This is a genomic window from Bacillus sp. CH30_1T, assembly GCF_008364765.1.
In the GTDB taxonomy this organism is placed as follows: Bacteria; Bacillota; Bacilli; order Bacillales; family Bacillaceae_B; genus Rossellomorea.
The window spans coordinates 1-57,671 of sequence record NZ_VTUY01000005.1 but is presented as its reverse complement, the minus strand read 5'-3'; the positions used below and the strand labels follow the sequence as shown (position 1 = coordinate 57,671).

Genomic DNA, 57,671 nt, shown 5'->3' with positions numbered 1-57,671 from the left:
TTTTTACCAAAATAATGTCCCAATTAAAATGATGGGGAGGATTTCTAGCATATACGGTATCTTTCAAAGTTTTCTTCAGGTAATTTTCATTTTATTGATTGGTTTTACAGGTGATATTATTCCGGTTAGGTATAGTATTATTGCTGCCTCTACATTAATGCTTGTGATAAGTATTTGGCAAATAAGGTTGGTTCTTATGCCAAGTAAATCCGAGTATTTTGCAGAAGAACCCGTACTCAAAAGCACTTCTTAATACATTCATACTTAGAAAATTAAATCTTCAATTAAAGGGGTAATAATGGAAGATCAGCTAATTGAACAATGAAGATTGAAAGGAAAGTATTTCACACAAAAAAAGGGAGGTATAAAATTTGGACTTATTACTCTGGATAACTATTGTTTTCATAATAATCGGATTTGCTGTTCTTACTTCTATGAAAAAAGGTATGGAAAGTAAACTCGCTTTTATAACAGCAAATGTGGAAGACGAGGAAAGTTCAACAAAAGCTAAATCCATAATTTGGTGGATAGTGAATGCCACAGCTTGGGGAATAGTGAGTTTGTTTCTTATTGTTTGGTGTTTTCATAATCACTTTGGATAACTGTTGGTTTCAAATGTACCTAAACCGGGGGCAAGAGCTGAAGATCAGGCAGCTGGTCTTCAATTCCATTAAAGGGCAGGATAATGGAAGAGTCCAGATTATCCTTTCTTCTGCTAAAGCACTCATTTAAAGGTATATGAACGGAGGAATAATGTGAGATGACAAGAATATTTAAAGCATTAGCAATAATTGTTTTATTACCCATTATTGGGTGTTCTACTTCAATAGAAAGCAGTGAAGAAAATGAAATCAAAACGGAAAATTCCAGTTTTACAGGAACAATCAAAGAAATTAATGATAACAGTGCACTTGTTTCTACTAAAGTGTTTGAGGGTAATCCTGAAAGTGATGTGTTTGTTGACCTTTCCGTGAATAATGATAAAACATTCCAGGTTGGAGACAAGATAAAAGTAGGATTTGAGGGCATCATTAGAGAATCGAATCCTGCTCAAATTAATACTCTTTCTGTTGTATTGGTTGATTGATAAAATAATACCTGTGTTCAATTACCGGGGGCTTATCCAGAACAGGATGAGCTTCCTTTTTGTTTGAAGTTTTTCTTGAGTAAACTGATGTATTTTGAAATAATTGGTATTAGTAAGAGGGTAGTATTGTGGAAGAACGATCTTATTACTTTATTAACCTTGGAGGATAGTTGATGTATCCACGAGCAAATACATTAGGAATGCTTGTTAAGGATAACGATCTTCTTTTAGAAGAGCAGAAAGGAAAGCACTCCAAAGGAATAGGCTTTTATTACCCCCCTATAGGCGGTACGATCAAACTCGGTGAGAGGTCAAATCAGACTTTGGTGAGAGAGTTTAGTGAGGAGTTAGGCGTTGAAATTATTGTCAGAAGATATATTTCCTGTATAGAAAATATTTTTAAAATAGACGAAAATATAGGGCACGAAATAACACAGATATATTTTGTGGATTTTAAAGATAGGTATTTATATCAGAAGGAACATTTTACAGTAACTGAAGGTAATAAGATTACTCGTGCAAAGTGGGTTTCCAAAGAAGAGATTTTTTTAGGTGAAAAGGTGTTTTACCCCAATGGATTAATAGAATTACTAAAACAGGAAATTTAAAACTCTTCTTCCCGGGGCGTTTAACGGAAAAGCGAAAGAAGATGAACTTGACTTTTTATAGTGAGAGGATGAAAAAAATATGGTTGAAAAGAAAAATGAGACGCTAGAATGGATTAAAGCTCTGGTTATAGCTTTAGTTATTGTGTTTACCGTTCGAGCATTCTTATTTACACCTATTGTAGTTGATGGTGCTTCGATGAATACTACCCTACAAGACCACGAAAGAATGATTGTATCAAAATTAGGAGAACCCGAAAGATTTGATATTGTTGTCTTTCACGCAAATGAGAAACAAGACTATATTAAGCGTGTTATTGGTTTACCTGGGGATAAAATCGAGTATAAAAATGACACTTTATATGTAAACGGAAAAGCGTATAAAGAACCATTCTTAGATAAGCAAAAGAAAAATATTAATGGTGACCTAACGAAACCCTTTAAATTAGAGGATACTGTTGTCGGACAAGCTACTGTACCAGAAGGTCATTTATTCGTTATGGGGGATAACAGAAGAAATAGTACAGATAGCAGACAAATAGGAGCAATCCCCATAGATGAGGTTGTAGGAACTACAAGTATTGTTTTTTATCCAATTAATGATATTAGGATAATTGAAAATTAGTGTTATTCCGTTATAGGGGGCGTTGTTCTAAGAAGGATTAACGCTTTTTTTGTTGAAATTATTGGATTAACGAGCAGATTTGTTCAATAAGAAATCACAAAAGGAATGAGCATTTACTGTGAAATAAGATTACACGTATTAATGTCTAATAAAAAAGTAATGCAAAAAAATTGAGATGAAGCACATTAGTATTATTAAAGGACATAAATAAAAATATATGGAGGTATAGTTATGTGGGTAATTCTAGGGGTTATTGCTATAGTAGCAACTTTTATAAATCTTTATATGTATAAAGCAGGAAAGGATTATAAGCTTGCTATGGCGATGGGATTATCATTTACAGCATTAACACTTTGTGCAGAATACAGTCTTGTATCTCGTTGGGTAAAAGTGGAAGATTGGGCAGCTTTATCGGATGTAGTACCTGGTATGGAAAGGGCATTATGGTTTTTGACAATTGTTTCTATCTTACTAAATATAGCACCTATAATTTTAGAACGAAAAGGTAAGAAATAATTACTTATTGTCACTTCAATTATATAATATGCAATTATTGTGTAGGTCTTTATGTATAACAAACGGGGGCATTAACAGAAGATCAGCTACTTGATCCGCATAATGCCATTCTTCAATTATTGGGCAGTTTAATGTGTAAATATAAGATAGGAGTAATCTAATTGTGCGGTTTTTTATGAAAGTAATTTTAGTAGTAATATTGTGTCTTTATTTATTGGTTCTTTCAAAGCTTATCCTATTTAAATTTCTAACAATCCCTGACATTATTAGTCATTTTACTTTTAGTTATGACGATTACTATTGGAACAATCATAACTTTATACCATTTAAAACGATAATTTTTTATTTGTTCATAGCCGATATAAATTTCAATATTAGAGTTGACAACCTAGCTGGAAATATTATTGGTTTTGTCCCGTTTGGTGTTATTTTACCTTTATTATCAAAACGTTTTCGGTTGTTTAAGAAGGTTATGTTAACATCATTATATTTAAGTTTGACATTTGAACTTATTCAATTGGTTTTTAAGTTTGGAAGTTTCGATGTTGATGATTTAATCTTAAATACATTTGGTGGGATTTTAGGATACATACCTTTCCACACTTTCACATTATATAAAAATTACAAAAAGAGGGAAAATGTAGAGCTTAAATTACCCAATTAAAGAAGGGGAGCATTCGTAAGTTAGAGTTGCATATTTTACACCTTTTAAGAATAGAGAATAGAAACAAACTTTGTATTAAATGGGGTGTCTCTATGCTATTTCTAACTAAACCTAATGAAATACACCTTTGTGGAAGAACTGCATGTGCAAGTGGGGAAGAATTATTCATTACTTTTCTAGTAATAGTAGTATTATTTATTGCATATAAGATAATTTACAAGAAATAGTACTAAGGTCAATAACTATGAGTGAAAAATCGGTTCTTCCGCTAAAGAGACAGATTAATTAAATAATCTTATTACATAAACAATGCAGTTTAACGGAATAAATCTATAATACCAAAACCTTATCCTTATACCCATCGTCAAACCTTTATAGGGAACATTAGTTAAAAAGACCTCACAAGATTTAATATATTCCTATTACAAAATCATAAGCGGTTTTTAAATAATGGAAAGGAGAGGTAAAGTGAAAAAAAAGAAAATAATTATCTTTGCACTTTTATTAGGGGCAATAATAGTAATTTTAGTTGGCTGGTCAGTTTCAAGAGGAAAGATGTATGATTATAACTATTCAGAAGTAGCTAAGAAACTGGAAACAGCACCATTTAACACAAATATTCCAACTAAAGTACCTTTCGAGGATATGCAACTTTATGATTTTGGTTCTAATAATCAGAAAGTTGAATTTACCCTATTCAATGTGGATAAAGAGTTCTTAACAGTTAACATATTGAAAGATGAGATTGAGTACCCAAAAGAAATAAAGAAAGAGAATATTAAAATAGGAAGAGATGTAAATGGTAAGTATATTCCAGAACACTCAGGTAAAAGAATCATTTTATGGCAACACGGAGACCTTTTTTATGAAATAGCCTTTAGCTATAAACTTACTCCTATAGAGATTAGTAAAGAGCAGTTAATCAAAATGGCGGAATCGTTTAAGTAAAAACTTATTTAACATTTAGCTATTCTTGGAGTGGTTGCTCTCTTTATTAACATTGTTCAGTTAAAGGGGGCGTTGATCTAAGAAGGATAAACGCTTTTTTTGTTGAAGTTATTGGATTAACGGGGCAGGTTAGTTGAAGAATCATCTTTATGTCTTATTCCACAATCGGGCCAGTTTAATAGATTAAGACTCTTAAACAAAACTGGATATTCATGTGAGATTGTGAAGAAATCCACTTAAACGAAATGGCAGGTTTGTTCAATAAGGAGATACTCTGCTTCTTATACAGAGCAGGAGAAATGACCCGAGCTATTTAAGTAAGATCCTCTCCCCAAATTCATCAAATACGTGCTTTAAGTCAAATGCAAAAGGATCTGGTCCATGTTGAATATAAAAGTCGTATCTCTTGAAAGCCTCCTTCCATGAAACATCCGTTACCTTCTCAGTCCACCACACCACATAATTAGGTTGTCTCTCTTGAAGAGATCCAAACCACTTGTTCCTGTCCCTTAAAGCTTGCATATGTTGACCTGAATAGGTAAAACGATATAAAGATTGAAGGCTTTTCCATACTGTAAGTGTGAGAATAGGGGAACCCTCTCCTTTGATCGCTTTCTCAGGGAAAAGAACTCTATTAGGTGAAAATTCTTTTATTAGATGCCCAGTTTTAGCAGCCTGTCGAATTACTTCATCTCCCACTTCAAAAAACTCACGAGAGGAAGGATGTTCATTTGGATGTTTTAACCTACCAACCGTATAAATCGCAACAAAAGCCAAATTAATCCCTCCATTTATACTTTTTACCTACATATATTCTAGAATGACTGGACGTATTCCTAGTTGAACTATATAACTTTTAATTATGGTGAGAGAATCAGATGCACTTCTTTGTTGAACCTGTATTTAGTAGAAAAATCCTCTTTTTAAACACTAGATTAAAAAATGAGGTGCAAAAATGGATTATTATAAAGAACTTAGAAAATTTGAGGACATAGTCTTTTAATATTACCAGGTTCGGTTGTTATCATAGTGATTCTAGTTTTGAGACCGTATTTTATTAAGTAACAAGGGGAAGCGCTCATTTTTGCATTTTAACCATATTATTGAATACTACGTAGGGATTATCAATCAGTTTATTGAATTTTTTAAGTAGTTGTATTTTTGTTCCATAGGAACGTTAATTTGAATTAGAATAACAAAAAAGGCTGAGGCGGGGGTTTTAACATGAAGGTTATTGGTCTTATTGGTGGAATGAGTTGGGAATCCTCTGTTGAGTATTATCGGATTATTAACGAAGAAGTGAAAAGAAGATTAGGGGGGTTACATTCTGCAAAATGCCTTTTATACAGCGTTGACTTTGAAGAAATTGAGCGTTATCAGTCAGAGGGTGACTGGAAAATGGCTGGTGAAACATTGGGTGACGTTGCACACTCTCTTGAAAAAGCTGGCGCAGACTTTATCGTCATATGCACCAATACCATGCACAAGGTTATTGGTGATATACAGGAAAAAATAAACATACCAATTTTGCATATTGCAGATGCAACAGCTCATCAAATTAAAGAGCAAGGAATTAGTTCAGTAGGGTTACTCGGCACAAGGTATACAATGGAGCAAGATTTTTACAAATTACGTTTAGTGTCTAAAGGTATAAAGGTTATGATACCAAATGACAATGAAAGAGAGATTGTAAATAAGGTTATTTATGAAGAGTTATGTTTAGGTAAGGTTCAACAAGAATCTAGAGATTATTATAAAAAAGTTATCCAAGGTTTAATCGAAACAGGAGCTAAAGGTATTGTATTAGGCTGTACAGAAATTGGATTATTGATAAAACAGGAGGACTCCGATGTTCCTCTGTTTGACACAACTTATATTCATGCTCTTGAAGCAGCGAATATGTCCATAAAGAAGTAGCGATTTCTGCAGCTCTTTCACATTTATTGATATTACACAAACGGGGGCAATAACTGAAGATCAGCTAATTGATCTCCGGCTATTGCCCATCTTCAATTATTGGGCTGTTTAACGGAGTAAATTGATTCGGCAGATTTTCAAAAATCGGGCCATTTTCTGGAATAAAGAAGGTAATTAATTGGTTCATCTTTAATTTTCAGAAAAGGGCAATTCAATAACAAATATAAGTAGAATCATCCCTTGGAGGATTAATGTCCTTTTTTGTTGAATTACATTAACAGAAATTTAAATGAATCTAAACTGAGGTTAATTATAAAAAAGGGGTGAACGCTTTTTTATTATATGAGTTTCATTAGATCTTAAAAATTCTCCTAAGAAACGCCCATATAGATTTTTTGAAAAGAGAAAGCTTTCGCTATCTTATCTTTCATAAAGATACTAATGATTTTATTGGAACTGCTAGCCTTCACAGAATTAATTGGAAGATTTCCAAATGTGAAATTGGATACTGGATTAACTCGCAATTTAGTGGCAATGGATATATGACAGAAGCAGTAAGTGAGTTAACTAACCTTGGCTTTCAGCAACTCAAATTTAGAAGGATTGAAATAAGATGTGAATCAACAAACTTTAAAAGTCGTTCGATTCCAGTAAAACTAGGTTTTGAATTAGAAGGAACCTTAAGAAATGATGATTTATCCGCAGATGGCAGCAAGCTAACTGACACTTGTATTTATTCAATAATAAAGTAAATGGAGTGAAAGAAAATAAATCAATTTGGATTTTAGCACGTTCTTATTTAAGAATAGGGGAGTTTAAGCCTATTCATAACTGAGAGAACACCCAAACACCGTATGAGTATTGATATGATTCGATACATTAAAAACGGGTTTCTAAACGAGCCGGTATAAAGAAGTGCATCCTCATCAATTAAGACATAGCTATGCTACTCAGCTAATTAATAACGGTGCACTTCTGGAAGTGATTCGAAGCCTTTTGGGACATGAGAAAAGTGAGAAGACAAAGATCTATGCTCAACTTAGTGGGAAGCTGCACTCTTTCTTCTTGTATCGGGCCAGAGTGTTGAAGATATAGTTTAGCACTAGTAGTGGGGAACTGTACCATAAATAACGGCGAAATGAATCACTCCATTTACATTGTTATGGTACAATTGTATGCAATAAGACTTATAACGAAATTTAGTTATTGATATATCCCGCCAATTATGAAACAGTGCTTTAATAAGGAGTTGTGTCAAATGAATAAAAATAAAAGCACAGAAATAAAACGTTCATCAAAAGCAGAAAACATTCTATCTCAGATCAATAGGAAAACTAAGCTAGGCGACTTACGAAAAATTGCTAAGGACATTAAAAAAGATCACGAACTAGCTATGGAACTTTGGTCAACCGGAGAGTTTTTGCCCAGACTATTGGCAATCTTAATTATGGACAAAAAACTTCTTTCACAAGATGTACTAAATAAGCTTGATAAGGATATGCAGACTCACACATATGATGAGCGAAATAACTTAATGGATTGGTTAATGGCTAATCAGCTCACCAAAGACAAGAAGAACATTGCATTGATGGAGTCATGGGGGAATAGTCCTTATGCTCTTCAAAGGCGAGCTTTCTGGTATTATCAAGGGCGATTGAGATGGACTGGACAAACACCGCCTGATAACACCGCAGACTTACTATCTGCAATCGAAGCTAATATTACGCAGGAAGAACCGGAAGTTCAATGGGCTATGAATTTCACCGCAGGCTGGATAGGCGTTTATGATGAAAAGTATCGAGCACGTTGTATGAAACTTGGTGAGAAAACGGGTCTTTACAAAGATGAAATGGTATCAAAAGGATGTACTCCCAATTATTTGCCGGAGTTCATTACGATTGAAGTTAACAAACGAATTAATAAATAGTTACCACTGAAAAATTCATAAGGGTTTGATGTGAAAATAAAGGAATTCAAAGCCTCAATATGGACAGGATCTGGAAGTAAGCTTCCAGATCCTTTTTGCTTGGAGGGAAATATCAAAAATTTATTATGATAGGCTGGATCAAAGTATTTTAGCCTAAGTAAACCCGAACAAATCTGCTTCTTAGAGGGCAGATTTGTTCGGGTTTATTATATATTTTTGAATTATCTGAATTTAGCTGTTTCTAGCGGTTGATTGGAGTGCAAGACGAAGACTCCTGCGGGAAGAGTAGCTTATGTGAGACTTGTCCAGCTATAGGGCTTAGAGGCAAATGTCATAAGGCAGATCGTCCATGAAGGCAAAGAACCCCTTCAAGCCCGCTCCGCCTTATGCCAACCGCCTCTGAGCGAAGCCCTTCCGCTTTCCAACCCGCAGGCTTGCCGAGGAGGCTCACGGGCTACCCGCGGAAAGCGTAGTCTTGCACGGAAATCATTAGCGGTATTAAGAACTTAAACTTCTATTGTTCGTTTTTATATCGTGGTTTTTTAGTTTTGTACCAGCCGATTTTTAAATTCGCAAACATTTTTACAATAAAATTATTATAATAATTAATAAAAATTTATTGTAAATCGATAAACTTTGTATTAAAATCAAAATCAGAATAAATAAATGAGGTGCTTTTATGGAAAATATTACAACGTTGTTTTTAAAAATAGCGGTTATTTTTATAGGAGTCCCAATTCTTGCTTTGTGCATCTTTTTGGTGCCTGAGATGGCGGACCTTTCAGCAACATTACTTCCAGAGTTTGCGGTTATAAAATATTTCGTTTTCATCGTTTTTGATGCATCAGCCATACCTTTTTATTTTGCTTTGTATCAGGCTTTTAAACTCCTGCGCTACATTGACAAAAATAAAGCTTTCTCTGATTTATCTGTAAATGCTTTAAAGAATATCAAATATTGTGCAATCACAATCAGTATTTTGCATGTACTAGTTTTGCCGCTCTTCTATATCTTTGCGGAACTAGACGACGCCCCAGGAGTTATCTTTGTCGGATTGGTTGTTCCTTTTGCTTCGATGGTCATCTCAGTTTTTGCGGCAGTTCTCCAGAAACTTTTAAAAGAAGCAATTGATATAAAATCAGAAAATGATTTAACGGTCTGAGGTGAATAACAATGGCTATTATAATCAATATTGATGTGATGTTAGCAAAAAGGAAAATGAGCGTAACAGAGCTTTCGGGTAGGGTTGGGATAACGATGGCTAACCTTTCTATATTGAAAAATGGAAAGGCGAAAGCGATTCGATTATCCACCTTAGAGGCAATTTGTAAGGCATTAGAGTGTCAGCCTGGGGATATTTTAGAATACAAAAGTGACGAAGATAGTTAAACATTGTGGAGGAAATAACAAATATTAGGGGAGGTATTACGTTGGAATATAACAATTCGATTATTGAAAACATGGCTAACCCACATGAACTGGAGAGAATTTATAGAAAAGACCCTAAAGCTTTTAAAAATTCATTCTTACAGGCATGGGAACAAAATCCTGATTCTCAGGTCCTCGGCGTTTGGTATGAAAGATTGCATTTCAAGGAGGCAGCAAATACAGAAAAATCTTCCAAGATCCAAAAAGATTTCCTATTCATGGGCATTTTAGCCATTATGGCAGGGATATTTACCAGGATCATTTTCCATTTTGTCGAACAGGAAGTGATTGCTCCAATTAACCTGGCCTTTGGTATAATTCCTTTTATTGCTACTTATTTTGTTTACAAAAATACTCCGAAAAAAAGTGTTATTTATTCTCTTGTAGGGTTGTTCCTAATTTCTGGGGTTTATCTTAATATGCTGCCTTTAAGTGATAAAGACAGTATTATCCTTGCTTATTTACACATTCCCATATTCTTATGGATAGTGTTAGGGCTTGCATTTACAGGAAATGAGTATTCAAAAGGTAGTACTAGATTAGCCTATATCAAATTTAATTTGGAATATAGTATTCTTTACGCCAGCATGGCTGTGAGTGGAATGATACTGGCAGCATTAACCATGCAGTTATTCAGCTTTATCGGCTTGGATATAGAGGAATTTTATTTTAGTAATGTCGTTTTATTTGGTGCTTCCGCTCTCGCTATTGTGGCTGCATACCTGGTATCAATGAATCTTAAACTTGCTAAGAATATTACACCCTATATAGCTAAAATTTTTAGCCCTCTTGTCCTGGTCACATTGTTGGTCTATCTTATTGCTGTTATATGGATCGGGAAAAATCCATTCTTGGACCGTAATTTCCTGATAGCCTTCAACGGAATACTCCTTGGTGTATTGGTCGTTACCATATTTTCCATTACCGAAAGCGACTCAGACGAGAAAAAAAACATTTCAGACTATATAAATTTTGCCCTGATTGTTCTTGCCCTTATCATTGACAGTGTGGCATTGTCAGCCATAGTGTTCAGACTTTCTTCTTATGGGATTACGCCAAACAGACTTGCTGTTTTAGGTGTAAACATACTTATCTGGGCAAATCTAATTTGGATTATGTTTTCCTATATGCGTTTTCTACAAAACAAATCCGGACCTTCAACTATCCAAGATTCCGTTACTAAGTATTTACCGGTCTACGGGGTTTGGGCAGCTTTCGTAATATTTACTTTTCCTTTACTTTTCAAATAGAAAGGCTCTGTTAATGTAAAGATAAGCAAATCTTCTAGATTTCTAATCAAAGAGGATATTCAGGGATCGAGTTACAAGCAATTACTTTGCTTGTTAAACGGTATCAAGTCCCACGGGGGCTTTCGTTCTACCCTGGATACCGTAATCATATATCGATATAAAAAATGATCAACCAAAAATATCTGGCTGACCTTATAATACGATAGGGCAGGTTAATTGAAGAAAAAGAACATTGGGAGGAGCTTAAACCCCCAATGTTCTCTTTGTTATCTATTAATGTTGTCTTTCTAAAGCCAATTTCAAGCCAAAGCCAATTTATGTTTAAAGTGTTAAAAAACTCTCATTTAAAAATGGTGTCACCTTCAGTTATTTTTGGAGAAAAGTTGGTCATAGTAGAGCGGGGATGGTTTCCTCTCTATCCGAAAAGTATAATGGAAGCGTCCCCGGTCAGCTATTTTAGTTGACCGAATCATGCAGATAGGAGACGGCAATCTGAAATGCCTTTATCCTTCTCTCGATGTAGGTACGCTGCCCACTTCCGGGCTTCAGCTTCTCAAGAAAGGAAGGAAGCGTCAACAGCAAGTCCTCCAGAACCTCTTTTGCCTCTATCAAATCTTCTTTGCTGATATCCAAATCCTTCCTTTCCCAACGTGCATGAAGTATATCTGCGCCAATCCTTGCTGCTTTTAATCTCTTCTCAAGCAACTTTGTCTGAGGAGCACCAGGTTTCATATGAGCAAGGGCATTTTCGGATTTACGAATGATGGATAGAAACGCTTCAATTGAATGCTGCTTTTCTTCCGTTGTCATATTTTCCATAAGTCAATCACCTCGATTCTCAAAGTATGGACAATATGTAGTGTAACAAAAATACATTGCCGGCACCTCGTCTTCAATTCCAACTTCGTCCTCTGCACCATTGCAGAAGTTTATGTACAGGAGGATAACAAAAACTTTGTTTGTGACTTTTTTGCCACCTGGGTGAAGGTTATGAATACAGATCGGTTTGACTTGAAATACGCTTTTTCCCTATTGGGATCGGGCGTATTTTTTGTGCTTTTAATAAGGTAAGAAAAGTTAAGGTTGCTTTAAGCTTTCGTTAAGCTTCTTGTAAATTTCCACCATTATAATAGAGAAAGAAGAATTCTTCAAAAAAGGTTGAATCGATCGATTTATAAACAGAATGTATCTTGTCAAAAGTGTGTTGACCAAGAGAAAGGTTACGTCAAACAAAATGAAACGTAAAGAGACTTATCGTGTAATAGGCATAATCGCATTGTTGTTCGGAGTAGCGCTGTTGCACTTGATTTATGAGAAGCAGCCAATCAAGGTCGCTGTACTCGATAGTGGAATCAATAAAGACCATCCGGCATTGAAAGGAAAGATACATAAATCATTTAATGCCATTCAGCCGAATCAGCCGATTGAAGATCATTATGGTCACGGAACTCCGATCGCAGGCATCATAGCTGCCGAGGATTCAGGAGGAGAAATGAGCGGACTGGCTCAAAGTGTGTCCATTTATGATGTAAAGGTTCTAGATAAGAAAGGCAACGGGAAGGTAGCCGATTTGGTTAAAGGAATCAACTGGTGTATCCAAGAGAAGGTAGACATCATCAATATCAGTTCCGGTTTTCAAGTAGATGATCAACAGCTTAAGAAGGCCGTTGAAGAGGCGCTTTCTTCCGGGATTATCATCATAGCGGCAGCAGGGAATACACTGGGGCAAGAGGCTGACTATCCGGCACGCTATGAAGGGGTATGGTCCATCACATCCGTAAACTCCAACATGGTCCGATCTTCATTAGCGGCAAGGGGAAAGGTTGATTTCGCCGCAACTGGGACAGAGGTTCTTTCAATCAATATAGATGGGGACTTGGAAACTTTCAGCGGTACTTCCTTCGCTGCTGCCCAAATATCTGGATATACAGCCCGCATACTAGATCGTGAGCACAAAGGGATCAAGAACATTTACAAGATGCTACAAAGAGAAGCGATAGATTTAGGAGAAACAGGACCGGACCAAGACTATGGACATGGACTTGTAAGAATAAAATAAAGAGGTGCGCACATTGAGAAAACTATTACTAAAGTGTTTGGTCATCACATTATTGTTCTCCATACTCCCTCAAGGGACCATGGCAGCAACAGAGGAAAACACTCAACCACAAGGAATCGATTTAGAACAGGCTGAAAGGTCGCTTAGTGAGGGACATGATGTCGATCTCTCAGAACAAGTGAAAGTAGAGATTAAAGAAGATACGGATGAGAAACTTGTTTTAGATATGAAAGTAGATGAGGAAGATCTTAAAGTTGATACAGAACTTACCATGGACCTTGATAGCCAAGATGCGATGATCACAGGAAGCATCGTGGATGAATCAGGAAATGAATTTGATGAATCCTACCATGTTGTCTTCCACGAAGTAGATGATGAGATACTAATCGCTACTTTAACCGATACGCAAACAGGTGAAGAGTACGAGATTAACTCTACCACTCTACAAGCTTCAGTTATTCCGATTATAGTGGGTATTGTATTAAGATTAGGTATAAAGTATGCTATTAAAAAGTTTGGAAAAACAGCCGTAAAGAATGCCTTGAAACAAAGCTTGAAGAAAAAATGGAGTGCAGACGATTTAAAATCACTTCCAAAAGCAGATCAAAATGACATCAAAAAAATGTACGGCACTGCGTCCGATGCCTGGGACTTCTTCAATGCACAAGTTTCCAGTCATAGGGAGGTATCACCTGGAGTATTTGTCGGAAAAGACAAAAACGGAGTAACATTTACATACAGGAAATCTTCTAAATCAGGGCCCCCTACCATTGATGTAAACGGCATAAAAGGCGTTAGAAAAATAAAGTTTCTTTAGGGAAAGAGGTATATAAATGGAAAGAGTACAAAAGGCAGACGACATTTCCCGGTTAAAGGAAGCCTTCCAGAGAGTATGTAAGAAATCGGATCCATTTGGCAATCCATTTCAAGAAACCCTTAACGAAAAGGTGCTGATCTTCCCGACCAACGGATATTATCTTCAGGAAAATCAGTTCCATGCTCTGATGAAAACCATTGAACAGGTTGGACAAGGGACCTTTTTCGTGTCGGAGTCGGAAGGTGCTTCTTTTAATCTTTCACAGGACTTTCACTCGGAGTTGGCACCACAACACTGGGTCGCCGAGAATACCATTGCCTACGAAGACTATCAATCCATGCCTCTTGTGGTCGAAAATTCCCTCTATTCACCACTAGGAGAGTGGGGCTTGCAAATATCACATGAAGACCACGCAGTCCTTGCAGGGAATTCATTATTCATTGACACATTTAAAGAAGCGTATCCCGAATGGAAAGAGGATAAAGAAAAATTTCTTCAATATTGGATTGGTGCAAATAAGGAATTTTCTACGGATATTTCATGGGTTCACGACTTCTTAAAACAATTTTAAGCAAAAGGTCTACAAGATTGATTTCCACATTCATCATAAAAACCGGCCACGTTTGTACTGGCCGGTTATTGTGGTTTTTGGTGTCTGACGCTCAGCATGTTAACGTTTTATTGTAGTGAGGGTCAGACTCTACTTTTTAACTCTAAGATTTTCACATGCTATTTAATGTGATTTGGACAAGATGAGTTTAGAGCATGGATTAATAGTCTTAAGAAAGAAGGAAAAATTAATGTTTAAGTTTATTAAAATCCTTTTTGTATTACTACTCTATTTGTATATCGTTATTTTTCAGGTTAATGGACAGTTAGAATTTTTATTTTATTTAGCTAGTCTTTTGTTCTTCTTGTCAATTATTTTAAGTTTAAGATACAAAAATAAACATAGGATAAACATTTTTCTAATTATAGCATTAATGAATTTTTTTATGATCTTCACATTATATGTTCATTTTATTAGTGGGATTTTAATTTTTTTCTGCATGGCAATGATTTTATTTTTCTACTGTTTTTCATTTATTTCTACAAAAGTAAATCATTGAAGAAAATTTTCTTGAGTAAGATGCTGGATTTTGAAATAATTGGTATTAATTAAAATAGTAGTTTAATTTATGAATAACACTTGTGAAAGCAATTTGCAAAGAAGGGAGTAGCATAAAAATGTTTAAAGAAAGCATCAGGCTCCCCTTTATATATTTCTTATCATCAACTGTTTATCAAATGATCGATAATCGACAAGTTCAGTGGACAGATAATATAATGATCAGTTTTTTTATGTTCTTGTTATTGATGTTATATAATTGGTCGAAAATCCCTTATAAATGGAAGAAGGATAAAGTTGAAAAGGATTAATTTAATATTGTAAGAGTAGCGGCAGTTTACTTTAATAAATGACTGTGAGAACAAACACTAAAATCAACACAGCAAACATCAGGGGGAAAGTATGTTGAATATGCACATTAGAGAAGCCACCCGGAATGATTATGATGTGGTTCATCAAATCCAAAGACAAGTGCACGAAATTCATACAAAGGAAAGACCAGACCATTATAAGATGGCTGATGCTACGTTAGACAAAGAGTATTTTAACAACTTGATAGAGGGAGAAAATACAAAGGTATTCTTACTGGAAGAAGACCAACCAATCGCTTATACAATCCTTTCGATCCAACATACTGAGGAAAGACCTATTCTCATTCCAAAGAAAGTTGTCTATATGGACGATTTTGGTGTTGATAGTATGTATAGAGGAAAAGGAGCGGGGAAAATATTCTTTGAGAAAATATTGGAATTCGCAAAGGATATAGAAGCAGACTCATTAGAATTAGGCGTGTGGGAGTTTAACGAAAATGCTATAAAATTTTATGAATCAATGAATTTGAAGACAAAAATGAGGCGGATGGAAATAGAGTTATAAAGCTTTCCTTGTTCCATCGCGTCTACTTGGTCTATATGAAAGGATTTGCTAGGGAGGATCACATCTTCATGATTTGATATAATGTTTACCATGCAGCTTCAATGCTAAGGATAGGAGAATGAAATATGGAAAATAACGTTTTTGAAGAGATGGCGAAAAGATACGATACAGAAGATCGAATAGAATTGGCAAAGATAATTGTTAAGGAAGTAAAACAAGAACTACGAAATAGTAAATCAAAATCTCTAATTGACTACGGGAGTGGCACCGGCCTGGTTAGTCTGGAATTAACGGATTTAGTGGAAACCATTTTGTTGGTCGATTCATCAGAACAAATGGTAGAGGTTGCGAAAGCAAAGATTTCTCAAAAAGGTATCACTAACTCAGAAGCACTTTATTCAGATTTTACCCAGGGAACTCCTGATCTTAAGGCTGACATCGTGTTAATGTCACTCGTCCTTCTTCATATTCCCGATACTAAAAAGATTCTTAATGAGTTGTTCAACATTCTGAATGATGGTGGCAAGCTCATTATTGTTGATTTTGACAAAAACGATAACATCTACCACCCGAAGGTTCATAACGGTTTTGTCCATGAAGAACTGAAAGAAAGGCTATTCGAAGCGGGATTTAAGTCAAGTGAAATCAAGACATTCCATCATGGAGAACGTATTTTCATGAAACAGGATGCCTCTATGTTTATATCCAGTAGTATAAAGTGATTTAGGAGAAACAATAGATAGCATAGGAAATCGAGTTTGAAATCATAGAGATTTTAGGCTCGATTTTTTTTAGGTGGGTACAACGATTATTCAATACTTGACATTGATGTGAATTCAATCAATGATGATGGTAATAAATGTGAGGGTGATTCAGTTGAAGGATTCAGTTGATATTCTAATAATTGAAGATGATGAGGATATTAATCGCTTACTATGTAATATTGTCAGGAAAAGTGGCTATTCCCCGAAGCCCGCATATTCAGGTACGGAAGCAGTGATCTACCTGGATAGTCAGAAATGGGATATGGTATTAATTGATCTGATGCTCCCGGGTTTATCTGGTGAAGATCTATTAAAAAAGATAACAAAAGAAAGTAATGTCCCGATCATTGTTATTTCGGCAAAGCTTGAAACACAAACGAAGATCAATTCGTTAAGGGCTGGTGCAGATGACTATATCACAAAACCTTTCGATGTTGATGAGGTATCGGCCAGAATTGATTCCTGTCTTAGAAGGTATCGTGATCTATCAGATGCTCCACTAATAAATCAAATGATTTATAAAGATATTGTATTGGATACGGACTCAAAAATAGTGACAGTGAATGATAATGAACTCAAATTAACGGCAAGGGAATATGAGATATTGCTTCTCATGATGTCCTCTCCTAAAAAGGTTTTTTCAAAGTCTAATTTGTTTGAGAGTGTGTGGAATGAGAAATTCCATGGGGACGACAATACCATTAATGTTCATGTAAGTAATATCAGAAGTAAGCTTGCGAAAGCGAATCAGAATGAAGAGTATATTGAAACTATTTGGGGAATGGGCTATAAACTTAAAACTTAAGGTTTTCTTAAGATATGACTTAAGAGTTTCTTACGTTTTCCTTCTTATACTTTAAGAGTGTTCAAAGAGGAGCCCTTTGAACAAGTGAATAAAGGAGGGGAATTTTGATGAATGAGTATGTATTAAAAACCAGTCAATTATCAAAAACATATCAAAATAAAATGGCGCTTCATAAAGTGAGTGTCATGATCAAAAAAGGGTCTATTTATGGCTTTATCGGCCAGAACGGTGCCGGGAAATCAACGCTGATTCGCCTAATAACCGGTCTGGCGTATCCAACGACAGGTACATTTGAATTGTTTGGAGAAAGCCAGGAACGAAATATTATTGAAGCCAGAAAAAGAATTGGAACCATCATCGAAGGGCCGGCGCTATATCCACAAATGACCGCCGCTGAAAACTTGGAAGCTCACCGTCTGCTGAAAGGGATTCCGGGAAAAGACTGTATAGAAAAAACCTTGAATTTAGTCGGTTTGCAGAATACAGGAAAAAAGAAGGCAAAGAATTTTTCATTAGGAATGAAGCAGCGTTTAGGCCTTGGTATCGCATTATTAGGGGATCCTGAGTTTCTGATTCTGGATGAACCGATTAATGGACTGGACCCTATGGGAGTTGTCGAAGTACGGGAATTACTTAAAAAGCTGAATCAAGAATATGGAATTACTATACTAATCTCCAGTCATATATTAAGTGAACTGCACCTGCTGGCCACTCACTATGGGATTATTCATGAGGGAGAATTGTTAGAACAACTTTCCGCGAAAGAACTGAATGAAAAATGTCAGCAGTACTTGCATATTAAAGTGGATGATCGGAACAAAGCTGCAACGGTAATAGAAAATCATTTTTCAACACAAGAGTTTGAAGTGATGCCTGATGGAACCATAAGGTTGTTTGCCTATGTTGACGTACCGGGTGAAGTTTCCAAAATCTTAACCAGTGAAGGATTGGTCATAGAAGAATTTATGCCTATGGGAGAAGATCTGGAAACGTACTTTAGTCATCGTATCGGAGGTGTACAGCATGGGTAATCTACTAAAAACGGAGTGGTATAAATTAAAGAAAGACCGGTCATTTCGATTCCTGACCTGGATGTTAGTTGCGGCTGCAGTGTTGTTTCCACTAATAGAATTCGATAATGGGGCTTCAGGATTGCCAACCGTAAAGGATTACTATCGGGAAAGTATTCTCGGTCCTCATGCGAATATAGTAAAGCTTATTCCAAGTATTTTGGCAGGCTTCTTTATTACGAGTGAATACTCCATGGGGACGATGAAAAGTATAGTATCTTCAGGCAATAGCAGGTTCCGAATCTACTCTGCAAAGCTTATCACATTTTCAATTGGAGCCATTATCATATCATTAATATTACCGATTGTGATGACAGGATCCAGCGCCATCTATTTTGGATTTGCAGAGATGCCTGAGTGGACATATTACCTGCAAACATTGGGACTGATTATATTGTACGGGGCAGCCTTCGCTTCCATTATGGCGATCTTTTCTATCCTGTTTACAGACAGTGGGAAAACGATAGGGTTTCTGCTTCTGTTCTTTGTATTTGCTGATTGGCCCCTGCAAATGTTAGCGGCAAAAGTGCCCTTGTTTGAAACCATTTTAAATCATTCCATCTTTAAGTTGATTTATGACATTATCATTGTGGATACGTTGAAGGGCGTGGATGTATTAATCCTGATAGCGGTTCCCATTCTGACGTTTCTGTTATTTGGTGCCTTAGGAAGCATGATTTTTCAAAGAAAAGAAATTAAGTAAACGAAAGTGGGTGAGGTCAAATGATAATCTATTTATTGATGGCAGTTTTGGCAGCTTTCGCATATGTCCTCATCCGTTTTTATCTGCTGAAAAAGGAAATGAAAAGTGCAACCCTGCAACTCCGGCAATTACATCAACAGGATTCAGCGAAAAAAATGACGATTAGCTTTTATGACCGCGATTTCGAGGAGTTAGCACAGGAAATAAATAACCAGATTGATTTAACGAAACAGGCTGAAGCAGTCAAGCGTTCCACTGAAAATGAACTAAGACAGGCTATATCCCATATTTCTCATGATATTCGAACACCCATGACATCAATATTAGGATATATTCAATTTCTGGAATCAGATGAAATTAGCCATGAGGTAAAGAAAAAATACATTAAAACAATCAAAAATAGTGCAGGAAGGTTAAAGATATTACTTGAAGATTTTTTCGAGTTATCGATTATTGAACAAGCGGATTATCCTTTGAGAATGGAGAAAGTCAGTTTTAACAATCTCCTTATTGAATCACTATTTGGATTTTATGAGGAATTTAATAAGAGAAACATAGAACCGGAAATCCATATTCCAGAAAAAGATATTATGCTGATGGCCGACCCCTCTATCGTTAAAAGAGTTATAGAAAATTTAGCGGTGAATGCCATTAGATACTCAACTGGAAATGTAACTATCCAACTTAAAGAAATGGATGCAGCCGTTCAGCTGAAAATTTCAAACTCTGTTGGGAAAATGAGTGAGCTTGATGTAAATCAAATGTTCGACCGTTTTTATAAGGCGGATCAAACAAGAACCGGAAAAGGTACTGGGCTTGGTTTACCGATCGCGAAAAGCTTAATGGAAAAAATGAACGGAAGTATTTATGCAGAATTAAAGGAGAATCATTTAACGATGATTTGTGAATGGGTAGCGGAATCCGATTAATACAATACTTCACAGTTACCATCAGAGCTGAAGTGTAGTCAGTTACTAAAAAAATGGGCTATTATTTGATTGACAATTTGAGCTATTCTGCGATACTATATACCAGTAGTTAGTATTACTGAATATCAGTAACACAAAATACCTGAGAGACAGAGTACTGGTACTGGAACTATAACGAAATACGATTGGGGGTGAACATTTGGAGAATTTTACTGAAATGCTGAAAGGGGTGCTTGAGGGTTGTGTGCTTGAAATCATCAGCCGCGGTGAAACGTATGGCTATGAAATCACGCAACAGCTGAGAGAACTCGGCTTCACGGATGTGGTCGAAGGCACAGTTTATACGATTACCATGCGCCTTGAGAAAAACAATCTGGTGGACATTGAAAAAAAGCGATCTACTGTGGGACCTCCGAGAAAATTTTACACACTCAACTCAGCAGGTCATGAAAAGCTCGAAATTTTTTGGGGAAAATGGGATTTCGTCTCGAGCAAAATGAACGAACTCAAAACGAAAGAAATCAAAAGGAGAGGATAAGATGAAGTTTATTGAAAAGGTTATTGGAAGTCTGTCTGACAAGCGGGAATGGAAGGCGATGGAGGCGCGTGCGAAGACACTTCCAAGTGAGTACCTCAACGCTTACAAAGCGATCCAAAAATATATGTGGACCGCAGGTGGTCTCACCGATTGGAAGGACACCAGCCGTATCTTTAATGGCATTCTCGACCTGTTCGAGGTAGGAGCAGCGGAAGGCAAAAAAGTCACTGATCTCACGGGTGAGGACGTAGCTACTTTCTGTGATGAACTGGTGAAGGACTCGGAGACATGGAGTGACAAGCATCGCGCTAAGTTGAATGATACGATTGGCCGTGGGAAAAAGTGAATGAAAAAAGAGAATACCGACTGAATAGCTGGTTGAATGTGGTAATACCTTCACTATTCAGTTATTTTTTTAATCCAGTAGTAAGTATTACAGAATATCAGTCTGACTGAGTACTGGGGAATAGGTAAACTAGCGATTTTTATTAGGAGGAAAAAATATGAGTGATGCAGCGATTTGTGTAAAAGGGTTGAAAAAATCCTTTAAAGACAAGGAAGTCTTAGAGGGAGTGGATTTTGAGGTGGCCCGTGGTGAAATTTTCGCACTGCTGGGCTCTAATGGAGCGGGAAAGACAACGATCGTCAATATCCTTTCGACGCTGATGAAGGCGGATTGTGGTGAAGTAAGTATTTGCAGCTTTGATGTTCATCGTCAACCGGATCATGTCCGCCAGAGCATCAGCTTGACTGGTCAGTTTGCCGCTTTAGACGGCATGCAAACCGGGCGGGAAAATCTGATGATGATTGCCAAGTTGCGTGGGGTTTCCAATCCCTCTCAAGTCGCCGATGATCTGCTTGCAAGATTCAGTCTCACCGATGCAGCCAACCGACGTGCAGATCATTATTCAGGGGGGATGAAGCGCCGGCTTGATATCGCCATGAGCCTGATAGGGAAGCCGGAAGTAATATTTCTAGATGAACCGACCACAGGGCTTGACCCCGAAGCGCGGATTGAAGTCTGGGAGACCGTCAAAGAGCTTGCCGGGGGTGGCACGACCATATTGCTGACGACCCAGTACCTGGAGGAAGCGGAACAACTGGCGGATCGCATTGCCATCCTGCACGGCGGAAAAATCATCACGACCGGTACCCTTACTGAACTCAAAGAGATGTTCCCGCCTGCGAAAGTGGAGTACATCGAAAAACAGCCGACATTGGAAGAAATTTTCCTCGCAATCATTGGCAAAAAAGGAGGAGATGTAAATGAAAAGTAAAACAGGGGTATTACTGGGACGATTAATGCGCAATATCTTACGTAGCCCGGATACGATTATCACAGTGGCGATTACGCCGATTATGATGATGCTACTGTTTGTCTACGTATTTGGCGGTGCTATAGAGACTGGCACGGACAACTACGTCAATTATCTATTGCCGGGAATCTTGCTAATCACGATCGCATCCGGCGTCGCTTACACTTCTTTGCGGCTCTTTAACGATGTGAAAAGTGGACTGATGGCGCGCTTCATTACCATGCCCATCAAGCGCTCGTCTGTATTGTGGGCCCACGTATTGACATCTCTTGTTTCCAATGCGCTTACTGTTGTCGTGGTTATCCTCGTAGCACTCTTGATGGGTTTCCGTTCCAGTGCTGATATCCTGGATTGGCTCGCGGTAGTTGGGATACTCGTGCTGTTTACTCTAGCGCTGACATGGCTGGCGGTTATTCCCGGGTTGACAGCACGGTCCATGGAAGGAGCAACAGCATACTCATACCCGCTGATTTTTCTGCCGTTCATCAGTTCAGCCTTTGTCCCCACTGAAACCATGCCTAAAATAGTTCGGGCTTTCGCAGAGAACCAGCCGGTGACTTCAATCGTGAATTCGGTCCGTGCACTCTTATTTGAAGGGACTGTGGGCAACGATATCTGGGTCTCGCTTGCCTGGTGCGTCGGTATCATGATCATCGCTTACTTCTTCGCTAGTAAAGTATTTAAACGCCAGTTAGGGTAAGTACAACATTATATTTACCGATGCGATGAATGTAATTGCTATCATTGAATCGGCTTAAATGTTGGAACAACTCTTGATGAATTTATGGGTATCTTCAACTATTTGTACTAACTCTGTATATGATTGTACTTAAAGTTAAGGGGCGTTGATCTAACAAGGATTAACGCTTTTTTTGTTGAAGTGATTGAACTAACGGGCCATATTCGTGAATAAGGATTTTGTAAACTACCACTATGGATTAAAATTAAAGATGAATCAATAATTTTGAGGTCTTAATTGCAGGTGATCGAAGTTCAATATGAGCAAATAAAGAGCAAGTCATATTTTTTAAAGGGGATTTGTACTAATGAAAAATATATTTAATCATTTGCATACAGAGGAAATTGTAAATCGTATCGATAAATTAACCCCAAATTCTCAACCACAATGGGGAAAAATGGACGTTGCCCAAATGCTAGCTCATTGCTCATCGTTCCAAGACATAGCAATGGGAAATTCTGTTCATCCGAGAGGTTGGTTAGGAATATTAATAGGGAAATTTGTAAAACCAATCTTTTATAATGACAAGCCATTAGCCCGCAATATGTCCACAATCCCGGCCATTTTGATTGTAGAAGAAAAAAATTTTGAAACAGAAAGAGAAAATCTGAAACAAAAAATTATAACCTTCCAATATAATGGGCCTGAAAAGTGCACAACACATCCACATTCATTCTTCGGCAAACTTACTTCCGAGCAATGGGGTAAAGGAATTTACAAACACCTTGACCATCATTTAAAACAGTTTGGAGTTTAGTTACCTACAGAAAAACCAAAATGAATAGTTTGGTTAACAACATTAGATGTAATCGGACCAAATTGTAGGTTTTTAACAAAGTATTAATTGAGTTCAATAAAGAGATATAATAAACTACTACAAAACGGGCGCTATTCTGGAACAAGGATTAGCGCCCGTTTTCCATTTTAGTGCCAGATTTGTTAGGAATCTTGTATAATATAATCATGAATTTTATTCAACTAAAGAGTAGAAAATTTTAAGAGGGTATAAAAATGGATAATGAAACAGCCCAAAATATTAGAAAAAGTTTAACAGCTGATTGTACGAAGTGCTTTGGACTTTGCTGCACAGCGCTTAATATTGTAGCATCAAGTGATTTTCCAATTAACAAACCAGCAGGCACACCCAAAGTTCAAAATGATTAGACGACTGATCGAGATATGGAGGGTAACATGAAAGATCTCAGAAACAGTCAATCGAAGATAGAGGATTGGCTTGAACATATGCAGCAACATGTGGAACCCATTTGGAGAAGATTAGGCTTTCCTGAGGCACCAGACGTAAATACATCCGGTAAAGGCATTGGCATCATAATTCTAGATGATATCATTCCCCATAAGCTAGTTTATCATTTAGGAAGTCGGTTAAAGCAAGTCAAAGTCGGGGACGATTTAGGTGTTACTTGCATGGACGTTACATCCCAAAATATTAAACCTATAAATAGGAGTGTGGAACATGGGATGATGACATTACAGCTTTTGGCTCATTTACCTTTAAAATTTTATAACCATTCCCATGTTGGCCTAGTTCCAGCAGCAAATTTCATTATGCTTTCTGAGAATGAGCCAGAAAAAATTGAAACTGGATTAAAATGGATTCTTAAGAGGCGTAATAAGTGGAATATCCAAATTCTTTTGAATTTGTTGGTACCCAATACAAGGGAAATAGGTTCTATGAAACCTACTTCTCGGGATCCTTTTCTTCAGTCGATGCAACCGGCGATTCAAGAAGAACTATTGATTATTGCTGCTAATGGAAATACGAAAGCACATAATAACCTTCACCCCACCGAATTTTTTACAGTTGGTGGATATGATGATACTGGAGTTTCCGATTCCAATAAGCATAAGCCCCATCCGGCTGTACCATGGGGGATTAATGGAGATGGCTATTTTCGTCCAGATATTTTAGCCCCGTTCACCTATTTGCCTATACCTTTCTGCGAATCGAATGAGTCCAACCGTGTCTTATCTTATTTTGGAGGCTCGTGCGGAGCTGCGGCCCTTGTGACGGGCATTTTTGCTCATTTGCTATCAAAATATCCCCATCTAAATCATCATCAAATCAAAAGTTTATTAATTCACAATGGATGTTTAATGCAAGATTATGAGAGTCCTGTACCAAAAATAGCTGTTGGAAAGGTAATTCGGCATATTGTAGAAGGTGTTAATGTACCTGAATTCAATTACATTTCACCAACCGGTAAGAGTGATCCAGTTATATCAGCCGTTGAACTTACCGAGTGGATTGAAAACGGGAAAATCAAAAGAGATACGTTATGGAAGTACTTAAAAGATGAATCGTCAATTGTAAGAAAGACAGTAATTTCATATGGGTTAGGTTCCCCAAGGGATGAAGAAGAAAGAAGACGGTATTGGGAAAATTTTAAAAATAGCAAAAGTGAAACGGGTGAAAGAATTTCATGGCTATATCAGTTGCTCATGAATGCAAGTGTTAAAGAATTAGATCAATGGGTGGAACTTCTTAAAGAAAATGATGTTGAAATAACCCTATGTGTCAAAATTTATCTTGAAAAAAATTTTAGCGATGCACCCGAAATTACATATCTCCCAGATCCAAATCGTGAAATTATCTCTTTGGCCACTGAGCCGGTGTGGAAATGGTATAGGGAATATAAAAAAGTCGACAATTAGATTTTCTATTTGGATTAACTGGTTTTAATATATATAAAAGAGATCCACAATTGGGGGCAATTCTGAAGAATTGTATGTATGTTTTTTCTGTTCGTTGATTTTCATCTGATTATAACTTGAAGAACTTAGAGTAAATAAAAAAGTTCCGTAACTAAAACACTTTACTTGCAGGAGAAGCCATTTATGAGGATAGGGGCCGGTTCTTGTGCTTCCATGAGGAGCATAAGAACCGGCCCCTTGCTTCTAATCGATTTTTTTGTCGAGCATTTTTTTGAGTTCTTTGAGTTCTTCTTTGGTCAGGGTTTCGTCTTCGATAAATTGGACGAGAAGGGATTTAGTTATACCTCCGTATATTCGGTCGATTAAGGATCTGGTTTCAGCGCATTGGCACTCGTGCTCAGAGTAGAGCGGTGTGAACGTGTAAATGCGCTTGTCTTTGTTGGCTGCGATGACTTGTTTATGGGTTAGCCGGTCAAGCAACGTGCGGATCGTTTTCGGTTTCCAATCTTCATACTCCTGGATGGCGGTGCAGACCTCGTTCGCCGTTAGGGGCGATTTCTTCCAGAGGACTTTCATCACTTCCCATTCCGCTTCGGTAATGCTGGGCATTTCTTTTGACATTTTAATATCTCCCCCTCAGCAGTTAACGCCCTTTCGAACGCTTTATCTTAATACAATCCTATATTTTTTAATATCGACATGGTGATTTCTGCAGCTTTACTGCCACTGGCATCGTCAATATTTGTCGCAAAAAACCAGGTGTCCTCATTGGTTTCTACGAATCCTATGAACCATCCATTCACAGTTTCACCGTTGACGACGCCTGTCCCAGTCTTACCATACAGCCTTGCGTCCCCTTTTTCTTCAAGGGCGAGGGCCGATTTCACAGTTTCGACGTTAACGGGGTCAAAGTGCTGTTCATTTGTATAGAAGCTGCGCAGCAATCTAACCTGTTCCACAGGCGAGATTTTTAGGGAAGACTCAAGCCAATACTCACCGACCCCACCTGAAAGATTCTTGTTTCCGTAATCAAGCCGTTCCAGATACGCTGCCAGCTTGTCTTCGCCAATTGTCCTGTCGAGGGTTTGGAAGTACCAGTTGACGGAATGCTTCATTGCCGTATCAAGAGTCTGATCCCTGTTCCACTCTTTATATTCATTTGGTTCGCCACTCCACTTAATAGATGAATCGTCAGGTGTTATGGAATTCTCCTCAAGACTGATCAGAGCGCTGTAGATTTTATAAGTCGAGTCAGGCGACACCCTCAGTCTGCTCTTATTCTTATTGTAGATATGGTATTGTTTATCCTTCAAGCTGGTAAGGACGATGGTTCCTTCCCCTCCGTCAAAATAGGTGTTCAAGTTCAAGCCCTCAGTGATAATCTTCTGATCCTTAATATCATAATAATCCTCATCTGCGGATGCAAGCGTGAAAAAGGGCATCTGCATTGAAACAAAGAGCGCGGTTGCAACAAAGAGTGCGATGCTTTTCATGAGTCTGAGACGAGAATTCCTACGGAAAGATGCGATATGGGTGATCCGTCTCTTTATCTGTTTTTTCGAACCTGACAACTGATTCGTCAAGGTGGAAAAACCAGGATGCTGCTGATCGAAGAAGGAAAGAATGGTTTGGCCATACTCCTTATAAGAGACAGGTTCGAGGGAATGAAGAACTGCATCGTCACAAGCTAACTCCCGGTCCACCCGCATCTCCCTGAAGGCTATCCAGATGAAAGGATTGAACCAGTATAAAATCTGGTAGAAAAGGAAGATGTAGTTGACTTTCGTATGATGGCTTTTCTCATGCTGGAGTTCATGAAGAATCACATATCTTAGCTCGTTCAAGGACATATGCTGCTCCATTTCTTTAGGAATCAGGATGGTGGTCCTAAAGAACCCGAAGATCATCGGTGATCGAACCCGAGATGAGACCAATAGTGAGATCTTTTTCTGAATGCCGAGATCACTTTTGCATGCTTCGAACAGGGAATGTATATCTGTATTTCTTACCCTCTTGGCTGTGCTTACAATTCGGTTCAACTGTAAATGCGAGCGGAGAAAGAAAAAGGTGAAAGTGACGATGCCTGCCACCCAGATTAGGAGGAAAATCATATTGAGATTCGAATAATCGTATTGATTCACCGATGTACCGAAATCCTGCATCCAATTGACGTCAAGCCCAGGGTTCCCTTGGGACCTTCCGGCAGGCGTAAAGGTGGATGAGTTCCCAGTTCCCACGTTTGCCTGTTTTCGAGATGAAATCCATTCTTTCGGCAAAAACGGAAGGGTCAGCACAGCGATAAGCAAAAACCAAAGATGATAGCGCCAGGCGGCCGACAGTCGGAAACGTCGGACAAGAAAGATAACGGCAATGGTGATCGTCGATAGCCCGAACGTCATTAACATTTGAGGCAAGATCATCATTCTTTTCCTCCTTTGTGAGGTGATCTCTTCATTCTGTCAATATACTATTTGATGAAATCAATTTCTATAATATTTGGTGGGTTTCTTACACAATTTAAAAATACAAAAAAATGCAAGAGATTATCAAGTCTTTACTAATTGTTGAGAAACAAGTATAGATTGAAGCTTCGTGCATAGTGAATACTAACATAATTTTTCCTAGTTTTAAAGAAGTTACGGTATCGTAGTTGGAGGAAATGGATGAGAAACTCTTGTTCAGGGCTTCGAGCTAAAATACTATCACACATATGTCGCGTAATTGATAGGGGGTGAAAAAAATTCTTTTCACCCCATTAGTTGACGTTAAACCTAAAAAAAGAAATTGACACCACCAGATTACAATTGTAGTATATGACTACAGGTGTAGTCTTGTTGTGAACTCAAAGCAGATTCCATCAATAATTGTAAGTGAGGGATTCGTATGAAGTTGTTAAAAATGAAGAAGGTTGTAGGGACGTTGGCACTGGGAGCTTTGCTTCTTGTGGGCTGTTCAAGTAATCAGAGTGAGGCGGATTCAAAAGAGGAGAAGGAGACAGACTTCGGTTTTAAGGAGCTTGAGAAGGAATATGATGCAAGACTTGGGGTATATGCACTCGATACGGGAAGCAATCAATCTGTTTCCTACCGTGCCGATGAACGCTTCATCTATGCATCTACACACAAGGCATTGGCTGTAGGAGCACTTCTAAAGAAAAAATCGATTGATGACCTTGATAAAAAGATCAATTTTACGGAGAAGGACTTGGTTAACTATAACCCCATCACTGAGAAGCATGTTGATACGGGGATGACCTTAAAGGAGCTGAGTGATGCCTCTATTCGTTACAGTGACAATACGGCCGGGAATCTTATCTTTGAAGCCATCGGAGGTCCGAAAGGGCTCATGGAAGTCCTTAGAGGAATAGGTGACGATGTGACCGAACCCGATCGAATCGAGCCGGACCTGAACAATGTAGAGCCTGGGGAAACGAGAGATACAAGCACGCCTAAAGCACTTGCTGAAAGCCTGCAGGCTTTCACACTCGGTAACGCTCTCCCTGAGGAGAAGCAGAACTTGCTGAATGACTGGTTGAAACGCAATACTACAGGCGATGCCCTGATACGTGCAGGTGTACCTGAAGGATGGATAGTTGGGGACAAAACCGGAGCAGGCTCTTACGGTACTCGCAATGACATCGCCGTCATCTGGCCACCAGATGGTTACCCCATAATCCTAGCCGTACTCTCCAGTCGTGAAAAAGCTGACGCTGAGTACGACGATGAACTGATTGCCAAAGCTACAGAAATAGCGATTAAACAGTTGCAGAAAAAATAAAGCAAGCGGTTGCCCCCATCTTTGAAGCATGATCTAAAGTGTAATAGGAAAGTAACATCATAGATTAACCGCCTTTATTCAATAGTATAGAGGCGGTTTTATTTATATCGACTGGAATAGAGCAGTTATTAAAGAAATGGTAGGCGATCTTCTGCTTTTTTATAGAGGAAGTTTAGTTGAAAAACGTGTTTCTTAAAAATTAAGGGAGACTCGTATGGATGATGAGCACTCTGGTATTGGGCCTTATGCTTTAACGCGCTACGCCAAAATTACGGAAGTATCTGTCCGATGTATATTTCTTTTCTTATCAAGATCTTTTATTCCTAAGAATAGATAAATTCATTCTTTGTATGCTAAGACATTTCCAGAAATGGTCTTAAGGCGAATTAATGGAAGGATTGAAAATGTGAAGAAAAAGAATAAGAAACATGTCACTATTAGGATGAATTATCTCTTTTTTGCGGTTTTTCTTTTGTTTAGTTTGTTAATCATAAAACTAGGACTTGTTCAAATAGTAAGCGGAGAAAGCTACAAAAATGAAGTAGAAAGAACAGAAGGTATATCTGTGAAAGTAGGGACTCCTAGAGGGAAGATTTATGATCGTAATGGCCATGTTATTGTTGACAACAAAGCTTTAAATGCAATAACTTACACAAAAACACCTACTACAACATCTCAAGAGATGATAAAAGTGGCGGATAGGTTATCTAAATTCATAAGCGTGGATACAGATAATATTACGGATCGTCATTTAAGGGATTTTTGGATATTAAAAAACCCAAAGAAATCTACGAAACTACTTTCTCCAAAAGAAATTAATGCTATTAATGAAGCTGAGGATCTTAGTGAGGAAGAAAAAAAGGAAAAAGTTTATAAAATGCAGTTGGACCGTATATCTAAAGAAGCCATAATTTCTATTAGTGAAAATGAGTTACAAGTATTATCAATATTTATTAACATGAATACTGGTTATGCTCTATCTCCACAAATAATAAGAAACAAAAATGTTTCTGTCGAAGAGATTTCTAAAGTTGGTGAAAACATAAATAAATTACCTGGAGTTAATGTAGTTACAGATTGGGACAGGATCTATGTGCATGACAACACTTTACGTTCAATATTTGGAAACGTTTCTTCAGCTAAAGATGGCCTTCCGAAAGAATTAAAAGCTAATTATCAAGTTCAAGGCTATTCACTGAATGATCGAGTGGGAAAAAGTTATCTCGAATATCAATATGAAGACATTTTACAAGGCCAAAAGAAAAAGATAGAAAATACTATAAAAGATGGTGCAGTCATAGAATCTAGAATTGTTAGTGAGGGAACGAGAGGTAAAGATCTTGTACTAACAATTGATATGAAGTTACAAAAAGAAATTGAAAAAATTGTAGAAGAAGAACTTGCATCCCAAGTCAAAAAGTCTGGTCAGTCACCATACTTAGATAGAGCATTTGTAGTTATGATGGATCCGTTTACTGGTGAAATTTTATCGATGGTCGGAAAAAAGTACGAAAAAAATAATGAGACAGGTAAATATGAGTTGAACGATTACTCTCTAGGTACCTTTACGTCGTCTTATGAAGCTGGTTCAGCTGTCAAAGGGGCTACGGTTTTAACTGGGTATATGACGAATAATTTATATCCAGGGGAAAGGATGATAGATGAACCAATTTATATTCGAGGAACAAAACCAAAAACGTCCTGGTTTAATAAATATCAAAAAATCGATATGAGTGATTTGCTAGCATTGGAAAGATCATCTAATTCTTACATGTGGAAAATAGCATTTCGTATTGGTGGAGATAATTACGTGCCTAATGAAGCTGTTGATTTCACTTCTGATTCTTTTGATATCATACGAAATAATTTTAATAAATTCGGTTTGGGGGTACCAACAGGAATAGATTTACCTGGAGAAGTAAGTGGATTTCAAGGAAAAGAAAAGAAACCTGGTTATTTGCTAGATTTAGTTATAGGTCAATACGATACTTACACTCCCATGCAATTAGCTCAATATGTGTCTACTATTGCTAATGGCGGTAATCGTATAAAACCTCATATTATGAAAGAAATTAGAAATCCTGGAGAATCTATAGATGAGGCTGGAACTCTGTTGTATGAAAGTAAACCCGAAATATTAAATCGAATTGATGCATCACCTGAGGAAATTCGTCAAGTACAAAAAGGGTTTTACAGAGTAACTCATGGTAGTCAAGGAACAGCTAACAATTTTAAAAGCGCTCCTTATGAAGCTGCAGCTAAATCAGGCACCGCAGAGGCTTTTTATAAAGGACCTGAAATGGATAAAGCTGTTCCGACATACAATACTTCATTAGTTGGTTATGCTCCATTCGATTCTCCAGAAGTAGCTATTTCAGTATTAGTACCATGGTCGCATCAAAATCATGATCCTTATATTAATAAGACAATTTCTAAGAGAGTCATGGATAAGTACTTTGAGTTGAAGAAAGAGAGGTACAGGAATAGTAGACAAAGTGAATAACATAATAACATTATCAAATCCAAGCATGTTTAAATTGAGGTAATGGAAAATAATTTAGGTGCAATCAACTTATATAAGAAGAGTTCCAACTCCAAATGCATATGAGCTATATCAAGGATTAAGTGATATGGAAGTGGGTACAGAATTAATTTTATTTAAAGGAATGGCATATAGTTCTGACCAGCCAGGGATTAATGTGGCTATCGTTTTTCCACTATATTCTTGGAGAAAGTATGAAAGATTTTAGGAATTTGTGATTCATACACAAATTATCTCGATTTCTCAGCTATCCGCCGTGTTTATTCAAAAAGGTTGCACCCTTTTTGTGTTGAATTCTTATTATAAATGAAGATATTAACCAAATGAAGGAGGATTCAAATGGATAAACGGGTTCAGTTTGACTTTGAAATAGATTTTACAAATGGCGGAGGGATACAGGGACAGGAATTTCGTCTTGATATCGATGGGGATGACATTTCTGATCAAGAGCTGACTGAATATATTGTAGAGGACATGAGACTATTGATGGTTGGAGAAGTGAGAATATTGAACAAAAAAATTATTAATGAGAAGCATAAACGAAACCTCTGTTGAAAAGAAAACTGAGCTTTGACATTTGAGTGTGATTGCTATAACCAAAAGAGGCTGGGACAAAACTAAAAAACCATGATAAAAAGACGAACAATAGAAGTGTAGGTTCTTCATACCGCTAATGATTTCCGTGCAAGACTACGCTTTCCGCGGGTAGCCCGTGAGCCTCCTCGGCAAGCCTGCGGGGTCTCACATAAGCTACTCTTCCCGCAGGAGTCTTCGTCTTGCACTCCAATCAACCGCTGGAAACAGCTAAAATCAAATTTCGAAAATAAATAATAAACCCGAACAAATCTGCACACTGAAAAGCAGGTTTGTTCGGGTTTGACTTAGGCTAAAAAACTTTTGTCTCAGCCTCTTTTTAATCGGATTTTTTTTGCAATGAGATTGTTTCTTTATTTAAAAGAGGAAAAAACGATTCTAAATAGAATGTAATCACCTAAAGAGGAGTGTGATTTCATTGGAGAGAAAATCTTTGCAAGTTTCACCGTTACCAGGATACGAAGAAGAAATTGGTCGGTGGCTGTGGTGTTTAGAGGATGTTCGCCGTACTCTCATGAAAGAATTATCTGGTGTCAGCCAAAGTACCCTCGACACAAAAAGGGATGGTAGACAAACGATTGGCTCATTGTTATATCACATCGCACTGGTAGAGGCGGATTGGTTATATGTAGAAGTCCTTGGAACTGAATGGAATCCAGAAATAAGATCGTTGTTTCCCTATAACGTCAGATCTGATAACGGCTCATTAACCCATATTGAAGCACAAAGTCTAGAAGAGCATTTTCACTGTCTTAACAAGGTGCGTGAAGTATTTCTTTACCACTTTCGTTCAATGGACTTAACGGATTGGCGTAAATTAAGGACACTTGAAAAGTATGATGTCTCACCTGAGTGGGTGGTTTACCACTTAATCGAACATGAATCACATCATAGAGGGCAGATTTTCCAACTGCTTAGAGAATTGCGTGATGTTTAAGCGGCGCGATTATTTCACTTCGCGCTTTTTGCGGAGAAAAACCATTGGGATTAAAGGCCATTTGAAATAATTGCTGTTGAAGTACACAGTTGCATTTAAAAGGAAGAGAACGACATACAAAAGGGGGAGAAGCTATGCTAAGTAAGCCAGAAGCAAACGAGTATGCTCCATATTACAAGGGCTATGTGAACAATGTACCAGATGGAGATCTGCTCCAGATTCTTGATATTCAACAAAAGGAAACCATGAGTATGTTAAAAGATTTAAGAGATGAAATGGGCCAGTTTCGGTATGCTCCGGAAAAGTGGACAATCAAGGAAGTCATAGGCCACATAACCGATACGGAGCGCATTATGTGCTACCGCCTTCTCTGTATTGCGAGAGGAGAACAGGAGATGCTGGCAGGATATCATGAAGATGAGTACGTGAAAAGGGGCAAATTTAATCGTTTTTCCTTACTGGAGCTTTTACATCATCAATCTCTTGTCCGCCAAAATACCATTCTCCTTCTTAGTAGCTTGGATGAAGAAGCCTTGCTCCAATGTGGAAAAGCAAATGGCTCCGAAATGACCGCACGTGCTATTGGGTACATTATTGCTGGTCATGAGATGCATCATCGAAGGTTGATAAAGGAACGATATTTGGGTTCCGATAACTTTCAGGGTAAAGATGAATGAAATCGAAAATATAAAAGAAAAGCTTGAGTAATCAATAGAATGATAATCTTTATTGGAATTCTTACTATGGTACATAAGAAACAATGAATATTAGTTATTTCATTGAAGTATTGTTGGAGAAATTTCTGTCTAAATAATTTCATATTAAACTATTGGGGGCAATAACTGGAGATCACTTAATTGATCTCCGGCTATTGCCCTTCAATTTTCGGCAGTTAAATTGAAGAAATCGAAACTTTCACTCTTTGACTAACGTCTAATGGATAGCAAGTATAAATCTATGAACTTACCCAGAAGAAAACAACAATTTAGTTAAATAACAGTCAAATTAATAGCTCCTCTCTGGCTTTTCTTGTTTTCAGTTAACGGCCGTGAAGGGTGCATGGGGGAAAAATCATGTGGAAGCAAAAAATAATTAAAACAGAACGAGGAGATTTCGAAATCTTTGAGGCGGGAAATGGAGAACCATTATGTGTGACTCATCTATATAGCGAGTTTAACGAGCGTGGCTACCACTTTGCTGACCGGTTTGTGGACGACTTTAAAGTGTACCTTGTCAATTTGAAAGAATCGGGGAATTCCACTGAGATTCAAGATGAAGATGAGTTAAGTATGAGTGAAACCAGTAAGGATTTAGAAGCAATCCGATCTGCTTTAGGGTATGATAGCTGGAATTTTGCAGGACATTCCACAGGTGGGATGTTAGGGCTGGTTTATGCTGCTGATCATCCGGATTCTCTAAACCGACTAATTGTAGGTGGGGCGTCAGCTACCAATGAGTATGTGAATGATCAGGAAAGTATTTATTGTGATGAAAATCCCTATAACGACCGATTGAAAGAGGTATTTTCCATTCTGAATTCCGATGATGCAACAAGAGAAGAACGGAAGCACGCACGTAGGGAATGGACGAAAATGTCTCTGAATGACCCAAGCAGATATGATGAATACTTTTCTAAGCCAAGCAGTGGAAAAGTGGTTCAAAAACGTTTAGAGTATTATGCTTATAACGAATTGCCAACGTATGATATCAGAGAAGACATTTCGAATATAAAAACCCCGACAATCGTTTTTTGTGGAAAACATGACTCTCAATGCCCATTTGTGTATTCAGAGGAAATTTTCAATCTTGTTCCCAATTCAACATTTTATATCTTTGAAAATAGTAACCATTTTTCTCATATAGAAGAAAAAGAAAAATTTAGCGGGATGGTGAAAGACTCTTTTCATTGGGTCTGAATTGATAGAAGTGAATAAACCAAAAGGACAAAGGAACTTCAAACTATGAAGTTCCTTTGTCCTTTTACCTTATGGCTAGAGAACAAACTTCCAATAAGCATAACAGATAAACGTACAAATCCACGAAACAAACCCAAAGGCGGTAACAATGTTCGTTTCACCCCAGCCATATTTTAAGCCGTAGTGATAATGAATCGGAGTCATTCTGAAGATTCGTTTCCCTGTCGATTTAAATGAAGCAACTTGTAATATGACCGATAGCTGTTCAGCAAAATAGATAAAGAATAAAACGGGAATGAGAATCTCAACTTTTTCGATAATGGCAAGAAAAGAAAGGGAACCCCCTATCGCTAATGACCCTGTATCCCCCATAAATGCTCTGGCAGGAAAGATATTATAAATGAGAAAACCGAGTAAGCATCCGATCATGATTAAACAAAAAAGCTGCACTTCTGATTTGTCTGAAATCATAAAAAAGAAAAAATAAGTAGGGATTGCCACAACTCCTAAAAGGCCGTCCAAGCCGTCTGTAAAATTAATGGCATTTGCAGAACCGACAATAAATAAGGTGATGACAATGAAATATACCACTATTGGAAGATTCAAAGAAAGATTTTGATAAATACCAATCGTTGAGTCTATTCCGAGTTCGCTCATCAAATAAAAAAGCAAAGCCCCCGTAAAGAGAAATTGGAAAATAAGCTTGGTTCTACTTGATACCCCCCCAGGATCCTGGCGTGACGCTTTCCAAAAATCATCCAGGAAACCTATAAAGCTGAATAATATATACGTAATCGCCAGGAAATACATCAGTGGTGTAGGTGAAAAAAATAACGATACGATAATCCCGATAAAAAGAATGATCCCAAACATTAACGGAGTCCCTTTTTTGATTTGATGATTGGAAGGAAGTTCTTTTCGTATCGGTTGCAGGAGCTTTAATTTCCGTAAGAGTTCAATGAATAGCGGGGATAAAACTGAGACTAATATAAAAGCAATAATAGCCGGAATTAGTTGATCGATCACTTCTTATCTTCCCCTTTTCTATTTACTATCTATAAATAAGTTCTAGTAAGATTGGAGATATCCTCTAATCTATTTTCTAAACTTTTCCTAGATCTATATTGCCGAAAACAAGAAGTATAGAAGAATCTGGTGAAGTTGAACTGAAATTCAATGGGATGCATTCAAAAACTTTGTGGGCTATTAGCGAACCTTAAATGTAATAAATAAATGAAAACGATATATAACGGATATTGCCTTCTTCAACTATCGGATGAATGAAGAAGGAATTTGTTTTTATTTCTTGAATTTCTAATTTAATCGGAAAATGAAAGGAATTAGAGAAGGGAGTGAGTTTTTTATGATGATAAAAGGTTTCGGGGGAATATTTTGGAGGACTAAAAACCTGGATGCTTTAAAGAAATGGTACAGTGAAGTGTTGAAGATTGAAATGGAAGATTGGTATGGGACTATTATTAAACCCGAATCAGGAAATGAAACCATTTTTTCTTTCTTTACTCAAGATGACCCTTACTTCCCAGAAAAACAGCAAGTGATGTTGAATTTCCAAGTTTATAATATAAACGAGACGATTGATCATCTGGAACAAGTTGGTGTACCTCTTGTAAAGGAAAAAGAGGTTAGTGAATATGGTACGTTTATTTGGATTAAAGATCCTGAAGGTAGACTGATTGAGCTATGGGAGAAATAATGGATTGTCATTATTCTTATAATGTTTAATAAACGGGCCATTCTAAAAAGGGAAGTGTTTATTGAGAATGGCTTGAAAATATAAGTTAGTATAGGTATAGAGAAATGCTGCAGAATCAAGCCAACAGAGCAGGAGGTGTCAATGTGAATCCAACAGGAGCCATACATATATTAAATGGAACAGAAATGTATAAGAATTTCAAAGAGACACAGTTTCTTGAAGCCGAATTGATGATTCCCTTCAACGAGGCCATGTGTTATGGGGAAACCTGCGGAGATTTATTTTCCGGTGAATTTATCGAAATGCGTGCGAAAGTTCATCAAGTAACAACTGCGCAATATGCTGAAATCACCTTAAAACCATTGCAGCCTCTCTTTTGTGAGGATTTTGATCATATAGCACTATGGTTTGATGAGGATATGTTTTGTCAAATGAATCTTCTCACTCTACTCGCCTGGTTAGATCAAACAGATTATGGAGGTTCAATTGACCTCCATCTTGTCGGTGATGATTTTCAACCTGAAAGTCATTACAGCCTAAAGGCAAAGGGATATGATCAACTCTACAAACAAGTAATGATTCATAAAGCTATGCCTAAGGAAGTTCATCCAATCCCTTTATACAAAGGGGTTGTACTGTATTTGAATTACCTTAAGGAAGATAGTGATCTTATGTTGTATATTCAACAGCACCAGGACGTCCCCATAAAAGAACTGGTGTCACTTCTAAGCGGAAATTTCAAAGAATATGGCTTAGGAGATACACAATATTTCGAAATGGTAAAAACTTATCGTCAAAATTTATGACATCCTATAGGAATAGCAGGTAAAGCGGATATTCAATCAGGCCGCTGTTATTCCCGGTATTGGTCTAATCCCTTTCGTATATTATGTAAGACTTTTTCTGGGATTTCCCTGATCTTGAGATCCCTGCCAAGGAAAAGCAACCAGTTTGTGAATTCGGTTAATTCATCGGGCTTATGAACATGAACAAAAGTCTTTAGAATGGCTGTGGTTTGGTAAGGATTCGTATAGGCGATTGAAACTCTTAAAGGATGGTATTTTTTATACTGAGCAATCGCTTTTGGACCAAGTTCAAGGACAAGGTTGATTCCTTCTTCCCGCATTTTCAGTTTTTCTAAAATCTCTTGCTCTCTCAGTCTTTTTTCCGGCGAGTATGGTTTGATGTCGATGAGGAGGTCGGCGGGAAAAATCCGCTTCTTTTCTTCCTTTAAGTCAAAGCCTTCAATGATCCAGAAGCTTTTTTCATGGTAAAGGTGTAACAAATAGATGGGATAAGATTTGATGTCCTTTTCTTCTTGGATTGTGAGCAATAAATATCTATCCAAAAGGAGGATTTGGAAGAGTGTTTCCACCATGGGATGGGGGAGGTCTGAAAGGTCCAGTAAGTCGGGATTATGGGGATTGGTCCCTTCAAACAGCAAGAGCTGGTTCAGGAGAATCAGGTCATCTTGCTGGCTTTGTGAGATGAGGCTAAGTAATTTTTCAGCTATTGATTGTCGGCTTTTTAGATAAGGGAGCTGCTGATTACGGGTCGCCATAAAGGCAATAAATAGAGCTTTCACTTCATGATCGGTGAAACGGACCTCAGGCAGGACAGAATTGTGCATGACAAAATAACCCCCATCCCTTCCAGCTTCAGAAACAAGTGGCATCCCCATGGACTCAATTTCTCTGATATCTCTAATAGCTGTCGACCGTGAAATGTGAAATTCACGCATGATTTCAGGAATGGTAAAGTGAGCCCGGTTGTTGATATATCTCATAATCACATTTATTCGTTCAACTTTTTTCATCAGGTCCCCCAGAAAAGGTGTCATTTTTTGATACTATTTAACGCTATTATATATTTATCAAGTGATGGAGACAAATCGCTTGAAATAAATGAACAAAAGGATGGTTTTAAATATGGCAGAGTATAAGTTAGAAGAAAAAGACGGTTTTATTGTAATAGGGTTAGGAACCGATCTTAAGAGCGATTATACTGATTTTGCTGGATTGAGTAAGGAAAAGGCGGATTTTTGGCAAGCTGTAAGCGAAGATGGAAGGCTTGATACTTTAAAATCCATGGCCACAAACGACTACATTTTTGCAGTGAACGAAGCAGTGAATAATAAAATGATGCATTATGCCGGCGTCATGGCAGAGGCATCGTCACCAGTACCGGATGGGGCTAGAGTGATTCAGTTTCCTAAGGGAGAATACGTGGTTGTGAAAGGCGAAGGGAAGACGGCTGAAGAATTAAATAATATGGTTACTGCCATTGCCTTTGGTCAAGTCTTACCAGAAGAAAAGGATGTTGCTTATGTTGGTGCACCTAATGCAACGGTTGAAATGGGGCACCGAAACGGGCAGGTATTTGGTGAAATGTGGATTCCTGTTGTAAGGAAATAAAGAGAACATAGGAATAAGGTTAGTTATGATGAGGGCGTAATCCTTAGACTGGATTACGCTTTTCTTATTGTTTAATCTATTCCATAAGCGGTGATTTTAACGAAAAAACTCCATAAAAAAGCTCGGAGCAATATAACTCAGAGATTTTTCACAGACTATTTAATGAGATTTACCCCCGAAAATTCGTTGTTTATTTTAAATTTCGATCTCTTCCTAATACCATTATAGCATGATAAAAATTCTTATTATAGACTGTTTATTCCCATTTTCTACTGCTAAAATCAATAGAACATTGATGGATAGGGGAGATGTAGAATGAGTTCGTTGGTTCTCAGTTTTCAGGAAATGGAACAAACGCAGCTTTTGCTCGTTGGTGGAAAAGGGTTGAATCTAGGGGAGTTATCAAAAATTCAGGGAATACAAGTACCAGAAGGATTTAGTGTGACAACCGTTGGGTTTCAAAGAGCGATTGAACAAAATGAAACGTATCACGCTTTGTTGCGTCAATTAACCAAGCTCAAACCAGAGGACCGGGATCAAATTGGTGAAATTAGCAGGAAGATTAGACAAGTCCTTCTAGAGGTAGCCATTCCTTCCGATGTTGCGAAAGCCGTTTCTCAATATCTCTCCAGGTTCGGCGAAGACCATGCTTATGCCGTTCGTTCAAGTGCAACGGCCGAAGACTTGCCTCATGCTTCTTTTGCCGGGCAGCAGGACACTTACCTCAATATCATCGGCAAAGAAGCCATCCTGGAGCATATCAGCAAGTGCTGGGCCTCTCTCTTCACTGATCGTGCAGTCATCTACCGTATGCAAAATGGGTTTGACCACAGTGAAATTCACATTTCTGTCATCATTCAAAGAATGGTATCCCCGAAGGTTTCAGGGATTCTTTTTACGGCTGATCCAGTGAGTTCCAACCGGAAGGTGGTATCCATCGACGCGGGCTTTGGACTTGGTGAAGCATTGGTTTCCGGCTTGGTATCAGCGGACAATTATAAAGTGAAGGACGGAAAGATCATCGAAAAGAGGATCGCATCAAAGAAATTGGCTATCTATGGACGGAACGTTGGAGGAACGAAGACACACTCCATCCATCCGGATCAGCAGATGGCAGCAGCCCTTACGGATGAACAGATAGTACAACTGGCACGCCTAGGTAGACAGATCGAAGCATATTTTGGCTGTCCCCAAGATATTGAATGGTGTTTGGAGAATGACTCCTTCTATATTGTCCAAAGTCGTCCGATTACGACCTTATTCCCCATCCCGGAAGCGGCTGATGGGGACAATCGTGTGTATTTATCGGTCGGTCACCAGCAAATGATGACGGATGCCATGAAGCCGCTCGGGTTGTCCTTTTTCCTGTTAACGACCCCTGCACCGATGAAAGTTGCCGGGGGGAGGTTGTTTGTCGATGTCACACCTCGTCTGGCTTCGCCTAAAAGCAGACAAATGTTCATTGATGTATTGGGGAAATCAGAACCACTCATAAAAGACGCCCTCACGACTATCGTAGAGCGGGACGGTTTCATCAAAATAGTAGACGATGAAGGTATGCCAGGGCCAAATCAGGCAAGCGTGGATCCAATCGACAGCGATCCTGCAATCGTCGCTGATTTAATCAAAAGAAGCGAAACCTCGATAGAAGAGTTAAAACAAACTGTTCAAATGAAATCAGGATCCGAATTATTCGACTTCATCTCAGAAGACATCCAGGAATTAAAGAAAATTCTATTCGACCCTCAAAGTTCACGGGTGATCATGGCTGCGATGGATGCTGCATTCTGGATCAATGATCATATGTACGAGTGGTTAGGGGAAAAAAATGTGGCAGATACCCTGTCTCAATCTGTCCCGAACAATATTACTTCTGAAATGGGCCTGGCACTGATGGATGCTGCTGACGTGATTCGTCCATTTCCGGAAGTCATTGATTTTTTACGAAATGTAAAAGAGGATCCCTTTCTGGATGAACTGGTGACAGTCGATGGTGGACAGGAAGCCCGAGAAGCAATCGATGCTTTTCTCACCAAATACGGCATGAGATGCAGTGGTGAGATCGATATTTCGAGAGCACGTTGGAGTGAAAAGGCAACGGCAATTCTCCCGATGATTCTCAGTAACATCAAAAACTTTGAGCCTCATGCAAGCAAGCGTAAATTTGAGCAGGGACGACTGGAAGCGATTCATAAAGAACATGAATTACTAGAACGATTGAAGGCATTACCCGATAGTGAACAAAAGGTCAGGGAAACAAAAAGAAGGATCGCCATCATACGGAATTTCAGCGGGTATCGTGAATATCCGAAATACGGCATGATCAGTCGTTACTTCGTCTATAAGCAGGCTTTATTGAAAGAAGCCGAACAACTCGTTCAAAAGAACATCCTTCATGAAAAAGAGGATATTTTCTATCTCACGTTTGAAGAATTGTGGGAAGTCGTACGGACCCACGAACTGGATTATGGTCTTATCCCTAAGCGCAAAGACGATTACACCTTATATGAGAAACTAACGCCTCCACGTTTGATCACGTCTGACGGTGAAATCATCACCGGGGAATACAAACGGGAAAATCTTCCGGCAGGAGCGATCGTTGGTTTAGCTGTCTCATCGGGAGTGATTGAAGGGCGTGCACGTGTGATAGTAAACATGGAAGAAGCGGATTTGGAAGATGGGGATATATTAGTCACCGCTTTTACCGACCCTAGCTGGACACCATTATTTGTTAGCATCAACGGTTTAGTCACCGAAGTTGGTGGACTGATGACCCACGGTGCCGTTATCGCACGTGAATATGGCTTACCGGCAGTAGTTGGTGTCGAGAATGCTACCAAAAGGATAAAAGACGGGCAAAGAATTCGCGTGAATGGAACAGAAGGGTATATTGAAATTTTGTAATGGGTGGATCGAGTAGTTAACTGAGCGGTGTGTCACCATGTATAATAGGGGCAGCACCAAGATTATAACAACAAAACAGACACAAATATAATTCATTCCAATATTATATGAAGCGGCGCAAGACATACTATTGCGTCGCTTTTTTATATACGAAGTTAGTCGGTTTATAAAGTATGAGCTTATATTAACAGTAGACAAACTTAATTAGAGAGAATTAAATATATTTAAAGGGTACACCTTCCGGAACTTCCAAAACTTTTGATTATGGATAGAGAAGGTAAAGTGAAATTTATGATTTTAGATAGGATGGGAAACGAATGAAAAAAGGCTTTAAAGTAACGATATTAATCTGCCTCGCATTAACGCTATTTGTTTATCTAAATAATAGCTCTATGTTTAGTGATGAAAGAAAAGGAGAACCGATCCTTTTGGCTCATCGGGGCTTAGCTCAAACTTTTCCTATGGAAGGTATAACTGGCGAAACGTGTACAGCAGAAATTATCAATGAACCTGAACACCATTACTTGGAAAACACTATTCCTTCAATGGAAGCAGCTTTCAAAGCAGGAGCAGATATAGTGGAAATTGATATCCAACCTACGGAAGATGGGGAATTTGCCATTTTCCACGATTGGACCCTTGATTGTAGAACAGATGGTACTGGGAAGACAAGAGACCATACAATGAAAGAGCTGAGAAAGTTAGATATAGGATATGGTTATACAGCTGACAATGGAAAGACGTATCCTTTTCGAGGGAAAGGAATGGGGCAGATCCCTACATTAAATGAAGTATTAACTCACTTTCCAAATAAGGAATTTTTAATTCACATTAAGAGTAATGATCCAACTGAAGGTAAACAATTAGCTAAGTATCTCTCTAATTACTCTGAGGAAAGGCTAGGCGATCTATCAGTATATGGTGGAGATGAACCTATTGAAACGTTGAAGGAGAATCTGCCAGATATGCGTGTCATGTCAAAAGAGACGTTAAAAAGCTGTCTACTTTCTTATGAAGCTTTAAGTTGGACGGGTTATATACCCGGTTCTTGTAAAAATACGCAAATTCATATACCCGAAAAGTATGCTTCTTACCTTTGGGGATTCCCCGAAAAGTTCATAAATAGAATGGAAGATGTCAATACAAGGGTTATTCTTGTTGCCGGTGATGGTGATTGGTCAGAAGGATTTGACGAGAAGTCAGATCTTGCGCGTGTGTCAGAAAATTATAAGGGTGGAATTTGGACAAATAGAATAGACCGGATAGCTCCTATCATAAACGATTGATCCCTGGGGGTCCTAAATAGGCCGTTCATATCAGGAAAATCAGAAAGAAGATTGAGCAGGATCCTTCAACCCCTGAACTTCTTGAAACCATTTGGGGCGTTGGGTGCGGTTTCAAGAAATAAGATTATTGAAAAAACGGAATGGTCTAATAAATGGACAAGAAATAGTAGACAGTATATAAATGAAATAACGCAAAAATATATGAAAGTGAGTGGAAGATGTATGAATAATCTCTCTCAAATGAGAATTCAAAAGCCGGCACATGAAATTTTCGAGGCATTTGTTGATCCTGATAAAATAGGTAACTTTTGGTTTTCTTCAAGTTCTGAACGGTGGGAGGAAGGGAAGACTGTTACTTTAAGATATGAAGAATATGATGCACAAGGTGATATAGACATAAAAGAAATTCAAGAACATAATAAGATTGTCTTCGAGTGGGCAGGAGACCATAAAGTGACCATAACATTTGTGCAAGAAGAAAAAGGCAGCACTATTGTAGTAGTCAAAGAAGAAGGATTCGATGAGACCAACGAAAACCTTATCAGCCAATTACTAGACAATAAAGAGGGTTGGGTATACATGCTGACATGCTTGAAAGGTTACATGGAGTATGGTGTCAATCTTAGAGCAGCGCTGGTTAAGTGAGACTTAGAGAAAGTGAAAAATAACATCATATTTTGAAATAAGGTACTTTGAGCGTGATCTAAGTACCTTATTTTTTTTGCTATTGTGCCAATTTATTAGATGTTGATGTTGCTGAAGGTTACGTTTGTCGAAAAATCGCGGTTGCAGACTGGATCATGTCCTTTATCCATTATTCACATCCACGATCCTCAAGCTTTCTATGCAACAAAGTTTGCGAATTCACTCTTTATAAAATACAATCTTCTCAATATCCCGCATCCATTCCCTTGCTTCAGTTCCATCCGTATTCGCTATCCACAGATTTCTTTTTGAGTCTGTTATAGAGGATCCCCTTAGCCAAACGAGCTTTTGAATGGAAGGGATGAACTGTGGAGCATAATCTCCAGACCCTTTAGGTGGATCCGTTATTTTTATTTGGTTTTTCGTGTCCATATTCAGTGTGAAAAGCGAAGGGAGAGGGTGCTTACTGAAGTCATTTGTCCACTCCTGTTCTTTGATTCTCGATACAACCAGTGACTTGTCGCTCACCCAATTGAAATCAAGATCAGCGTAATGGGCAGGGGTGTATGTTCCTGTAACAGGCATTTCCTTTACCTTTAAGTCCTTGTTCTTGAACCCGAACACAATTCTCCCACCGCCAGCGATATACGCAATCGTATCGGTGGAGGGTGACCACTTTGGCTCTCCTACTTGCAAAATCATCTCGTCTAATACTTCGAAGTTTTTTCCTTCCTTGTCGATGATGCACACCATATTACTGTCCATGGACCAGGAGGCGGTTGGAGACACAACAAAAGAGATCCACTTTCCGCTCGGCGAATATGTTAGCTGGTCCGCATATACGGCAATTAGTTTGTTTTTATCCGTTGTCCCTATTTCCCTTGGGAGTGTGAAGAAAGGCTCCACCCCTCCAAAAAGAACAATATCCTCATAATCATCGCCGACTTTTTTGGTGAACAATGAGGCGCTTGACCAACCATCCGGGCTGAGAGTGCCAGATGAAGAAAGAAGAAATCCACTACCATCCGGAAGCCAAGTAAAGTCACTGACCCCGGTTGCGATGTTGTAGAATCGGTTGAGGTCAGAGATATCTAAAATTCCTTTGTCATTATAGGCAATAACGTTTCTATGGGGTGCCCATTCAGGTGAATAGCCATTATAAGAAATTTTCTTCTTTTCACCCGTCTTAATAGTATAGGTCCATATCTCTGACTGCACTTCTCCTTTATCAAATCCAGAAGATGCCTCTACTTGATAAGCCAGCCAGGTGCCGTCTTTCGACCATTGGGGGTTGGAGAATACTTTGCCAGAATCCGTGACTTGTGTTTCTTGGCCATCTAACAGGACCCACAAATTCCCGTCCCTGATAAAAGCAGCTTTAACTTGATTCTCTACAGCTGCGGAGGGGGCTAGCGGAAATAAAAGAGCAAAAATTATTGAGAAGAGGATAGCTTTTTTCATTTGTTATTTCTCCTTTTATGGCTTATCTTCTTACTATTTTCTTGGATTGCTCAATTTATGTGAAGAAGAACCTTTGATCATCACCAGGTTAAAGTTAATTTGGATTGGGGATCAGGACCAAGCGTGGAGTGAATGTTTCTAAATAAAGAAGATTCGACACGAATGCTTGATTAATTTATTTTCGGCACGATTAAATGAAATTCCGGATTAATAAATCTGAAACAGGATTAATAATTTTAAATCCAGCTTGAAAGTGGTTCAACCCGGCATAATTATTGTTCTGGTGTGATCTTAACTGACTTTCCATCACGAATTCAGGAAAGGATTGGGAGTTTGCTGGTGTTTGTAACAAAGCAATAGGCTTTTGATCAAATTCAACTGTGGAGTTGGAGAACGGAATCAAATCAAAAAAAGATGGATGAGTTTAGTAGGTTAGAGGGAATATTGAATTGGATGAAGAATCTATTGAAGTCCAGTATTATAAACTGAATGAATTACCAGAAGGGTTAACCGATCAATATAGTTATTTAATACCTTACATAGACCAATTAAGTTATTTATCTACATATCAACGAATTCAAATTAGAAGGTAGGAACTCAAATGTTAGCTTCAGAAAGCATTTTGAAGACATGGGAGAAATTTAATGATATTCCCATGGAGACGTTAACGAAAGTTTGGTTTTATAACCAGGGAAATATGAAGAAACAGCGGGAGGTCTCTCTTATGCGGGAGCATAGGGAACAATTTGGCATGTCCGGGAATTGTTTTGATCTTGCACTATGGTTACTTGATGAGTTTAAACGGGATGGAGTAGAGGCGTATCCCGTTGGTCATAACCTGAATTCAGAAGATGCTCATGTTGCTGTCATCGCACTAAATGAGAAGGGTGAACGCTTCCTTTGTGATTTGGGTGACCAATGGCTGAATCCCATTTTAATTGATACGGATAGCGTAGATTATACCAATGAAAAGGTAAGTGGTTTCTTCCCTGCAGCAAGGGTACAGGTTCAAAGTCATCCATCAGGCACAGAAATTCTGTATCATCGACCTAATGGAAAAGTATCGAAACAAGTTTTTCAGACCCATCCAATCGAAATGGATTCGTTTGTAAAGGCTGCCGAGCATTCTCAACATTTGATAAACCCCAACCCTTTATTGGAATGCAGAACAGCATACAAATCTGAAATCGCTCATTGGGAATTTTATAATTGGGATAGCTTTCTAAGTACAACAGAAGGGTTATTGAATGAACCCAAGGTAGAAACGGTAGAAGAATGGGCTGAAAGAATCCATGGGAAAACGAAATACAATAAACAGGTTCTAATCCAAATATTAGAACGATATAAGCTTATTCAAACAGAACAGGTTTAGTGTCGATCGGATAAAGTGTAGGAGTCTGAATGAAAAAGGTGAAATAGAGAATAGCAATTGACTCTACATGACACTGAAGTCCGTTACCAATGGTGTCTGAATCTATATCTGCAGCAAAATTTACTTAGATGCTATGTAGAAAATTACGAAAAGTGGTGGAACTAATGGATCGACATAAGTTTTATGAATTTATGAAAATGGCTAGAAAACTAAAGGATCAAAAAGAAGATGCAAAATATGATCTACTAAATTCCGAGCAATATTTAAGTGTTTACGGATTCTCATTCAAGGACAGCTATCGGGCAGATAAAAATAATCCTAAGGATATTGGGAAATCTGAGTATTTGAAACATGTGAAATTTAATGTCTGAAATTACCCAAAGGAAATTAACACCAGACTTAGCGAGAGGTTTTATGTTGTTGTTTATTGCATTGGCACATGCCAATCAATTTATATTTTCAACTGAACGAGGAATTACTTTAAGCGATCAGTTAACTGTATTTTTTAGGCAAGTTTTCATTGATGGACGTGCCTTCCCTTTGTTTGCCATCCTTTTTGGGTATGGGCTCCATCAAGTATTTAAAGGGCAAGAGAGAAAAGGGGTTAGTTGGAAGAAGACGAAGGGGATTTTTAAGCGCAGAGGAGCTTGGATGTTAGTGATAGGATTTTTCCATGCAACTCTTTTCTTCGCAGATATTATCGGGGTGTATGGATTTATCGCTCTCCTTTTTGCAAGTATATTTCTTCGATTATCCAATCGAAATATTATCGCGATGACGTTGGTTTTTCTTGTTTTGGTGGGAGTGTTTGCCCCGTTCATGCCTAGGGGATTTGATGCATTAAATATGGAAGTCACTACTTCTGCTACTATTGCAAATCCTATTGAAGCATCTATTACTCGGATGTTTGATTGGATGTTCTATACACCTGTGCTGAGTTACCAAGTAATCCCAGGGGTGCTAATTGGTATTTTAGTGGCGCGTTTTCAGGTGATAGATAACCCTAAGAGCCACAAGAAGGCACTTATGATGGTTGCTATAATGGGGCTTTTACTATCAACAGCTGGCGGTATCCCGATGGCCCTTATGTCGTCATTGTTTTGGACAAGTTACAATAATGTATTGGAAGAAACAGCTAAATCACTTCATACCGTCACTGGTTATGCAGGTGGAGTTGGATGGACGGCGCTAGTTGGATTGCTAGTCATTAAGCTGGAAGGAAAGAGTGTGAGCTTTATAAAGGCTATTGCTGCCCTCGGACAACGTTCACTGAGTTTTTATCTGTTTCAGTCAATTTTGTTTGTTTTCATTTTAGCGCCTTATGCTGGCGGTCTTGGTGGACAAATTAATCAATTGTGGAGTGATTTGATTGCGGTATTTGTTTGGGGCTTATCAGTAATAATGGCTCATTATATGCATCAAAAATCTATAAAAGGTCCTTTTGAGACCCTCTTAAGGAAGAAATCAGCTGTTTAATAAACTTAAATTGGAACAAATGCTGATGACCTAACTTGTTATCTTCATTTTTACCTAAGCAGGTGAACTTCCTGGATCATATCGATAAGCCGACGGTCAATCTCCGTCGGCTTTTTTTAAAGATTTATCTGAAATCGACCAACTTAGTTGTATAATAGTGTTGGAATAATTGAAAGATAATTCAGACATAAAGGGGGGGACATCATGAACATTCGAAAGGTAATACCAGAAGATGAACCTGTAATTAAAGGATGGTTAAACGAGCCAAAGGACTGCAAGTACGTCACTGGAAGGCAAGTGTATTCATCAGATATGTTTAATAGCTGGTACGAAGCACATGATCAATTTGGGTATATTTTTGAGGAAGGGTCAAATAGTGTTGCATATGGGGAGATATGGGTAGATGAGGAAGAAAAAGACATAGAGCTAGCACATATAGTTGTTCATCCTTCTTTAAGAAATAAAGGGTTGGGCAAACGATTTATTAAAGAACTTCTTGAAGAGTGTAAGATCTATCCGTTTGAATGGGTGTATATGAGAATAGAGCCTGGAAATGTACATGCGATTCAATGCTATGAGGGAGTCGGCTTTATTGAAGATCCTGATCTTAGATCCTCCTTTGATAGTAGATGGATTTGGATGAAAATAAGAATCACGGAGAATAAGAAGTAGATTTAAAGGTAACTAGAATATTTTCTTGGAATAACGGTAAGAAATCAGAAACTAAATAACCTATTCTAACTGCGATGGAAGAATGGGAAAAGTACGAATCGCATCAAAAATCTTTGTATGAACTTATAAAAAGGAGTGATTATGTGGAATTCAACGATGTTATACATGGGCACAGATCCATACGGGAATATGAAGATAGGGAAGTAAATCAAGAATTGCTCGATCAAATATTAGATGCGGGAATTCGTGCCTCTTCAAGTGGCAATATGCAATCTTATTCGATTGTCGTCACAAAAGACAAGGAGCTTAAGAAAAAATTATATAGCGCACATATGGAACAATCAATGGTTGTTGATGCACCTATACTATTAACATTTTGTGCTGATTTCAATAGAATGAGAAAATGGCTTTCGCTAAATGATGCACCTGTACATTTTGATAATTTCATGAGCTTTATGATAGGCGCAATCGATGCAACTTTGGCAGCGCAAAACTGTGCTTTAGCAGCTGAAAATGCTGGGCTGGGCATTTGTTATATGGGCTCAACGCTTGCAAATTGCGATCAAATTGGTGAGCTACTGAAATTACCACCAAATGTCGTACCAGTTGTGGGTTATTCATTAGGGTACCCAGCAGAAAACCCTGCCCAACGTGATCGACTGCCAAATCATGGTATTGTTCATTACGACCAATATCGTGATTATTCAGATGAAGATATTCATGAAATCTACAAAGAGAGAGATGAAAAGGGATGGAAACGCTACATGGACATCCCTAAGCTTAAGGAAATGACAGAGCAATTAGGATTAAAGAATCTTGCACAAATCTATACCATTGCCAAGTATACGAAAGAATCTCACCACGAGTTTTCGCAGACAGTGCTGAATTACTTGGAAAGTCAAAATTTCATGAAAAATGAGTGATGTTTGTCCTGACAGGAGAGATGGTATTTTAAGAACCTTTTCAACCGGTGCAAGACAGGTTTAAGATGCTCTTAGCTCATCACGGAATTTGCTTTTTTCAGAATAGAGATTATATACATTTTAGGATAATTACTATAAATATATATTAGTAGGTTCCTGTTCTTTTGCTTTCCTTTTTAGATATAAAACATGATGATATTCATAATGCTGGAGTCTATTTGGTATGGAAATATAATTGAATATCGGGCACTTTAGATCTACTGCTCTGTTTCAGGTTAATAATTGCTACTCTATGTACTATTTATTTAGGAACACTAAATAGTACATAAGTGTTTATGAATGTGCATCTGATGAATAAAATATAAATACTAATCCCCCCTGATGATTTAGTTCCATAGTCTGATATATTCAATTACAATAAAACGGAAGGATTTGGCCAGAAATAATTGAATTCTCTTCTTGTATTTCCATTAACAAGGAGGGATTGAATATGAAAAATGCTAGAAAGGTGTTAAGTTCAACCATGTTGGCTGCATCTTTAATAACAGTGCCAACAGCAGGGTCAGCTAATTTGGGGCTACAGTCCGGAGGGAATGTAGCGATTGAAGACAGTGCCGGCGTAGTTGAAGACTTGGATTCGAGCAGAGTTGTAAATGCAGAATCTTCAGCAAAGATTGACCGGTTTTTAAACGAATTAACACCTGAGGAAAGACAAGCACTTCAAGATTTGACTTCAACAAGCAAACAAGAATTAAACATATCACCCGAGACGGATTTGAACAGTTCAAAAGAAATCTCGGTTATTGTCGAGTTTAAGCAACATACAGCAAATACTGCTATTTTGGTCGAACAGCTTAAAGGAAGGTCCTTATCACTGGGAGAAGCGAACAAAAAATTAGAAGCATCACATGATCAATTTAAAAAGGACTTATCTAAACTAAAGGTAAAACATAGTGTAAGAGATAGATTCAAGGAAGCATTTAATGGTGTTGCGTTGACATTACCTGCGAATCAAGTCGAAAGCTTACTTAAATCTGGAGTAGTAAAAAACGTTTATGAAAATAAACAAGTACAGTTAATCGAACCTGCTCAAAAAAATACGGATATGTCACCATATAGTGGAAGGACACCCCACGAAATAATGGGAGTGGACAAACTGCATGAAAAGGGATTCACCGGTAACAGTGTCAAAGTTGGCGTCCTTGATACAGGAATTGATTATAACCATCCAGATCTGAAAGATGCTTATAAAGGTGGATATGATCTGGTAGATGAAGATCATGATCCGATGGAAACGACATATGAAGATTGGATAAAAGCCGGTAAGCCAGGAGGGTCAGCTTCGGATTATATTACCTTTCACGGAACCCACGTATCCGGAATCATTGCCGGACAGGGGAAAGCGGAATCGCAATATGCAACTAAAGGAGTTGCGCCAGATGCAGACCTTTACGTATATCGAGTTCTTGGTCCACAAGGTTTTGGTTCAACGGAAGATATTTTAGCTGGCATCGAGAAATCAGTAAAAGACAAAATGGATGTTATTAACTTGTCTCTAGGTGCAAACTCTAATGATCCGTATTCACCTTTAGCAATTGGGATTAATAATGCAGTATTATCAGGTGTTACGTGTGTGCTTGCTGCTGGTAATGAAGGGGGCGGAATGTATACTCTCGGTACTCCAGCCGCTTCAGCACTTGGGATTACCGTTGGTTCCAGTAATCCAGAAGTTGCTGAATTCAATTATGCAGGAACATTTAAAAGCAGTAGTACAGAAGTAGACTCCGAAATTCGTTATGCAACACATGGCTATGGGGAAGATCCCAGAACATTAGCAGGAAAAACATTTGATATGGTAGATCTTGATAAAGGTTTGGAAACTGATTTTGATAATAAAGATGTAAATGGGAAAATTGCCCTGGTTTCAACTGGAACGAATCGGGTCTATGAAAAAGTTCTATTAGCCAAACAACATGGAGCGGCTGCTATATTTATTTACGGCACATACGACGGCTTCATAGGAGATAAATTTGCTGTAAGTATTGATAATACGTATGCTTATATTCTGAGCGGTAAGCAAGGGAAGGCGTTTAAAGAAACCTTAAAGAACGAAACAGCGCAATATACTTTTACAACCCCTCAAAAGAATGTGTTATTCTCAGAAGATTCACTTTCCTATTTCAGCTCACGTGGACCGGCACTATTTACGTATGATATTAAGCCAGAAGTGACAGCACCCGGTCTGGATATTATGTCGACTGTTCCTTCGTATATATATGGTGAGAAATATGAAGGACAGTATGAATATGGTTATGTCCGACTATCAGGAACATCTATGGCCACACCACAGGTAGCTGGTGCTGCAGCGTTAATGCTTGAGAAAAATCCTAAAGCAACACCTGCTGATATTAAAACATCTCTTATGAATACTGCGGATGAAATGGATGGAGAGTACAGTGTCTATGAAATTGGAGCCGGACGAATCAATGCTTATGAAGCCATAAATTCAGATGTGAATTTCCAGGTCATTGATGAGACGACAACCTTCGCAAATGGCGAGGAAGTGAAGATCGGTGAGTTGACGGGTAGTATGAGCTATAGTTTAAAGCATGTTGATAATTCACTTAGAGATCAACGTACGATCATGATTAAAAATTCCGGTGAAGAATCGAAAACATTTATTGGTAGTGTCGAGTTTACAAATCATTCTCTTGACGCCTCAGAAAATGGAATAAGCCTAGCCTTTGATAAGAATATGAAAGTAAAAGCCGGTAAGAAAAAGAAAACAAACGTATTCTTGAATGTCCCTAAAACAGCTGAAGACGGTTACTATGAAGGGTATATCCGTTATGTGAATGAAGACGATCAGTCAGAGGAATATCAAATACCGTTTGGAGTTCGTAAGGTGAAAGACGGGGTTGAGTATCTGGACACGAGTTCAGGGATTTCAACTATTAATAACGGAAATTATAATTACAACAGTTTGGCATCTGCTAATTTTAAATTAAATTCTCACATGCGCTCTCTTGATATTTTCTTAGCAGATACAAATTCCGAAGATATCGGATACATTGGATATTACGATGGACCTGGGATGCCTGAAGGTAAAGATATTAAATTATACCCATTCTTTAGGGGAGATTATTATCCTATTGGAGTCACATCCGAACAGACTGAGGTTATGGAACCTACCCAAGTAAAGTCAGGTACGTATAAGGTGAAGTTTGTATTTACGAGAGAAAATGGAAAACAAATCGTTATTGAAAAGCCGATTTCCGTAGATAATTCAAAGCCTGAAATGACAACCAATGTAGCTGATGGCGTCATTGAAGTAGACCCTGACAATCCAAACCCACCTATCGAAATCAATGGTAATGTGAAGGATCAAGGAATAGAAGATTTAATCACAGCCGGTTCCGATATAACACAAGGAATCAACAAGGTCTATTATCGTTACAATACGAATTATCCATCTCAAGTACCAGTTAATGCAGAAGGGGATTTTACTTTTGTAAGAAATACTATACCCAGCTACTTAAAAGTACTTCCCGTTGAATTTTATTCAACGGATCATGTAGGGAATAAATCTGAATTAATGCAGTATTACTTTGTTAAAAAAGGTACACCATTTGTGACAAGTATCGCAAATAATAAAGAAGTGTCGCAAGGAGGAACGGTCACATTCGATGTAAATGCTGCGAATCAAGGGGTATTTAAAAAAGCCGAATTAGAATTCAAATACGACCCGAAAGTTCTTTCATTTACAGATATTGATCTAGTTGAAACTTTGAGTGATCGCTTTGATGCGGAAGTGAGCCATGAAGATGGTACGATTAAGGTAATGTTACAAGCAAAGAATACATCATGGGACGCTGAAGAGGTACTCTCTCTTCTTCAATTAAAAGCAGAAGTGAAAAAGGATAACTATTTTAATGAATATACTAAAGTGTATTTAACAAAAGCCGATTTCACAGACCTATCCGATGTGAAAACAGCAAGTGGACGAGTTGATCCATCAATTAAGGTGAATGCTACGAATTCTATGGTTATTGGTTCCATGAATGGAGAAGCCGTCTATGAATTATCAGCATCTGGTCCTGTACAGCTTTTTGATTATTCCACAATGGGTGCCAGCGTCAAGGTTAAGGATAAGGATGGAAATCAATATGAAGGGAAAGTACTGGAAAAGCCTGATTTTGAAGTGGATTCACTGCCGTCCACTGGAGAACCATTACTGTTAGAACTGGATATTCCAGGACACTTTACTGTACAAAAGTCCTTCTATATTGGATTAGATGGTAACATTGGAGAAAAGAAATTTATTGATAAAAAACTGATTAGTGCTGGTGATGTGAACAAAGACCAGGTCATTGATATTCTTGATGCGATATACTTGGAAGAACATTGGGATACAGACGACCGCAAAGGAGATATTAACTTTGACGGTAAGATTGATATGATTGACATGAATTATGTCAAACAAAACTTCCTTAAGGAAAATCCAACAGTATCACACGAAAACCAACCGAAGTCAACGGAGAATGGGAAAACGTTAGAAAGCATTATTGATAGTTTAAGTTGATAGAATAATAGTATGAACTAGTCCTTAGGTGTAGAAGATCCTTGGGACTAGTTTTTTTAGTGAAGTACAAGTATTGGATTATCTATTAAGTTTATTCATTTTACAAATGTAAAACCCATATCAAATCGTGACTTTTAACTCTTATATAGAGGATAACTATAGCGAAGCGCATTTTGTCCAAAACTGGAACCCTTCTTAGTTATAAACATAAAATATAGTAAATGAAAATATTTAAAATTCATATAAAAGTTTTTAGGAGGTATACATGAGTAATCATCCATTAACTATATATCTTCATATTCCTAAAACGGGAGGAACAACTTTAAGCCATATTTTAAGAAAACAATATGAAAGTAACAAGATATATGACCACGGGTATCTAAAGGGAGAGAAGAAAGATTTCAATCAGCTATTAGAGGAAGAAAAGAAAAATATTAAAGCTGTGTGTGGCCATTTTTCGTACGGGGTTCATCGATTTTTCCCACAACCCTCAAGGTATTTTACTATGTTACGGGATCCTGTAGATCGTGTCATTTCATCGTATTATTTTCTGAAAAATTTTAAAGGTAAAGGGTATGAACTTGTAAAAACTATGACGTTAGAACAATTTGTTGAAAAACACCCAGAAGCCCATAACTTGCAAACCTTTATGTTAAGCGGTTTGTCTCTCGAAAGGAATATTGAAAAAGCAAAAGATCATTTAAGGAAGTTCCCGGTAATTGGAATTACTGAAAGGTTTAATGAGTCTGTGTTTTTAATAAAGAAAGAATTTAATTGGCAGGATATAGATTATCAAAGATTAAATATAACCAAGAACCGACTATTAAAACAAGAAATATCCGACACTACTATTCGTTTAATAGAAAGACACAATCTATTGGATATAGAACTCTATCATTTGGCCCAACAACTTTTCAATCAAAAATTAAATGCATTGTCAGGTGCAGAACAGGGACAACTTAAGCAGTATTTAAGAAATTTTGCTTAAATATTTGCGTGTGGGTTGCTACAATTACTGCATTATCAGGAACGTGACGAAACAACTAATTGGCACTCAACCGTTCCTTAATCGATCTTTCAGTTATTAAAGTGCGCAATTCCAGAATAAGAATTGCGCACTTTCTTGCTGAAAAGGCCAGATAGTGGAATAAAGCATAAATAGTTCATATTCCCCGTATCTTTTTTAGAATGAAAAACGTTATATAAAATGAATGTGTTTGTTGCAGGCTATTAAAGTGAACGGGGGAAAAGTATGAAGATTTTAATACTAGGAGGTTCTCGTTTTTTAGGTAAAGCGATGGTAGAAGAAGGATTGAAAAGAGGTCTTGACATCACTTTATTCAATCGAGGGAACAATAAAGAAGCGTTCTCAGAAGTGGAACAACTTATCGGCGATAGAGATGGTGATGTATCACAGCTCAAAAACAGGAACTGGGATGTCGTAATGGACACATGTGGATTTGCTCCCCACCAAATAAACAAAATCGCGGCTGTGCTCAGAGATAACATCGAACATTATACGTACATTTCAAGCATCTCTGTTTATAAAGATTGGATTCCTCTCAAAATCGCGGAAGACTATTACTTACAGTCCATGCCGCAGGATCAATTGAAGGAAATTGAGGAAGGAAGAATCTCACCTTATGAGTATTACGGCGCATTGAAAGCGCTATGCGAAGCTGAAGCAGAGAAACATTGGCCGGGGCGAGTGTTGCATATCAGGGCAGGTCAGCTTGTTGGACCGTTTGATTATACGGATCGGCTACCCTATTGGGTTCAACGAGTCGCGGAAGGTGGAAACATAATGGTGCCAGGACGTCCGGACCGTCCAATTCAATTGATCGACGTGAAGGATATAGCAACATGGGTGTTCGATATGGTGGAAAAAAGAAAAGCTGGTACCTTTAATATTACAGGTCCTGATTATGAATTGACGATGGAAAAGCTTTTGAGTAAGTGTAAAGCAGTTACAAATAGCAATGCTAGATTTGTATGGACAGATGAAAAATTTATACTTGATCACAACATACAGCCATGGTCAGAAATGCCATTATGGATTCCTGAACACTTCCCATTAGTCGGAGAAACAGAACCGTGGAAAGGCTCATTTTGCATCAGTATAGAAAAAGCTGTTGATGCCGGACTTTCCTTCCGATCCCTTGAAGATACAATTTATGACGTATATCAATGGGAGAAGGCGAGAAAAGATACAGAACGAAAAGCGGGGATATCACGAGAAAGAGAAGAAGAGTTGTTGAAGACTTGGATCCAAAAAGAGAGATAGGAGACATTGAAGATATTAGCCAATTTTAAGGAGGAATCAATTGGATAAATGAGTTAAGATTGACTTTGAAATAGATTTTACAAATGGCGGTGGAATTCAAGGGCAGGAATTCCGACTTGATATTGCTGGAGATGACATCTCTGATCAAGAGCTACCTGAATATTTTGTAGAGGACATGAGGTTACTGATGGTTGGTAAAGTGAGAATACTTAACAAAAAAATTTATGAAAAGCATAAACGGAAATCTGTTGAAAAGAAACCTGAACAGTAACATTTGAGTAATTATTTCAGTGATTTCTTCAGCAGTCGGGCGCGATAATGTAATATCCCGCCCGATCGTATTATAAGGTTAACCAGAATTCTAGATTTTTCTGGTTGACCTTTTTTTATATGGTCTTATTATAACAGTAGCCAGGGTAGAACGTCCCTGCCCGTGGGACATAGATCCCGTCAGTTAAACCGTTCACCCCCTACTGGTAGAAACATGTTTGAGGCTGGTTGGGACAAAGATCTCGTATAACAAGCGAAGCTATGATACTACTAGGAGGAAATAGGGGCTACTGGCAAGTTGAATTTGAGGAGGAGATTGAGAATGAATCCAGTCATAGGTCTGGATGTTTCAAAAGGCGAAAGTGAGGTTCAGGCCTTTTTAGATAAGGGCAAACCTTACGGTAAAAGTTTTAGTATCAAGCATGATCTTAATGGGCTAGGAGGATTACTTGAGTTTTTGGAAAGCGTCAAAGACAAAACCGGTATTCACCMTTCGGTTATATTAGAGTCTACAGGGCATTATCACGCCCCAGTGGTT

At 38.0% G+C, this 57,671-nt stretch carries 61 protein-coding genes and 3 pseudogenes (1 of these 64 running past the window's edge); 57 read left to right on the top strand and 7 right to left on the bottom strand.

What is annotated here, in order from left to right:
* From F0342_RS11800 to F0342_RS11765, 8 genes are all read left to right on the top strand, one after another.
* A protein-coding gene (locus tag F0342_RS11800) for an MFS transporter (RefSeq protein ID WP_262481717.1) crosses the window boundary here: on the top strand, window positions 1-253 show its final stretch. Its footprint begins 935 nt before the window's first position; 253 of the gene's 1,188 nt are visible here — the last part of the coding sequence; its start codon lies off the left edge, out of view; it ends in the stop codon at window positions 251-253.
* A gap of 118 nt (window positions 254-371) precedes the next feature.
* Entirely contained in the window at window positions 372-602 is a 231-nt protein-coding gene (locus F0342_RS11795; RefSeq protein ID WP_149156145.1) for a hypothetical protein, read from the top strand.
* Between the two features lie 158 nt (window positions 603-760).
* The gene (locus tag F0342_RS11790; RefSeq protein WP_149156144.1) at window positions 761-1,087 is read left to right on the top strand and encodes a DUF3221 domain-containing protein; all 327 of its coding nucleotides are present in this window, start codon (window positions 761-763) and stop codon (window positions 1,085-1,087) included.
* A gap of 173 nt (window positions 1,088-1,260) precedes the next feature.
* Window positions 1,261-1,695 carry an NUDIX hydrolase gene (locus F0342_RS11785; protein ID WP_149156143.1) on the top strand — a complete coding sequence of 145 codons (435 nt, stop codon included), beginning with the start codon at window positions 1,261-1,263 and terminating at the stop codon, window positions 1,693-1,695.
* A gap of 79 nt (window positions 1,696-1,774) precedes the next feature.
* On the top strand, window positions 1,775-2,317 hold the full coding sequence (lepB, locus tag F0342_RS11780) for a signal peptidase I (RefSeq protein ID WP_149156142.1): 543 nt from the start codon (window positions 1,775-1,777) through the stop codon (window positions 2,315-2,317).
* Window positions 2,318-2,548: 231 nt separating this feature from the next.
* On the top strand, window positions 2,549-2,833 hold the full coding sequence (locus tag F0342_RS11775; RefSeq protein WP_149156141.1) for a hypothetical protein: 285 nt from the start codon (window positions 2,549-2,551) through the stop codon (window positions 2,831-2,833).
* 175 nt (window positions 2,834-3,008) lie between these two features.
* On the top strand, window positions 3,009-3,497 hold the full coding sequence (locus F0342_RS11770) for a VanZ family protein (RefSeq protein WP_149156140.1): 489 nt from the start codon (window positions 3,009-3,011) through the stop codon (window positions 3,495-3,497).
* A gap of 468 nt (window positions 3,498-3,965) precedes the next feature.
* On the top strand, window positions 3,966-4,445 hold the full coding sequence (locus F0342_RS11765) for a DUF4367 domain-containing protein (protein ID WP_188048519.1): 480 nt from the start codon (window positions 3,966-3,968) through the stop codon (window positions 4,443-4,445).
* 309 nt (window positions 4,446-4,754) lie between these two features.
* On the opposite strand, the gene F0342_RS11760 is transcribed toward F0342_RS11765, so the two are convergent.
* Complete coding sequence (locus F0342_RS11760) at window positions 4,755-5,222, bottom strand: DUF3291 domain-containing protein (RefSeq protein WP_149156138.1); 468 nt, start codon at window positions 5,220-5,222, stop codon at window positions 4,755-4,757.
* A gap of 447 nt (window positions 5,223-5,669) precedes the next feature.
* Between F0342_RS11760 and F0342_RS11755 the strand changes: the two genes are divergently transcribed.
* The 7 genes and pseudogenes from F0342_RS11755 (at window position 5,670) to F0342_RS11725 (ending at window position 10,967) form a co-directional block, all read left to right on the top strand.
* Complete coding sequence (locus tag F0342_RS11755) at window positions 5,670-6,362, top strand: aspartate/glutamate racemase family protein (RefSeq protein ID WP_149156137.1); 693 nt, start codon at window positions 5,670-5,672, stop codon at window positions 6,360-6,362.
* 362 nt (window positions 6,363-6,724) lie between these two features.
* Window positions 6,725-7,114 (top strand): annotated as a pseudogene (locus F0342_RS11750) (GNAT family N-acetyltransferase); the annotation flags it as partial.
* Window positions 7,115-7,277: 163 nt separating this feature from the next.
* Entirely contained in the window at window positions 7,278-7,457 is a 180-nt protein-coding gene (locus F0342_RS11745; RefSeq protein WP_262481716.1) for a tyrosine-type recombinase/integrase, read from the top strand.
* 163 nt (window positions 7,458-7,620) lie between these two features.
* A complete protein-coding gene (locus tag F0342_RS11740; protein WP_149156135.1) occupies window positions 7,621-8,289 on the top strand; it encodes a DNA alkylation repair protein in 669 nt (222 codons plus the stop codon).
* A gap of 679 nt (window positions 8,290-8,968) precedes the next feature.
* A complete protein-coding gene (locus tag F0342_RS11735; RefSeq protein ID WP_149156134.1) occupies window positions 8,969-9,451 on the top strand; it encodes a DUF2975 domain-containing protein in 483 nt (160 codons plus the stop codon).
* Between the two features lie 11 nt (window positions 9,452-9,462).
* Window positions 9,463-9,678 (top strand): helix-turn-helix domain-containing protein, encoded by a 216-nt coding sequence (locus F0342_RS11730; protein ID WP_149156133.1) that lies wholly within the window; start codon window positions 9,463-9,465, stop codon window positions 9,676-9,678.
* A 41-nt stretch (window positions 9,679-9,719) separates the two neighbouring features.
* Complete coding sequence (locus tag F0342_RS11725) at window positions 9,720-10,967, top strand: DUF4153 domain-containing protein (protein WP_149156132.1); 1,248 nt, start codon at window positions 9,720-9,722, stop codon at window positions 10,965-10,967.
* A 456-nt stretch (window positions 10,968-11,423) separates the two neighbouring features.
* On the opposite strand, the gene F0342_RS11720 is transcribed toward F0342_RS11725, so the two are convergent.
* Window positions 11,424-11,786, bottom strand: coding sequence for a hypothetical protein (locus tag F0342_RS11720; RefSeq protein ID WP_149156131.1), 363 nt, complete (start codon window positions 11,784-11,786; stop codon window positions 11,424-11,426).
* Window positions 11,787-11,852: 66 nt separating this feature from the next.
* On the opposite strand from F0342_RS11720, the pseudogene F0342_RS25415 reads away from it, so the two are divergent.
* The 18 genes and pseudogenes from F0342_RS25415 to F0342_RS11630 all read left to right on the top strand — a co-directional run.
* Window positions 11,853-12,038, top strand: a pseudogene (locus F0342_RS25415) (hypothetical protein); the annotation flags it as partial.
* Window positions 12,039-12,201: 163 nt separating this feature from the next.
* Window positions 12,202-13,026: a S8 family serine peptidase gene (locus F0342_RS11710; RefSeq protein ID WP_149156130.1), complete on the top strand. Its 825-nt coding sequence runs from the start codon at window positions 12,202-12,204 to the stop codon at window positions 13,024-13,026.
* 13 nt (window positions 13,027-13,039) lie between these two features.
* The gene (locus F0342_RS11705; protein WP_149156129.1) at window positions 13,040-13,843 is read left to right on the top strand and encodes an SAR2788 family putative toxin; all 804 of its coding nucleotides are present in this window, start codon (window positions 13,040-13,042) and stop codon (window positions 13,841-13,843) included.
* Window positions 13,844-13,859: 16 nt separating this feature from the next.
* Window positions 13,860-14,414, top strand: a complete 555-nt coding sequence (locus tag F0342_RS11700) for a hypothetical protein (protein ID WP_149156128.1) — start codon at window positions 13,860-13,862, stop codon at window positions 14,412-14,414.
* A gap of 656 nt (window positions 14,415-15,070) precedes the next feature.
* Window positions 15,071-15,262 (top strand): hypothetical protein, encoded by a 192-nt coding sequence (locus F0342_RS11695; RefSeq protein ID WP_149156127.1) that lies wholly within the window; start codon window positions 15,071-15,073, stop codon window positions 15,260-15,262.
* 91 nt (window positions 15,263-15,353) lie between these two features.
* On the top strand, window positions 15,354-15,827 hold the full coding sequence (locus F0342_RS11690) for a GNAT family N-acetyltransferase (RefSeq protein ID WP_149156126.1): 474 nt from the start codon (window positions 15,354-15,356) through the stop codon (window positions 15,825-15,827).
* Between the two features lie 125 nt (window positions 15,828-15,952).
* Window positions 15,953-16,549 (top strand): class I SAM-dependent methyltransferase, encoded by a 597-nt coding sequence (locus F0342_RS11685; RefSeq protein ID WP_149156125.1) that lies wholly within the window; start codon window positions 15,953-15,955, stop codon window positions 16,547-16,549.
* Window positions 16,550-16,673: 124 nt separating this feature from the next.
* On the top strand, window positions 16,674-17,396 hold the full coding sequence (locus F0342_RS11680) for a response regulator transcription factor (protein WP_395940682.1): 723 nt from the start codon (window positions 16,674-16,676) through the stop codon (window positions 17,394-17,396).
* 107 nt (window positions 17,397-17,503) lie between these two features.
* Window positions 17,504-18,427: an ABC transporter ATP-binding protein gene (locus tag F0342_RS11675; protein WP_149156124.1), complete on the top strand. Its 924-nt coding sequence runs from the start codon at window positions 17,504-17,506 to the stop codon at window positions 18,425-18,427.
* Window positions 18,420-19,169, top strand: a complete 750-nt coding sequence (locus F0342_RS11670; RefSeq protein ID WP_149156123.1) for an ABC transporter permease — start codon at window positions 18,420-18,422, stop codon at window positions 19,167-19,169. The genes F0342_RS11675 and F0342_RS11670 overlap by 8 nt, the downstream gene beginning before the upstream one ends.
* 20 nt (window positions 19,170-19,189) lie before the next feature.
* Window positions 19,190-20,098, top strand: a complete 909-nt coding sequence (locus tag F0342_RS11665) for a sensor histidine kinase (RefSeq protein ID WP_262481715.1) — start codon at window positions 19,190-19,192, stop codon at window positions 20,096-20,098.
* Window positions 20,099-20,297: 199 nt separating this feature from the next.
* Window positions 20,298-20,636, top strand: coding sequence for a PadR family transcriptional regulator (locus tag F0342_RS11660; protein ID WP_149156122.1), 339 nt, complete (start codon window positions 20,298-20,300; stop codon window positions 20,634-20,636).
* A gap of 1 nt (window position 20,637) precedes the next feature.
* Window positions 20,638-20,982: a DUF1048 domain-containing protein gene (locus F0342_RS11655; protein ID WP_149156121.1), complete on the top strand. Its 345-nt coding sequence runs from the start codon at window positions 20,638-20,640 to the stop codon at window positions 20,980-20,982.
* A gap of 157 nt (window positions 20,983-21,139) precedes the next feature.
* Window positions 21,140-21,913 (top strand): ABC transporter ATP-binding protein, encoded by a 774-nt coding sequence (locus F0342_RS11650; RefSeq protein WP_149156120.1) that lies wholly within the window; start codon window positions 21,140-21,142, stop codon window positions 21,911-21,913.
* The gene (locus F0342_RS11645; protein WP_149156119.1) at window positions 21,903-22,652 is read left to right on the top strand and encodes an ABC transporter permease; all 750 of its coding nucleotides are present in this window, start codon (window positions 21,903-21,905) and stop codon (window positions 22,650-22,652) included. The genes F0342_RS11650 and F0342_RS11645 overlap by 11 nt, the downstream gene beginning before the upstream one ends.
* 346 nt (window positions 22,653-22,998) lie before the next feature.
* The gene (locus F0342_RS11640) at window positions 22,999-23,448 is read left to right on the top strand and encodes a DUF1569 domain-containing protein (RefSeq protein ID WP_149156118.1); all 450 of its coding nucleotides are present in this window, start codon (window positions 22,999-23,001) and stop codon (window positions 23,446-23,448) included.
* Window positions 23,449-23,702: 254 nt separating this feature from the next.
* Complete coding sequence (locus F0342_RS11635; protein WP_395940681.1) at window positions 23,703-23,855, top strand: hypothetical protein; 153 nt, start codon at window positions 23,703-23,705, stop codon at window positions 23,853-23,855.
* 27 nt (window positions 23,856-23,882) lie between these two features.
* Window positions 23,883-25,364 (top strand): S8 family serine peptidase, encoded by a 1,482-nt coding sequence (locus F0342_RS11630; protein WP_188048518.1) that lies wholly within the window; start codon window positions 23,883-23,885, stop codon window positions 25,362-25,364.
* 243 nt (window positions 25,365-25,607) lie between these two features.
* On the opposite strand, the gene blaI is transcribed toward F0342_RS11630, so the two are convergent.
* The gene (gene blaI, locus F0342_RS11625; RefSeq protein WP_149156116.1) at window positions 25,608-25,985 is read right to left on the bottom strand and encodes a penicillinase repressor BlaI; all 378 of its coding nucleotides are present in this window, start codon (window positions 25,983-25,985) and stop codon (window positions 25,608-25,610) included.
* Between the two features lie 47 nt (window positions 25,986-26,032).
* Window positions 26,033-27,787 (bottom strand): BlaR1 family beta-lactam sensor/signal transducer, encoded by a 1,755-nt coding sequence (locus F0342_RS11620; RefSeq protein WP_149156115.1) that lies wholly within the window; start codon window positions 27,785-27,787, stop codon window positions 26,033-26,035.
* Window positions 27,788-28,247: 460 nt separating this feature from the next.
* Between F0342_RS11620 and bla the strand changes: the two genes are divergently transcribed.
* From bla to F0342_RS11585, 7 genes and pseudogenes are all read left to right on the top strand, one after another.
* Window positions 28,248-29,141 carry a class A beta-lactamase gene (bla, locus tag F0342_RS11615; RefSeq protein WP_149156114.1) on the top strand — a complete coding sequence of 298 codons (894 nt, stop codon included), beginning with the start codon at window positions 28,248-28,250 and terminating at the stop codon, window positions 29,139-29,141.
* A 406-nt stretch (window positions 29,142-29,547) separates the two neighbouring features.
* A complete protein-coding gene (locus F0342_RS11610) occupies window positions 29,548-31,644 on the top strand; it encodes a peptidoglycan D,D-transpeptidase FtsI family protein (protein WP_262481714.1) in 2,097 nt (698 codons plus the stop codon).
* A 79-nt stretch (window positions 31,645-31,723) separates the two neighbouring features.
* Window positions 31,724-31,901: pseudogene (locus tag F0342_RS11605) on the top strand (S9 family peptidase); the annotation flags it as partial.
* Between the two features lie 121 nt (window positions 31,902-32,022).
* Entirely contained in the window at window positions 32,023-32,238 is a 216-nt protein-coding gene (locus tag F0342_RS11600) for a cyclase (protein ID WP_149156113.1), read from the top strand.
* Between the two features lie 472 nt (window positions 32,239-32,710).
* The gene (locus tag F0342_RS11595) at window positions 32,711-33,214 is read left to right on the top strand and encodes a DinB family protein (protein ID WP_262481713.1); all 504 of its coding nucleotides are present in this window, start codon (window positions 32,711-32,713) and stop codon (window positions 33,212-33,214) included.
* 134 nt (window positions 33,215-33,348) lie between these two features.
* Window positions 33,349-33,891 carry a DinB family protein gene (locus tag F0342_RS11590; RefSeq protein ID WP_149156111.1) on the top strand — a complete coding sequence of 181 codons (543 nt, stop codon included), beginning with the start codon at window positions 33,349-33,351 and terminating at the stop codon, window positions 33,889-33,891.
* A gap of 396 nt (window positions 33,892-34,287) precedes the next feature.
* Window positions 34,288-35,130: an alpha/beta fold hydrolase gene (locus tag F0342_RS11585; protein ID WP_149156110.1), complete on the top strand. Its 843-nt coding sequence runs from the start codon at window positions 34,288-34,290 to the stop codon at window positions 35,128-35,130.
* A gap of 75 nt (window positions 35,131-35,205) precedes the next feature.
* On the opposite strand, the gene mraY is transcribed toward F0342_RS11585, so the two are convergent.
* The gene (gene mraY, locus F0342_RS11580; RefSeq protein WP_149156109.1) at window positions 35,206-36,156 is read right to left on the bottom strand and encodes a phospho-N-acetylmuramoyl-pentapeptide-transferase; all 951 of its coding nucleotides are present in this window, start codon (window positions 36,154-36,156) and stop codon (window positions 35,206-35,208) included.
* Window positions 36,157-36,496: 340 nt separating this feature from the next.
* Here mraY and F0342_RS11575 point away from each other — a divergent pair, with 340 nt between their 5' ends.
* Together F0342_RS11575 and F0342_RS11570 are read left to right on the top strand one after the other, a co-directional pair.
* Window positions 36,497-36,844, top strand: a complete 348-nt coding sequence (locus F0342_RS11575) for a VOC family protein (RefSeq protein ID WP_149156400.1) — start codon at window positions 36,497-36,499, stop codon at window positions 36,842-36,844.
* A gap of 143 nt (window positions 36,845-36,987) precedes the next feature.
* Entirely contained in the window at window positions 36,988-37,650 is a 663-nt protein-coding gene (locus F0342_RS11570) for an AraC family transcriptional regulator (RefSeq protein WP_149156108.1), read from the top strand.
* A gap of 47 nt (window positions 37,651-37,697) precedes the next feature.
* Here the strand turns inward: F0342_RS11570 and F0342_RS11565 are convergent, their stop codons facing one another.
* A complete protein-coding gene (locus F0342_RS11565) occupies window positions 37,698-38,660 on the bottom strand; it encodes a helix-turn-helix transcriptional regulator (protein WP_149156107.1) in 963 nt (320 codons plus the stop codon).
* Between the two features lie 112 nt (window positions 38,661-38,772).
* On the opposite strand from F0342_RS11565, the gene F0342_RS11560 reads away from it, so the two are divergent.
* The 5 genes from F0342_RS11560 (at window position 38,773) to F0342_RS11540 (ending at window position 44,093) form a co-directional block, all read left to right on the top strand.
* A complete protein-coding gene (locus F0342_RS11560; RefSeq protein ID WP_149156106.1) occupies window positions 38,773-39,258 on the top strand; it encodes a GyrI-like domain-containing protein in 486 nt (161 codons plus the stop codon).
* Between the two features lie 315 nt (window positions 39,259-39,573).
* Complete coding sequence (gene ppsA, locus F0342_RS11555) at window positions 39,574-42,162, top strand: phosphoenolpyruvate synthase (RefSeq protein WP_149156105.1); 2,589 nt, start codon at window positions 39,574-39,576, stop codon at window positions 42,160-42,162.
* A gap of 317 nt (window positions 42,163-42,479) precedes the next feature.
* Window positions 42,480-43,448: a glycerophosphodiester phosphodiesterase family protein gene (locus tag F0342_RS11550; protein WP_149156104.1), complete on the top strand. Its 969-nt coding sequence runs from the start codon at window positions 42,480-42,482 to the stop codon at window positions 43,446-43,448.
* Between the two features lie 29 nt (window positions 43,449-43,477).
* The gene (locus F0342_RS25725) at window positions 43,478-43,570 is read left to right on the top strand and encodes a helix-turn-helix domain-containing protein (protein WP_149156399.1); all 93 of its coding nucleotides are present in this window, start codon (window positions 43,478-43,480) and stop codon (window positions 43,568-43,570) included.
* The gene (locus F0342_RS11540; RefSeq protein WP_316252604.1) at window positions 43,530-44,093 is read left to right on the top strand and encodes an SRPBCC family protein; all 564 of its coding nucleotides are present in this window, start codon (window positions 43,530-43,532) and stop codon (window positions 44,091-44,093) included. Before F0342_RS25725 ends, F0342_RS11540 begins: the two co-directional genes overlap by 41 nt.
* Window positions 44,094-44,312: 219 nt before the next feature.
* Here the strand turns inward: F0342_RS11540 and F0342_RS11535 are convergent, their stop codons facing one another.
* Window positions 44,313-45,554, bottom strand: coding sequence for a TolB-like translocation protein (locus F0342_RS11535; protein WP_149156103.1), 1,242 nt, complete (start codon window positions 45,552-45,554; stop codon window positions 44,313-44,315).
* Window positions 45,555-46,155: 601 nt separating this feature from the next.
* Between F0342_RS11535 and F0342_RS11530 the strand changes: the two genes are divergently transcribed.
* The 10 genes from F0342_RS11530 to F0342_RS11485 form a co-directional block, all read left to right on the top strand.
* On the top strand, window positions 46,156-46,926 hold the full coding sequence (locus tag F0342_RS11530; protein ID WP_149156102.1) for a hypothetical protein: 771 nt from the start codon (window positions 46,156-46,158) through the stop codon (window positions 46,924-46,926).
* A 197-nt stretch (window positions 46,927-47,123) separates the two neighbouring features.
* Window positions 47,124-47,297, top strand: coding sequence for a hypothetical protein (locus F0342_RS11525; RefSeq protein ID WP_188048516.1), 174 nt, complete (start codon window positions 47,124-47,126; stop codon window positions 47,295-47,297).
* Window positions 47,290-48,402, top strand: a complete 1,113-nt coding sequence (locus F0342_RS11520) for a DUF418 domain-containing protein (RefSeq protein WP_149156100.1) — start codon at window positions 47,290-47,292, stop codon at window positions 48,400-48,402. The genes F0342_RS11525 and F0342_RS11520 overlap by 8 nt, the downstream gene beginning before the upstream one ends.
* Window positions 48,403-48,606: 204 nt before the next feature.
* Window positions 48,607-49,074, top strand: a complete 468-nt coding sequence (locus F0342_RS11515) for a GNAT family N-acetyltransferase (protein WP_149156099.1) — start codon at window positions 48,607-48,609, stop codon at window positions 49,072-49,074.
* Between the two features lie 74 nt (window positions 49,075-49,148).
* A complete protein-coding gene (locus F0342_RS11510) occupies window positions 49,149-49,997 on the top strand; it encodes a nitroreductase family protein (RefSeq protein ID WP_262481712.1) in 849 nt (282 codons plus the stop codon).
* A 490-nt stretch (window positions 49,998-50,487) separates the two neighbouring features.
* Entirely contained in the window at window positions 50,488-54,579 is a 4,092-nt protein-coding gene (locus F0342_RS11505) for a S8 family serine peptidase (RefSeq protein ID WP_149156098.1), read from the top strand.
* Between the two features lie 265 nt (window positions 54,580-54,844).
* The gene (locus tag F0342_RS11500) at window positions 54,845-55,567 is read left to right on the top strand and encodes a sulfotransferase family 2 domain-containing protein (RefSeq protein WP_149156097.1); all 723 of its coding nucleotides are present in this window, start codon (window positions 54,845-54,847) and stop codon (window positions 55,565-55,567) included.
* A gap of 264 nt (window positions 55,568-55,831) precedes the next feature.
* Entirely contained in the window at window positions 55,832-56,863 is a 1,032-nt protein-coding gene (locus tag F0342_RS11495; RefSeq protein WP_149156096.1) for an NAD-dependent epimerase/dehydratase family protein, read from the top strand.
* A 58-nt stretch (window positions 56,864-56,921) separates the two neighbouring features.
* On the top strand, window positions 56,922-57,134 hold the full coding sequence (locus F0342_RS25640) for a cyclase (RefSeq protein ID WP_316252609.1): 213 nt from the start codon (window positions 56,922-56,924) through the stop codon (window positions 57,132-57,134).
* Between the two features lie 321 nt (window positions 57,135-57,455).
* The coding region (locus tag F0342_RS11485) for an IS110 family transposase (protein ID WP_149156095.1) at window positions 57,456-57,671 on the top strand (216 nt) is incomplete at its 3' end.

Excerpts from the sequence above, each read along its gene's own strand:
- F0342_RS11790 (WP_149156144.1), top strand. The coding sequence starts at position 761 with ATGACAAGAATATTTAAAGCATTAGCAATAATTGTTTTATTACCCATT.
- F0342_RS11785 (WP_149156143.1), top strand. The coding sequence starts at position 1,261 with ATGTATCCACGAGCAAATACATTAGGAATGCTTGTTAAGGATAACGAT.
- lepB (WP_149156142.1), top strand. The coding sequence starts at position 1,775 with ATGGTTGAAAAGAAAAATGAGACGCTAGAATGGATTAAAGCTCTGGTT.
- F0342_RS11775 (WP_149156141.1), top strand. The coding sequence starts at position 2,549 with ATGTGGGTAATTCTAGGGGTTATTGCTATAGTAGCAACTTTTATAAAT.
- F0342_RS11770 (WP_149156140.1), top strand. The coding sequence starts at position 3,009 with ATGAAAGTAATTTTAGTAGTAATATTGTGTCTTTATTTATTGGTTCTT.
- F0342_RS11755 (WP_149156137.1), top strand. The coding sequence starts at position 5,670 with ATGAAGGTTATTGGTCTTATTGGTGGAATGAGTTGGGAATCCTCTGTT.
- F0342_RS11740 (WP_149156135.1), top strand. The coding sequence starts at position 7,621 with ATGAATAAAAATAAAAGCACAGAAATAAAACGTTCATCAAAAGCAGAA.
- F0342_RS11735 (WP_149156134.1), top strand. The coding sequence starts at position 8,969 with ATGGAAAATATTACAACGTTGTTTTTAAAAATAGCGGTTATTTTTATA.
- F0342_RS11730 (WP_149156133.1), top strand. The coding sequence starts at position 9,463 with ATGGCTATTATAATCAATATTGATGTGATGTTAGCAAAAAGGAAAATG.
- F0342_RS11720 (WP_149156131.1), bottom strand. The coding sequence starts at position 11,786 with ATGGAAAATATGACAACGGAAGAAAAGCAGCATTCAATTGAAGCGTTT.
- F0342_RS11710 (WP_149156130.1), top strand. The coding sequence starts at position 12,202 with ATGAAACGTAAAGAGACTTATCGTGTAATAGGCATAATCGCATTGTTG.
- F0342_RS11700 (WP_149156128.1), top strand. The coding sequence starts at position 13,860 with ATGGAAAGAGTACAAAAGGCAGACGACATTTCCCGGTTAAAGGAAGCC.
- F0342_RS11695 (WP_149156127.1), top strand. The coding sequence starts at position 15,071 with ATGTTTAAAGAAAGCATCAGGCTCCCCTTTATATATTTCTTATCATCA.
- F0342_RS11690 (WP_149156126.1), top strand. The coding sequence starts at position 15,354 with ATGTTGAATATGCACATTAGAGAAGCCACCCGGAATGATTATGATGTG.
- F0342_RS11685 (WP_149156125.1), top strand. The coding sequence starts at position 15,953 with ATGGAAAATAACGTTTTTGAAGAGATGGCGAAAAGATACGATACAGAA.
- F0342_RS11680 (WP_395940682.1), top strand. The coding sequence starts at position 16,674 with ATGATGGTAATAAATGTGAGGGTGATTCAGTTGAAGGATTCAGTTGAT.
- F0342_RS11675 (WP_149156124.1), top strand. The coding sequence starts at position 17,504 with ATGAATGAGTATGTATTAAAAACCAGTCAATTATCAAAAACATATCAA.
- F0342_RS11670 (WP_149156123.1), top strand. The coding sequence starts at position 18,420 with ATGGGTAATCTACTAAAAACGGAGTGGTATAAATTAAAGAAAGACCGG.
- F0342_RS11665 (WP_262481715.1), top strand. The coding sequence starts at position 19,190 with ATGATAATCTATTTATTGATGGCAGTTTTGGCAGCTTTCGCATATGTC.
- F0342_RS11655 (WP_149156121.1), top strand. The coding sequence starts at position 20,638 with ATGAAGTTTATTGAAAAGGTTATTGGAAGTCTGTCTGACAAGCGGGAA.
- F0342_RS11650 (WP_149156120.1), top strand. The coding sequence starts at position 21,140 with ATGAGTGATGCAGCGATTTGTGTAAAAGGGTTGAAAAAATCCTTTAAA.
- F0342_RS11645 (WP_149156119.1), top strand. The coding sequence starts at position 21,903 with ATGAAAAGTAAAACAGGGGTATTACTGGGACGATTAATGCGCAATATC.
- F0342_RS11640 (WP_149156118.1), top strand. The coding sequence starts at position 22,999 with ATGAAAAATATATTTAATCATTTGCATACAGAGGAAATTGTAAATCGT.
- F0342_RS11635 (WP_395940681.1), top strand. The coding sequence starts at position 23,703 with ATGGATAATGAAACAGCCCAAAATATTAGAAAAAGTTTAACAGCTGAT.
- F0342_RS11630 (WP_188048518.1), top strand. The coding sequence starts at position 23,883 with ATGAAAGATCTCAGAAACAGTCAATCGAAGATAGAGGATTGGCTTGAA.
- blaI (WP_149156116.1), bottom strand. The coding sequence starts at position 25,985 with ATGTCAAAAGAAATGCCCAGCATTACCGAAGCGGAATGGGAAGTGATG.
- F0342_RS11620 (WP_149156115.1), bottom strand. The coding sequence starts at position 27,787 with ATGATGATCTTGCCTCAAATGTTAATGACGTTCGGGCTATCGACGATC.
- bla (WP_149156114.1), top strand. The coding sequence starts at position 28,248 with ATGAAGTTGTTAAAAATGAAGAAGGTTGTAGGGACGTTGGCACTGGGA.
- F0342_RS11600 (WP_149156113.1), top strand. The coding sequence starts at position 32,023 with ATGGATAAACGGGTTCAGTTTGACTTTGAAATAGATTTTACAAATGGC.
- F0342_RS11590 (WP_149156111.1), top strand. The coding sequence starts at position 33,349 with ATGCTAAGTAAGCCAGAAGCAAACGAGTATGCTCCATATTACAAGGGC.
- F0342_RS11585 (WP_149156110.1), top strand. The coding sequence starts at position 34,288 with ATGTGGAAGCAAAAAATAATTAAAACAGAACGAGGAGATTTCGAAATC.
- F0342_RS11575 (WP_149156400.1), top strand. The coding sequence starts at position 36,497 with ATGATAAAAGGTTTCGGGGGAATATTTTGGAGGACTAAAAACCTGGAT.
- F0342_RS11565 (WP_149156107.1), bottom strand. The coding sequence starts at position 38,660 with ATGAAAAAAGTTGAACGAATAAATGTGATTATGAGATATATCAACAAC.
- F0342_RS11560 (WP_149156106.1), top strand. The coding sequence starts at position 38,773 with ATGGCAGAGTATAAGTTAGAAGAAAAAGACGGTTTTATTGTAATAGGG.
- ppsA (WP_149156105.1), top strand. The coding sequence starts at position 39,574 with ATGAGTTCGTTGGTTCTCAGTTTTCAGGAAATGGAACAAACGCAGCTT.
- F0342_RS11550 (WP_149156104.1), top strand. The coding sequence starts at position 42,480 with ATGAAAAAAGGCTTTAAAGTAACGATATTAATCTGCCTCGCATTAACG.
- F0342_RS11535 (WP_149156103.1), bottom strand. The coding sequence starts at position 45,554 with ATGAAAAAAGCTATCCTCTTCTCAATAATTTTTGCTCTTTTATTTCCG.
- F0342_RS11530 (WP_149156102.1), top strand. The coding sequence starts at position 46,156 with ATGTTAGCTTCAGAAAGCATTTTGAAGACATGGGAGAAATTTAATGAT.
- F0342_RS11525 (WP_188048516.1), top strand. The coding sequence starts at position 47,124 with ATGGCTAGAAAACTAAAGGATCAAAAAGAAGATGCAAAATATGATCTA.
- F0342_RS11520 (WP_149156100.1), top strand. The coding sequence starts at position 47,290 with ATGTCTGAAATTACCCAAAGGAAATTAACACCAGACTTAGCGAGAGGT.
- F0342_RS11515 (WP_149156099.1), top strand. The coding sequence starts at position 48,607 with ATGAACATTCGAAAGGTAATACCAGAAGATGAACCTGTAATTAAAGGA.
- F0342_RS11510 (WP_262481712.1), top strand. The coding sequence starts at position 49,149 with ATGGAAGAATGGGAAAAGTACGAATCGCATCAAAAATCTTTGTATGAA.
- F0342_RS11505 (WP_149156098.1), top strand. The coding sequence starts at position 50,488 with ATGAAAAATGCTAGAAAGGTGTTAAGTTCAACCATGTTGGCTGCATCT.
- F0342_RS11500 (WP_149156097.1), top strand. The coding sequence starts at position 54,845 with ATGAGTAATCATCCATTAACTATATATCTTCATATTCCTAAAACGGGA.
- F0342_RS11495 (WP_149156096.1), top strand. The coding sequence starts at position 55,832 with ATGAAGATTTTAATACTAGGAGGTTCTCGTTTTTTAGGTAAAGCGATG.